Raw genomic sequence first — 55,979 nt, 5'->3', positions numbered from 1 at the left:
GCATCCAGCGGCACCCCGCGCACGATATTGGCGAATACCCAGCCCCAGGCCAGGGCGGGTACCCAGGAGCCGATTCCGATTCCGATATCGCAGCGGGCCCGCCAGCGCGGATCGTCGATCTTGCCGCGGTATTCGATGGCGCAGATCCGCAGGATCAACGCCACGAGCAACAGCAGCAGGGCGAAGTAGAAACCGGAGAACATACTCGCGTACCACTCCGGGAACGCGGCGAACAGCGCGCCGCCGGCGGTGATCAGCCAGACCTCGTTGCCGTCCCACACCGGGCCGATGGTGTTGAGTACCACTCGGCGGCGGGTATCCGCGGTGAGAGCGTCAGGCCCGGAGGCGGCAGCCTGCCCGCGAGCACCGCCAGTGGATACCGAGCCTTTTCCGAGGATCGGCATGAGCATGCCGACGCCGAAATCGAAACCCTCCAGCACGAAATACCCGGTGAAGAGCACTCCGATGAGCAAAAACCAGAATTCCTGCAGTTCCATCCCCGGCTCCTAGTAGGCGAACGAAAGCTGCTCTTCGGCAGGTTTTTCGGTGGGGCCGCCGGTGGCGGCGGTCTCGTCGTGCGGCTGTTCCGGACCCTCGCGCACGTAGCGGCGCATCAGGTAGAACCACACAACGGCGAGCAGCCCGTAGACCACGGTGAAGGTGATCAGCGAGATCCAGACCGTCACGGTCGCGTGATCGGAGACGCCCTCCTGCACCATGAGACGCAACTCCTGGTCACCGGTCGGGTTGGGCACCACCACCCAGGGCTGGCGACCCATTTCGGTGAACACCCAGCCGGCCGAATTCGCCAGGAACGGAGTCGGTATCGCCAGCAGGCTCAGCCAGGAGAACCAGCGTTTGTCCGGGACCCGGCCGCGTCTGGTCACCCAGAATCCGGCGAAGACCAGGACCGCCGATCCGGCCGCGAGGCCGATCATGGCGCGGAACGACCAATAGGTGACGAACAGGTTGGGCCGGTAGTCGCCGGGCCCGAACTTCTCGTTGTAGGCCTGCTGGAGGTCTACGACGCCCTGCAGTTCGACTCCGGTGAACGTGCCCTCGGCCAGCCAGGGCAGCACATAGGGCACTTCGAGCACATGGGTCACGCTGTCGCAGTTGTTGTGGGTGCCGACGGTGAGGATCGAGAAATCCGGATCGACCTGGGTGTGGCACAGCGATTCCGCGGAGGCCATCTTCATGGGCTGCTGGTCGAACATCAGCTTGCCCTGCACATCGCCGGTGTACACCAGGGCCACCCCGGAGATCACCGCGATCAGCAGCGAGACCCGCGCCGCCGGGCGCCATACGGCGCGGGCTTCCTCGAGGCGGCCGGCGTCACCGCTGCGCGCGTGCCGGACCATCCACCATCCGGCGATACCGGCGACGAAGGTCGCGGCGGTAAGGAACGATCCCGCGACCACATGCGGGAAAGCGGCCAGCGCGGTGTTGTTGGTGAGTAGTTCGACGATGCTGGTGAGCTCGGCGCGGCCGGTCTCCGGGTTGTATCGCGCGCCGACCGGATGCTGCATGAACGAGTTGGCCGCGATGATGAAGTACGCGGAGGCGTTGACCCCGATCGCGACCATCCAGATGGTGCCCAGATGGACGAGTTTCGGCAGCCGCGACCAGCCGAAGATCCAGAGCCCGATGAACGTGGACTCCATGAAGAACGCGACCAGTCCCTCGAGGGCCAGCGGCGCTCCGAAGACATCGCCGACGAATCGGGAGTACTCGCTCCAGTTCATCCCGAACTGGAACTCCTGCACGATCCCGGTGGCGACGCCGAGCGCGAAGTTGATCAGGAAGAGCTTTCCGAAGAATTTGGTAAGCCGGTACCAATGCTCCTTGCCCGTGATCACCCACGCGGTCTGCATCCCGGCGACCAGAGGCGCCAGGCCGATCGTCAAGGGAACGAACAAGAAGTGGTAGACGGTCGTGATGCCGAACTGCCACCGCGAGACATCCAGGGCGTCCACACCGAGCCTCCTGTTACTACGACGTGTCGTAGTTAAAGAGTACGCACCCGGGTCACCGGATCAATGTGTCGCCGAACACGACATGCCGATCGATCTCCATACGATCCCGCAACACTTCCCGAGCCGGCACACGTGACCGGGCCCGCCCCCTTCACCAGTCCGCAATGGTCCCGGTGCGTTCGATCCCGCGATCGACCATCTCGGCGATCTCGGCGGCCGACTCCGACGCCGACATCCGTACGCCGTCCAGCGAATTCACTCGTGCGGCGAGAGTCACACTGCTGAGCATCCAGATGCTGTCGCAGTCGAACAGGTCCGCGGTGAAAAGCGGTTCGTACTTGCATTCGTAACCGTGGCGCTCGGCCTCGGCGTAGAGCGCGCGCTGCGTGACCCCCGGCAGCACACCGTGCTTGTGCGGCGGGGTGAGCAGTTGTTTGCCGCGCGCGATCACCACCGTCGACCGGGGCCCCTCCAGCACCCGATGCTCGGTACTGGTGAAGATCACATCGTCGGCGCCCATCCGGGTGGCGAACCGCAGCGCGGCCATATTCGTGGCGTAGGACAGGGTTTTCGCGCCCAGCAGCTGCCAGGGCGCTGCCTGCGCGAGATCGATCGAGATACCGCGGGTCAGCGTCACCACCGCGACGCCGTCGGTCCGGGCCTTGGCGACCCGTTCGGCCAGCGCGGTCACCAGGACGTAGGTCGTGGGCACCGGGACGGCCTCGGACAGTTCGCCGGATCTGACCGCCGCCGCGGGATCGCCCAGCGCGCTCTCTCTGCCCCGCGTCAGTACCAGGCGCATCACGCCCTCGGAATCGGCGCCCCATTCCTTGGCCGCCGTCTCCATCGCCGCGCGCCAGCGCGCCAGATCGGGCTCGGGTAGATCGAGTGCCTGCGCGGAACGGCGCAGCCGGGCGAGATGGAAGTCGAGCGCGCAGACCGTGCCACCGCGGATCAGCACCGTCTCGAAGATCCCGTCACCGCGCAGAACCCCGATATCGTCGGCATACAACAACGGCTGGTCCGCGTCGCGGACCTCGCCGTCGAGTGTTACAAGAACTCGATCCACCATGGCCACGAGCGTAGGCCAACACCGCCCGCGATGACGGCCGGAATGCCAGGCAGTCCGGACAATATCGGGCCGGGCGGCGGCCGGAGGACCGGACTTCGGGGTGCGCCGCCGCGGCCCGCCGGGCCCCGCGGCCGCGCTGGTTCCGGCGTGCCGGTGCTGGTTAGAGTCGGGCGGTGGCGCGACGAACGGATAACGATCCGGCCGCGGCGCGGTCGGCGGTGACGGCGATACGCGCGTGGCTGCTCGACGAGACCCACCCGGCACCGGCCCGCCCCGAACTCGCCGCCGCCGTCCGCGCCACCGCGCGCGCCCTGGCGGCCGTGGCACCGGGCCATTCGGTAGAGGTACGGGTTCCGCCGTTCGTCGCGGTCCAATGTGTCGAGGGTCCGCGGCATACCCGCGGAACACCGCCGAACGTCGTGGAGACCGATCCGCGGACCTGGCTGCTCCTGGCGACCGGTCTACGGGATTTCGCCGAGGCGGTGACGGCCGGGTCCGTCGACGCCTCCGGGAGCCGGGCCGGCGAGATCACCCGCTGGCTGCCGCTGATACCCGTCCGGGCGGATGAGGGCTGATCGGGCGGCCACGAAACACCAGGTCGAGGCCCCGCTGATGCGCGAAACACCGATCGGCTCCTAGAGTGGAAGCCGTGTCCGTGGTCGCCGCACCCAGCCCTGTCCTCGCAGTACCGGGAGCCGTCGCCGCCGCGCCGGGCTCCCCGGACGCCCCCGTGCCCTGGCACTACGGCGATCCGCTCGGCGAACAACGCGCCGCCGTGCAGCGCGTCGCCGTGGTGGACCGCTCGCACCGGTTCGTCTTCACCATCACGGGCTCGGAACGGCTGAGCTGGCTGCACACGGTCACCAGCCAGCACATCACCGAACTCGGCGAAGGCCGGTCCGCGGAGAATCTGGATCTGGATCTCAACGGCCGGGTTCTGCATCATTTCGTGCTCACCGAGCTGGACGGCACGGTGTGGATCGATACCGAAGCCGACCGCGGGCCCGCTCTCCTGGACTTCCTCACCAAAATGGTGTTCTGGGCCGACGCGCAACCGCGCGAGGCCCCCGATCACGCGGTGCTGAGCCTGCTGGGCCCGCAGGCCGCCGATCTACTGCCCGCCCTGGGCCTCGACCGGCTGCCCGATACCTACGAGGCCCTGCCGTTGCCCGGCGGCGGCTTCCTGCGCCGGATGCCGTGGCCCACCGCCGACTCCTTCGATCTGGTGCTGCCCCGGGAGCAGTTGCTCACCCGGTGGCACGGACTCGTCGAGGCCGGCGCGCAACCCGCGGGGTCCTGGACCTACGAGGCCCTGCGAGTGGCGGCCCTGCGGCCCAGGATCGGGATCGATACCGACGACCGCACCATCCCGCACGAGGTGAACTGGATCGGCGGGCCCGAGGAGTACGGCGCGGTACACCTGGACAAGGGGTGCTACCGGGGTCAGGAAACCGTGGCGCGCGTGCACAATCTCGGCAAACCGCCGCGGCGGCTGGTCCTGCTCCATCTCGACGGTTCCGCCGACGAACGGCCCGCCCCCGGCGACGCCGTCACAGCGGGCGGACGTTCCGTCGGCGTCCTCGGCACCGTGATCGACCACTACGAGTTCGGCCCCATCGCCCTGGCGCTGATCAAACGCGCGGTCCCGGCCGACACCCAGCTCACCGTCGGCGCAACCGCGGCCGCCATCGACCCCGATTCGGTACTCGCCGACGACAGCCCGCAGGCCGGCCGGCAGGCCATCGAACGGCTCCGCGGCCGCTGATCCAGCACCACGAGCCGAGAGGAACGAGCGCCGATGCGGGTTGGGGACACCGGGCGGATTCTGGCCGTCTGCACCGTGCACGCCGAGTTGCCGGTGCCGGGTCGCGTCGGCCGCACCGCCATCGACAAACGCCCGGTCGCCGGCCGGGTCCGGGCCGGCCGGCTCGGTCTCGACGGCGACCACGTATGCAACACCGAACACCACGGCGGAATACATCAGGCCGTCTACGGCTACGCCGACGAGGACGCCACGAACTGGGGCGCCGAACTCGGCCGGGAGCTGCCGGCCGGCTGGTTCGGGGAGAACCTGCGGATCACCGGGCTACCGCTGAGCGACGCGGTGATCGGCGCGCGCTGCACGATCGGCGGGGCGCTGTTCGAGGTGAGCGCGCCCCGGGTCCCGTGCGCCACCTTCGGGCACTGGACCGGCGAACCCCAGTGGGTGCGCAGGTTCACCCTGCGCGGCGATACCGGCTGCTACTTCCGGGTCCTCACCGAGGGCACGGTCGCCGCGGGTGACCGGGTCGAGTTCGTCCACGTACCCGCCCACGGCGTCACCGTCCGGGATGTCTTCACCGGCGCCGACCCCGACCGGCTGGCGGTACTGCTCGACGCCGAACCCACCATCTCCGACGATATCCGTGCCCAGGTCGCCCGCCATATGAAGCGGCGCACCGCGGCCACGGGCGACGCCGCCACCGAACCGGAGCCGATCGGATGAGCGTCGAATTGGTGGAGATGGTCCGCTCCGGATTCCGGGAATGCGTGCACCGGGGCTCGGTGGTGATCATCGGGCCGGACGGCGAACCCACCTTCGAGGCCGGCTCGGTCCACGTACCGATCTATCCGCGGTCCACCAATAAGCCGATGCAGGCGCTCACCCTGCTCAAGCACGGTTTCGAACCACTCGACGAGGCCGAGCTGGCCATCGCCACCGCCTCACACACCGGCGAACCGGACCATATCGAACTGATCGAACGCCTGCTGCGGCGCTTCGGTTTCGACGAGAACGATCTGGCCTGCCCACCCGATCTGCCCATGGACGAGCATGCCCGCGCCGGCGTGCTGTACCGGGGCGAGAAACCCGCCAAGCGGTATATGAACTGTTCCGGCAAGCATGCGGCCATGCTCGCCACCTGCAAGGTGAACGACTGGCCGACCGACGGCTATCCGGACAGCGCCCACCCACTCCAGCGGGCGGTTCTCGCGCAGGTGATCGAACTGACCGGGGAACCGGAAACCGATCTGGGCATCGACGGCTGCGGACTGCCCATCGTCCCGGTCTCCCTGGTGAACCTGGCGCGCGCCTTCGCGGCCCTGGCCACCGCCTCCGAAGGCACCCCCGAACGCCGGATCGCCGATGCCCTGCGCGCGCATCCCCGGGTGATTTCGGGCACCAACGGCGCCGATCTGCAGACCATGCGCGCGGTTCCGGGACTGCTCTGCAAGCTCGGCGCGGACGGGGTGCACGCCGGTGCGCTCCCGGACGGGCGCGCGTTCGCCTACAAGATCGACGACGGCGCGGACCGCGCCCGGATCCCGCTGACCATGGCTGTTCTGCAGCGTATGGGGGTTACGTGGTCGGATGAACTGGCCGCGCTGGCCGCTCCGCCGGTACTCGGCGGCGGCGCCAGAGTCGGTGTGATCCGGGCCATACCCGGGGTGGTCGCACCGGGCAACTGAGGGGCGAAACATCGGCAAACCGGTCGATCGATCCGTCCGATCGCCAACTGGTGGAAGCGCGACGGCCGGACACGCGCTAAAGTGTCTGTCAGGAAGATATTAATTCGAACGGGGCCGCCACCAATCCCCAGGCCGCCCCGCTGTGACGCGAGGGGGTCAGCCATGGGCCGTGGCCGGGCTAAGGCAAAGCAGACCAAGGTTGCGCGCGAGTTGAAGTACAGCTCGCCATCGACCGACTTCTCGAGCCTTCAGCGCGAGCTTTCCGGTAGCGACAACACCCCACGGGGTGGGGTCCTGTCGGATGAGCACGACGCGGACGACTCCTTGTCCAAATGGGATGAGGACGACAACTACGACGACTGGCGCCGCTGACCGGGCGCGTACGCGCGGGGAGGCCGATGGCCTCCCCTTTGGCAGTTCACGCCGGTTCGCGCCGTTTCCCGCCGGGCACCCCGGCGGTGAATGACGTGAACCGGCGAATCGGCTCCGGTCGGCACCTGACAGGCTCAGAACACGATTGAACCGGTGGTCCCCCGACCACCGGTTCAATCATCTGCATCCGGACAAAGCACCCCCACATCGCTCCCGCGACCACCCTCGGAGTCCCCGCCCCTCTGTCGGCAAGCTTCCGCAGGCCCCCACCCCCTTCTCACCTCTGGTCACACCCCTGGGCGGGGCCCGCCCCGGTTCTGGAGCGACCAGAGGGAGGGAGCGCAGCGACCGACCGCCGGGAGTGAAGAACCGGGGTTAATAGGGCCCCGCCCTCGAGCGGCGGAGCCGCTCCAATACTTCAGAACCGTGGGTGGTCGCCGAGGAGGACGGCGCGGGGGGCGTCGGCGTCCTTCGCCTTCTTCAGGCTGCCCAGCGTCCAGCATTCGATATGCCGGGCGGTGAGTACGGCCAGCGCGCGGTCGACATCTTCGGGGGCGACCACCGCCACCATCCCGACACCCATATTGAAGGTCTTCTCCATCTCTTCACGCTCCACCCGGCCGCGCTGGGCGATCATCTTGAAGACCGGCGCCGGGTTCCAGGTGCCGCGGTCGAGCTCTGCCACCAGGCCGGGGGGCAGTACCCGGGCCAGGTTGGCGGCGAGGCCGCCACCGGTGATGTGGGAGAAGGTGCGGACATCGGTTTCGGCGATGAGCGCGAGGCAGTCCTTGGCGTAGATCCGGGTGGGTTCCAGCAGTTCTTCGCCGAGCGTGCGACCGAATTCCTCCACATGCCCGGTCAGCGCCATCCGGTCGATTTCGAGCAGCACCTTGCGGGCCAGGCTGTATCCGTTGGAGTGCAGCCCGGAGGAGCCCATGGCGATCACGACGTCGCCGGGGCGGACCCGGTCCGGTCCGAGCAGTTCGTCGGCCTCCACCACACCGACGCCGGTGGCCGAGAGGTCGTAGTCCTGGGCGCCCATCATGCCGGGATGCTCCGCGGTCTCGCCGCCGAGCAGCGCGCAACCGGCGCGAACGCAGCCCTCGGCGATACCGGAGACCAGTTCGGCCACCCGCTCCGGGATGACCTTGCCGACGGCGATGTAGTCCTGCAGGAACAGCGGTTCGGCGCCACACACCACGAGGTCGTCGACGACCATCGCGACCAGGTCCAGGCCGACGGTGTCGTGCTTGTCCAGGGCCTGCGCGACCGCGATCTTGGTGCCCACGCCGTCGGTGGACGAGGCGAGCAGGGGCTCCCGGTAGCTCTTCTTCAATGCGAACAGCCCGGCGAAACCACCGAGCCCGCCCTGGACCTCGGGGCGGCTGGCCTTGCGCGCGAGCGGGGCGAACAACTCGACGGCCCGGTCACCGGCCTCGATATCCACACCTGCTGCGGCGTAGGAGGCACCGGCACCGGTGGCGTTCTGCTCAGTCATTGTCGGGGAAAGCTCCAAACCGAATCCGCGGGACGATTTACCTGCTGAGCTGAGTGTATTGGCGTACCCGCGCGCGTGGGGCCGGTACCCCCATGTGTCTCGAACCCGTGCGGTGGCGCCGGACACGTGAACCGGCGGCCGACCGGCCGGATCACGGCCGGCTGAGTGCGCTGGCGTTCGCGTTCTCGGTGAGTACCCGGGTGTGGGAGCGGCCGCCGAACTCGAGCAGGTTCTTGCCGATCGCCGCCTCGGTGGGCAGCGGGATCGGATAGTTGCCGTCGAAACACGCACAGCACAGCCGTGTCCGCGGCTGTTCGGTGGCGGCGACCATCCCGTCCAGGGAGATATAGCCGAGGGTGTCGGCGCCGATGGACCGGCGAACGCCCTCCACCATTTCCCGGACGGCGGCGGAATCGACGGGGCCCACGGGACCGTCCGGATCGGTCCCCGCGTTGTTGGCGACCAGTTCGGCCCGGGAGGCGAAGTCGATCCCGTAGAAGCAGGGCCATTTCACCGGCGGGGAGGCGATGCGCACGTGGATCTCGAGCGCCCCGGCCTCGCGCAGCATCCGGATGAGGGCCCGCTGGGTATTGCCGCGGACGATCGAATCGTCCACGACGATGAGCCGTTTACCGCGGATGACCTCGCGCAGCGGATTCAGCTTCAGCCGGATACCGAGCTGGCGGATGGTCTGACTGGGCTGGATGAAGGTGCGGCCCACGTAGGCGTTCTTCATCAGGCCCTGTCCGTAGGGCAGGCCCGAACCCTGCGCGTACCCGACCGCGGCCGGGGTTCCGGATTCGGGGACCGGGATCACCAGATCGGCGTCCACCGGGTGTTCGGCGGCGAGACGGCGGCCGATCTCCACGCGGGTGGCATGAACGGAACGACCGGAGATGTGGCTGTCCGGACGGGCCAGGTAGACGTACTCGAATACGCAACCCTTGGGTTCGGGGTTGGCGAAACGCAGCGAACGCACACCGTCGGCGTCGATGGCCAGCAGTTCACCGGGTTCGATCTCGCGGACGAAGGAGGCGCCGACGATATCGAGGGCCGCGGTCTCACTGGCCACCACCCAGCCGCGTTCCAGCCGGCCCAGCACCAGCGGGCGCACACCGTGCGGATCGCGGGCGGCGTAGAGGGTGTGTTCGTCCATGAAGGTGAGGCAGAACGCGCCCCGCACGGTGGGCAGCAGATCCATCGCCGCCTGCTCGATACTCGAATCCGCGGCGGCATGCGCGAGCAGTGCGGTCATGACATCGGAATCGGAGGTGGCCGATACCGAGCCGGGGCGCCCCGGTCCGGCGACCAGGCCGAGTTCCCGGGCCCGGTCCGCCAGCTCCGCGGTATTGACGAGATTGCCGTTGTGTCCGAGCGCGAGCCCGGAGCCGACCGCGGTGGTCCGGAAGATCGGTTGTGCGTTTTCCCAGGTCGTGGCGCCGGTGGTGGAGTACCGGCAGTGGCCGACGGCGACATGGCCGGGCATGGCGGCCAGGGTTTGCTCGTCGAACACCTGGCTGACCAGACCGAGGTCCTTGAACACCAGCACCTGTGAACCGTCGGAGACCGCGATACCGGCGGCCTCTTGTCCACGGTGTTGCAGCGCGTACAGGCCGTAGTAGGTGAGCTTGGCCACGTCCTCGCCAGGAGCCCAGACTCCGAAGACTCCGCACTCCTCCCGGGGCGGGTTCTCCGTCTCGTCGGTTGCGGTGGGATTGCTGACAGCCGGTTGATCGGCGTGGGTCACCGTATGCTCCCTGGTCGGGCGGGTGGTGGGGGCACCCGACAGTCTACGGGTGTCCGGCACGCGAGCGGCACCGGACCAGCAGTCCGGCGGCAAGTGGCGACACGCCGGGCGGATTCCGGTCGCCACGGCGTAGCGCACCGGCCACCGGCGGTGTTCAGCAAACGCTTGTCCGCAGTTAACGCCCCTTTCACCTGCTGAAATGCGGGCGGGCGGCGACGGCGGCAGCAGGTGGGCCGCCGGATCGGCCGCCGGCACCGGCCGTGTGCCCGCGCGGCGCCCATAAGCCCGGGACCGTCCGCGCGCAACGTGGGAGATATCACCCGGCTCGGCGATCGGCACGCAGTCGTGCCCCGGTCACCAGCCGCGGCCGGGTAACCGGCCGCCGGGCGGCAGATATCCGTCGACCTCGGCCCCCAGTTCCTTGGCCGCGGTCGCGATATCGGCGGGGGCCAGGCGCGCGGTGACGACGAAGGGCGAAGCACCGTCGTTGCGCCGATCCCAGGGCGGCGAGAACTCCAGATCCAGCGCGATCGCCAATTCGACGACGCCGGCACCGCGGGTGGCGGTGAAACCCAGGTTGGGCTCGGTAAAGGCCAGGCGGGCCGGGCCGGGCGCCGGATCACCGTCGGGTTCGGCCTCGGCGGCGATCCGTTTCAGCCAGTCGGCCAGTTCCACCGCTTCGTCCAGCGTCAGGGCCTGCCACCGGAACGTCCAGTTCCCCTCCGGGCAATTCGCGGCTCCCGCGACGACCAGCCAGCCGTACCGGATTCGCGGATCGATATGGTCCGGAAACTGATATCCGGCAACAGAGAGCTCCACACCGTATCCGTCGCTGTCGATCAACCTCACCGGCGCAGTGTGTCACCCTCGGCGTGTTCGTGCCCAGCAAACGCTTTTCGTACCAGCAGCGCCCCACCGGCGTTGACCGCCCAGTGCAGCAGCGCGGGCGCCGTGACACTGCCGGAACACCGCGCGAGCGCACCGAAGAGCAGCCCGGACGCACCGGTGAAGGCCACCGTCGCGGCGACGTTGTCGCCGGCGGCGCGCGCCGGATGGATATGCCAGAGCCCGAAGGCCGCGGCCCCCGCGACCCATCCCGCCCGGGGCCCGAATTCGCTGTCCAGCAGCGGATCCAGGGTGGCCCGGAAGATCATCTCCTCGGGATAGACCGTGCCCAGCGGAATATGGATTCCCACCCATTCCGCGGTGCCCACATCGGCCGCGCGTTCTCCGGTGCCGCCGAGCGCCTGCCGTACCGGGGACAACCGGGAGGCCAGCGTGTAACCGGCGGCCACGAGTGCGGCACAACCGATTCCGGCCCGCAGCCCGCGTCCCGACACCCAGTTCGGGCGGCCGTCGAACACCAGCGTGTACCCGGTGGCGGCGAGAGCGTTGGCGAATGTGCGACCACGACGGTCCAGCCCGGCCCGGGGCAGCAGCCAGTTGTTCCACAGCAGCGGCGCAACCACCGCGATCGGTATCCGCGCTATCATTTCACCTCGCGCTCGTAGGCCTCGTAGGCCTCGATCTCCAGCCGGACCCGTTCGGCCAGTTCGGGATTCCACCCCGGCGGCTGGGCGACGGCGGCCCAGCCGTCCAGCACCAGACTCCCGTAGCGGTGGCCGTGGCCGTCGCGGACGCCCTGGGCGTTCGTGAGGTCGGCGGAGACCTGCCAGAAGGTCACCAGCGGCGCCCAGCGCATCCGCGGGGAGACATCGCTGCCGCGCGGTTCCGATAGCCAGTCGGGCCGGGTGAGGGCCAGATCCGGTGACCACCACACGATCGGATCGGACGCGTGCTGCAGGTAGGCGATCCGCGGCGCTCGCCACTCCGGGCCCGGGCGGGCGAGTTCCGCGCTGTCGGCGGCGAACCGGATCACCAGGCCGTCGGCGTACACCGGCGCCGTCTCGGGCGAGCCCGGATCGCGGCGGCTCACGAACTGCTGCCACAGCCGGTTCGAGTTCGGCGGGCCGACCCACAGTGCGCCGTCGACCTTCTCGCGCAGATCGGCCAGCCCGTCGAACGCGGCCTCCGACCCCTGCGATCCCAGACTCTCCCCGTACACCAGCAGTTTCGGCCGGTCGGCGGCCGGGCGTTCGCGGACCTTGTCGTAGACCGCGTCGAACAGTTCGCGCCCCTCGTCGGCGACCTTCCCGCGGTCGGCCAGGAACGACAGGGCGCTGGGCAGATAGGAGTACTGGGTGGCCACGATGGCCGAATCGCCGCCGTACATGTACTCGATCGAGTTGGCGGCCATCGAATTCACCCAGCCGGTACCCGTGGTGGTGACCACGACCAGCACCTGACGATCGAAGGCGCCGGTGCGTTCCAATTCGGCGACCGCCAGCTCGGCCTGGGTCTGCCCGGTGCCGCGCACCGATTCCAGGCCCACGTAGGCCCGCACCGGTTCGCGCGCGGGCCGGCCGGTGACCCGGGCGATGCGGTCGGCGCCCGGACCGTGCGAGACGAACCAGCGCCCCTCGAAACCGAGCGTGTCCCAGGCCGCCAGGGAATCGGGGCTGCCCGACCGCTCCGGAAGTTCGGGTTGCACGGCGTATTCGGAACCGTTGTCGTTGCGAACACTGAACGCCGAGTTCGCGACGGCGAAGAACGCGCGGCCGGCGACCCCGTTGAACAGGGTGACCACCAGCAGCACCATCAGCAGGAAACCCGCGGACGGCGCGAGTTCGCGCGGGACCCGGACCCACCGGTTGAGTTCGCGGGCCAGGAACAGCGCCAGCTCCCGCAGGGTGCGGTATACGGCCACGACGAGCACGCCGACCGTGAGGCTGAGCCCGCCGGTGCGCAGATACGCCGGGGTGGTGGTGCCCTCCATCCCCATCAACGCGGCCAGCTCACGCTGCCAGTGCGCGGACTGCACCAGCATGTACCCGGCGCTGAGCACGGCGGTGAGCAGTACCGCCGATTTCAGCGCGTACCGGGTCCAGGTGGGCGGCGACGGGATCCGGGTGAGCCGGGGCCGGACCCACAGCCGGAACAACCACTCCAGCAGACAGCCGACGCCGTACCCGATCGCCGCGTTGATACCGCTGATCAGACCCTGGAACATCCAGTCGCGCGGCAGCAGCGACGGGGACACCGACAGCGCGAAGAACACCGTCGCGACCACCAGACCCACATAGTTGAGGTCGACGATCCGTTCGGTGCGCCGGACCACCGCGACACACCGGGACCGCAATCTCGTCACGGTATCGGCGGTTTCCAGCACCAGACCAGTATGGAGGGCGCGGCCGGTCGCGGGCGGCGGCCCGGACCGCCGACGGCGTGGCACGCGCCCTCCGGACTCAGGCTCCGGCCCCGAAAAGAGCAGGCAGGGTGCCTTCGTGGGCGGCCCGCAGCTCGGCCATCGGGATCGCGAACTGGCCCTGCACTTCGATCGAGTCGGCGCCCTGGTCCACCACACCGATACGCACCCAGGGCAGGTCCCGGGCCGTGCACATCCGGGTGAACCGGGTCTCCTCCGAACGCGGCACCGCCACCAGCACCCGGCCGGCCGATTCGGAGAACAGCATGACGAACGGGTCGGCGTCCTCGGGCAGCAGCACCCGGCACCCGGTCTCCCCGGCCAGCGCGGCCTCCACGACCGCCTGCGCCAGACCACCCTCGGAGAGGTCGTGGGCGGCGCTGATCATGCCGTCGCGGGACCCGGCGGTGAGCACCTCGGCGAGCAGCTTCTCCCGGGCGAAATCGACCCGGGGCGGCAGCCCGCCCAGATGGCCGTGGGCGACCTGCGCCCAGACCGAACCGCCGAACTCGTCGCGGGTATCGCCCAGCAGGATCAGCGTCTCCCCCGGCTCCAGGCCGAGTCCGGTGGGGATCCGGCGGTGCACATCGTCGATGACACCGAGCACCCCGACCACCGGGGTGGGCAGGATGGCGTTCTCACCGGTCTGGTTGTAGAAGCTGACGTTGCCGCCGGTCACCGGGATACCGAGTTCCACGCAGCCGTCGGCCAGGCCGCGCACGGCCTGCTGGAACTGCCACATGACCGCCGGATCCTCCGGCGAACCGAAGTTCAGGCAGTTCGTCACGGCCTTCGGGGTGGCGCCGGTGCTGGCCACGTTCCGGTAGGCCTCGGCCAGGGCCAGCCGCGCGCCGGTGTAGGGGTCGAGCTTGGTGTAGTGCCCGGAGGCGTCGGTGGCCAGCGCGATACCGCGGCCGGTCTCCTCGTCCACCCGGATCATGCCGGCGTCGGCGTACTCGGCGAGCACGGTGTTACCGCGGACGTAGCGGTCGTACTGCTCGGTGATCCATTTGCGGCTGCACAGCTGCGGGCTGGCCACCAGCTTCAGCAGCGTCTCGCGCAGTTCCCCGGCCGTCTTCGGCCGCGGCAGCTCGTCGGGCGTATCGGCGTTGAGGGTGTCCTGGCTGTCGGGACGCCGCACCGGGCGCTCGTACACCGGGCCCTCGTGGGCCACCGTGCGCGGCGGCACGTCCACCACGGTCTCGCCGTTCCAGGTGACCACCAGGCGCTCACCATCGGTGACCTCGCCGATCACCGTGGCCAGCACATCCCATTTCGCGCAGACGGCGAGGAACGCCTCGACGTTCTCCGGCGTCACCACCGCGCACATACGCTCCTGCGATTCACTCGACAGGACCTCGGCGGGCGTCATATCGGCGGCGCGCAGCGGGACCCGGTCCAGTTCGATTCGCATCCCGCCGTCACCGGCGGCGGCCAGTTCGGAGGTCGCGCAGGACAGGCCGGCGCCGCCGAGGTCCTGGATACCCACCACCAATCCGGCGTGGTAGAGCTCCAGGCAGCATTCGATGAGAACCTTCTCGGTGAACGGGTCGCCCACCTGCACACTGGGCAGCTTCTTGCGCCCGGTACCCGATTCGTCGCCGGAGAAGGTGTCCGAGGCGAGCACGGAGACACCGCCGATCCCGTCCAGACCGGTGCGGGCGCCGAAAAGGATGATCTTGTTACCCGCGCCCGACGCGAACGCCAGATGCAGGTCCTCCACCCGCATGACACCCGCGCACAGCGCGTTCACCAGCGGATTGCCCTGGTAGGAGGCATCGAAGACCGTTTCGCCGCCGATATTGGGCAGGCCCAGGGAGTTGCCGTAACCGCCCACCCCGCGCACCACGCCGTCGAGCACCCGGCGGGTGTCGGCGGCGTCCACCGCGCCGAAGCGCAGCTGATCCATCACCGCGATGGGCCGCGCGCCCATCGCCATGATGTCGCGGACGATCCCGCCGACACCGGTCGCGGCGCCCTGATACGGCTCGACATAGGACGGATGGTTGTGGCTCTCCACCTTGAAGGTGACCGCCCAGCCGTCACCGATATCGACCACACCCGCGTTCTCGCCGATCCCGGCCAGCATGGAGGCGCGCATCTCGTCGGTGGTGGTCTCACCGAAATAGCGCAGATGCACCTTGGACGATTTGTAGGAGCAGTGCTCGCTCCACATCACGGAGTACATGGCGAGCTCGGCATCGGTGGGCCGGCGGCCCAGAATATCGCGGATCCGGGCGTATTCGTCGTCCTTGAGGCCGAGCTCGGCGTACGGCTGCGGCGTATCCGGGTTGGCGGCGGCGGTGGCGACCGTATCGACCTGCTCAGTCACGGGATTACCAGGATCCTTTCGTAGGTTGGCGCGCCGGCGCGCGCGAGCTCCGGCCGCCCCGCCCTCCGATGCGGGCGCCCCACGGGTCATCGATTCGGCATCTTCGCCGCGGGGTCGTCGCGAACACGGGGTCGGGCCGGAACGAGGGGCCTCGACGGCGGGGCCCCGACAGATTTGATCCAGCACGAATCTTACGTTCACCTGCGCCGGGCGCGTCCCCGGCCCCTTACCCGGACGATCAGCTCGCCGGTGCCAGGAACGCCGCCAGCGCCGACGCGTACGCGGTGATATCCGAGGCGCCCATCAACTCGCGGGCCGAATGCATGGCCAGCTGCGGCGCGCCGATATCCACCGTCGGCATCCCGGTACGCGCGGCGGTCATCGGACCGATGGTCGATCCGCACGGCAGATCGGCGCGATGGACGTACCGCTGCAGCGGTACACCCGCCTGCGCGCAGGCCAGCGCGAACGCCCCCGCCCCCACCGCGTCGGTGGCGTAGCGCAGATTCTGGTTCACCTTCAGCACCGGTCCGCCGTTGATCTCGATCCCGTGCGCGGGTTCGTGCCGCTCCGGATAGTTCGGATGGGTGGCGTGGGCCATATCCCCCGACGCGCATACCGACCCCGCGACCGCCGCCAGGAAATCGGCCCGCCCGCCACCGCGCGCCAGCACGATCCGCTCCAGCACCGTCGGCAGCAGTTCCGATTGCGCGCCCCGGTCCGACTGACTGCCCACCTCTTCGTGATCGAACACCGCCAGCACCGGCACCGCGGCCCCCGGGTCGTCGGCCGCGGCCAGGAACGCGTGCAGTCCCGCGTAACAGGTGCCCTGATTGTCCAGCCGCGGCGCGCTGATCAGATCACCCGCCGCACCGATCACCCGGCTCGGCGCCAGATCATGGGTCATCAGCTCCCAGCCGAGCACGTCGGCGGGATCCACCCCCGCCGATTCGGCCACGAAACCCAGGAACGACGCGGGTTCACTGCCCACCCCCCAGATCGCGTTCACATGCCGCTGCGGATCCAGCGCCACCCCGCGCCGGTCCTCGGACAGGTGGATCGCCAGCTGCGGCACCCGCAGGATCGGTTCGTCGATCCGCACCAGCCGCTCCCCCAGCCCCGACCCCGCCCGCACACTCAGCCGCCCGGAGATCCCCAGCTCCCGATCCAGCCACGAGTTCAGCCACGCCCCGCCGTAGGGTTCCAGCCGCACCATCCGCCATCCGGCGACCGTCAGGTCGGGATGCTGCTTCACCCGCAGATTCGGGCTGTCGGTATGGGCCCCCACCACCCGGAACGGTCCGGACTGCTCCGGATCTGCCCACGCCACCAGCGAACCACCGCGCACGATGTAGTAGCGGCCCCCGGTGCCGGGCCAGAGCCGGGTTTCGTCGAGCCGAACGAACCCGTGCGAATCGAGATCCTCGGCGATGGTTCGGCACACATGGAACGGCGAAGGGGAAGCGTCGATGAAGGCACACAGCCCGGCGGCCGTAGCCGCGGTAGCAGAAACCGGCATGCGTTGATTCTGGCGGGTGCGGCGCCCGCGAAGTCACTGCCCCTGGTCTACGAGGACCTGTGTCAGACAACCACCAGCCGCGCCGCGGGATCGAGAGCGGTCAGATCCTCCGGGTCGGAGGTAACGATGCGGTCGGCCCGCAGGGTACGGGCGACCACTATCACGTGCGCGTCCACGACATCGGCGGTACCGGTCGTGGCGAGCGTCGCGCCGACGGCGACCGCAGCGGTCTCATCGAGCGCGATGATGGTGACCGTATCTGTTTTCAGCAATCGCCGAATCGGATGCTGACGGGGATCGCTGCGCCACGCCTGCGCCAGCACCGTTGCCGGAACGACGATCCGGGTTTTCCGGCGGACGGCTTCCTCGAGCAGTCCGATGGCGCGTGGCTTGCCTTTCTCGAGTCCGATCAGTGCACCGGTATCGAGCACGATCACGCGGCACCGCCGAGGGCGTCGGTGCGCTCGGCCTCGATCTCGTCGAACACGCCGGCGGCCCAATCGCGATCGGCGTCGGCGACTCCGGCCGCGGTGGCGAGTTCTGTGAGGATTTCGGCGGCGGTGGCCCAATCGGGTTCGCGGCGGGCAAGATCGGCGAACCAGGCGGACACCGAGGACGCATTGCCGGATTCGACAGCACGCGCGGCCTTATCGGCGATCTCATCGGGGATGCTGATCGTGATCTTCTTCATCTGACCAATCTACCAGCAGAGTATTACCGAGTCATACCGATCGGGTTGCCCGAACAGAACCCCGGCCTAGACTCGACGAGGTGCTGGTGTGGATCAACGGAGCGTTCGGCGCGGGCAAGACCCAGACGGCATTCGAACTGCATCGACGCCTCACGGACCCGGCCGGATATCGGCCTGCCGACGATCCGCGCGCGGATCGAACAGACGCGCACATGCGCGGTTCCGCCGCGCATGTGGCCGACCCCGAACTCATCGGCTTCGCCATCCACAAGATGCTGCCGCCGGCCGGGCGCGGCGACTTCCAGGACCGCCCACAGTGGCGCGCGGCGGTCGTGGCCACCCTCGTCGATGCGGTGGCCGCGCACGCCGGGCCGGTGATCGTCCCGATGACACTGGTGAACACGGACTACTTCGACGAGATCATGAACGGCTTGGCCGCGAACGGTGTCGAGGTGCGGCATTTCGCCCTGATCGCGTCCGCCGAAACGCTGCACCACCGCCTTCGAGCCCGCTCGGGTTACTGGCTCGGCCGCGCCGTCGGCCGAGCCGATACCTGGGCCATACGGCAGATCCCGCGATGTGTCGGCGCCCTGGCCGGCGAGCGGTTCGCCGAACATATCCCCACCGACGGCCGCCGCCTCGACGATGTCGTCGAGGATATCGCGGCGCGGCTCGGCCTACCGCTGGCCGGAGGCCGTCTGCACCCGGCTCGCTACCAACTGCGGCGAGCCGCTGTCGGTATCCGCCACATCAGACTCTGATCCCCGGACCGCGCCGTCCTACGAGGCAACCAATGCGTCCAGTACGGACAGGAACAAGCCCAGTCCGTCGTCGCTGGGGCCGGTCAGCGGTTCCGTCGCATGCTCCGGATGCGGCATCAGCCCCACCACCCGCTTGTTCGCCGACGCGATCCCGGCGATGCCGCGCTGCGATCCGTTCGGGTTGTCACCGGCGTACCGGAACACCACCCGGCCTTCGCCTTCGAGTTCGTCGAGGACCCGTTCGGAGGCCTGGTAGCGGCCTTCACCGGATTTCAGGGGCACCAGGATCTGGGCGCCCGCTTCGTAGCGGGAGGTCCAGGCGGTGTCGGTGGCCTCGACACGCAGCCATTCGTCGCGGCAGATGAAGTGCAGGCCCTCGTTGCGGGTGAGCGCGCCGGGCAGCAGGCCGGCTTCGCAGAGCACCTGGAAGCCGTTGCAGATTCCGAGGACCGGCATCCCGTTGCCGGCGGCCTCGATCACGGTGCCCATCACGGGCGCGAACCGGGCGATCGCACCGCAGCGCAGGTAGTCGCCGTAGGAGAACCCGCCGGGCACCACCACCGCGTCGACGCCTTTGAGATCGGCGTCGGCGTGCCAGAGGCTCACCGCTTCGGCGCCGGAGAGCCGGACCGCGCGGGCGGCGTCCACATCGTCGAGTGTGCCGGGGAAGGTGATGACCCCGATCCGGGCGGTCACGGGATGCGCACCACCTTCCAGTCCTCGATGACCGTGTTGGCCAGCAGCGATTCGGCGATCGAGGCGAGTTCGTCGTCGCTGACGTCGTCGCCGACCTCGAGCTCGAAGCGTTTGCCCTGCCGGACGTCGCTGACGCCGTCGAATCCCAGGCGCGGCAGCGCGCCGACTATGGCCTGCCCCTGCGGATCCAGAATCTCGGCCTTCGGCATCACCTCGACCACGACACGTGCCACGGGTTGCTCCTCACAAAAAGGGGTGAGCTGCGTCCGGCGTCGGCGCCGGGACGCGGATGGGTTACCTGAGCAGCCTAATTGTCACCGGGCCGGACGGTCGCGGCGGGTAACCGAACCGCCGCGGGACTAGCCTTGCGGGCATGCGTGTAGTCCACTTCGGCCACTCCTGTCTGCTCGTCCAGCTGCACGGAAAGAAGATCCTGTTCGATCCCGGCGCGCTCTCACACGGGTTCGAGGGCATCACCGGGCTGGACGCGATCGCGGTCACCCACCAGCACGCCGACCATATCGACGCGAACCGGATCGAGGCGCTGATCGAGGCCAATCCCGGGGCGCGGCTGCTGTCCGACCCGCAGACGGCGCAGCTGCAAGGCGGCCGGTGGGAGGCGATTCACGCCGGCAACATCCTGGATCTCGACGGTCTGCGGATCACCGGAGGGGGCGGCCGGCACGCGGTCATCCACCCGGAACTGCCGGTGGTCGACAACACGGTGTTCCAGCTCGGCACCGTCGGGAACCCGACCGAGTTCGTCCATCCGGGCGATTCACTGTGGGTTCCCTCCACCCCGGTCGATGTGCTGGCGATCCCGGCGGCGGCGCCGTGGATGAAGATCAGCGAAGCGGTCGACTATCTGCGGGCGGTGGCGCCGCGCCTGGCCTTTCCGATCCACTACGGGATCATCGCCGAGCAGGCGTGGGGGGTCTATTTCGGCCGGCTCGACGAGATGCGCAAGGCCGATACCGAGTTCACGATCCTGCGCCCGGACGACGACGCCGAACTCTGAACGCGCGGGGCGCTCGGTCTCGGGGTGGCAGGCGGAACCGCCGCCCCTCGATCGCCGGACCCGGGGCGGCGGAGTCTAGGCGGCGCGTACCGCTGTCACGGTCTCCCAGCGGTACACCTCGCTGTGGGCTCCGTGATAGAGCGCCAGGTCCACCGCGTCGAGCATCGCCTGACGCGGCCCGGGCCGGCCGAGCTGGGCGGCGGAGACCGCCAGCCGCAGCACGCCGCCGCGGCGGGCGGTGCGGGCCGCGCCCAGTACCAGCGCCCGGCACCACCAGGGTTCGGCGCGGAAGCCTTCGCCGATGCCGTAGACCCGCGCCTTCTGCACGCTGTTGCGTTCGAGGTCGTGGATACCGGTCAGGCCCAGGGAGAGCCGGAACCCGAGTTCGGGCAGCGCGGCGGTCGCGCCCGCCGAGGCGTCCCAGCGCGGAGCGGCGAACAGCCGGGTGCGCAGGCCGACCTGTTCCATGACCCGGTCGGCCGCGGTGAGCCGCAAGAGCGCCTCGTGCCTGGGCAGGGTGGCGAATTCCGCGCGCCGGCTCTTGGTGGCCGCCTGGTCGTACCCGTGCAGCACGATCGCGTCGCCGCGGCCGCGACGGCCGCGCAACCAGGTCTGGGTGGTGGCGTCGTCGAGGAGGCGGTACTTCCCTTTCAGGCGCGGCGCCACCAGCAGCGACAGCCGCACCCCACGCTGATCCATCTCTTCGGCGAATCCGATCGCCGCGTCCCGGGTGGATTCCCGGACCCCGGATACAGATACGAGCAGCTCAGCGTTCATATATAGACGATGGCAGGCGCAGGTGTCCGCGGCGTGCAGCCGCGATGACCTGCGCATGCAATGCCGATGACCGGCCCGTTGAGTGGACGTGGCCGGATGGCGAACATCCGGCCACGATCCGGTCAACGGTCGCCGGCGCCCACCGTATCCAGCACCCAGGCGTATTCGAAGCCGATCTCACGCCACTTCTCGTACCGGCCGCTGACACCGCCGTGCCCGGCGCTCATCTCGGTTTTGAGCAGCAGCGGCGAGTCACCGGTTTTGGTGGCGCGCAGTTTCGCGACCCATTTGGCCGGCTCCACATAGAGCACCCGGGTGTCGTTGATACTGGTGATGGCGAGGATCGCCGGATAGTCCTGGGCGGTGACGTTCTCGTAGGGCGAGTACGACTTCATGTACTCGTAGACTTCCTTGTCCGCCAGCGGATTTCCCCATTCGTCCCATTCGATGACGGTCAGCGGCAGCGACGGGTCCAGAATCGAGGTCAGCGGATCGACGAACGGCACATTGGCCAGGACACCGGCGAACAGTTCCGGCGCCATATTCGTCACCGCGCCCACCAGGAGCCCGCCCGCGCTGCCGCCGTCGGCGACCATCCGGTCCGGCGCGGTGGCGCCGCTGTCGACGAGATGCTGTGCGCAGGAGACGAAATCGGTGAAGGTGTTCTTCTTGGTGAGGGTTTTCCCGTTCTCGTACCAGAGCCGCCCCATCTCCCCGCCGCCGCGCACATGCGCGATCGCGAACACCAGACCGCGGTCCAGCAGCGACAGCCGCGCCACCGAGAACCCGGGATCCATACTCGCCTCGTAGGAGCCGTACCCGTAGAGCAGCAACGGTTTCGGGCCGCTCACGGATTCGGTGTCGCGCCGGGAGACGATCGAGATCGGAATCCGGGTGCCGTCCGCGGCGACCGCCCAATCACGGTGCTGCACATAGTCGTTCGCGTCGTATCCACCGAGCACCGGCTGTTCCTTGCGCAACAGCAGCGCGCCGGTGTCGACCACGTAGTCGAAGACCTGGGTCGGGGTGATGAACGAGGTGAGCCCGAGCCGCAGCGTCGGCTGATCCCATTCCGGGCACGAACCCAGACCCGCGCTGTAGAGCTCCAGATCGAATTCGAGCTCACGCAGTTCTCCGTACCCGTCCGGACCGAGCGGCCATACCGCGACCCGGGGCAGCGCCTCGCGGCGATAACTGAGCACCAGCTGCCCGGCGAACGCGTCGATATCCTCGAGCCGCACATCGTCGCGATGCCCGATGAGGGTCCGCAGTCGCGACGGATCGTCGGCAGGCGCCTCGGCGAGGACGAAATTCTCCGCCTTCACCCCGTCGACCACATCGTTGTGCAGGATCAGGAACCGGTCCTGCCCCGCCACCACGGCATGTTCGGCCCCGTATTCCACACCCTCGCGGCGCGGCAGCAGTACCCGGAACTCACCGGTCGGATCGTCCGATTCCAGGATCCAGCCCTCGGTGGTGATCTTGGACCCCACCCAGATCATCAGGTACTTCTCCGACCGGGTGGCGCCGATGCTCACCCAGTACCGCTCGTCCGGCTCGTGGAAGACCTTGACGTCGGCGCCGGCGGCGCCGCCGAGCCGGTGCCGCCACACGGTATCGGGACGCCAGGATTCGTCGACCGTCTGATAGAAGACGTGGCTGCCGTCCAGCGACCAGGTGGCGCCCGGCGCGGTGCGCGGGATCTCGTCGCCCAGCAGCTCGCCGGTGCGCAGATCCTTGAACCGCAGCGTGTAGCGCTCGTCGCCGGCGGTATCCACCGAGAAGGCGAGCAGGTTGCCGTCATGGCTCACCGAGAAGGCGCCGAGGGCGAAGAAATCGTGTCCTTCGGCCAGCACATTGCTGTCCAGCAGGATCTCCTCGCCGGCGATCTCGGTACCGGCCTCCAGCTGCGGCGGAGTCCAGGCATCCACACCGGTCGCGGCGGCGTCGATCGGGCACCGGCATTGCACGCCGTACTGTTTGCCCTCGAAACTGCGGGTGTAGTACCAGTGGTCCCGGAGCCGGGTGGGCACCGACAGATCGGTTTCCTGGGTGCGGGATTTGATCTCGTCGAAGATCTTCTCGCGCAGCGGCGCCAGATGCGCGGTCCGGGCCTCGGTGTAGGCGTTCTCCGCCTCCAGGTAGGCGATGACCTCCGGGTTCTCCTTATCGCGCAGCCATTCGTACTCGTCGACGAAACGATCACCGTGGTGCTCGCGCTCCCACGGCACCGTTTTCGCCGTCGGGGCCGCCACCGCCGCGCCACCGGTTACCGGACTACCACTGTCAGCCATGGCCACCACCGTAGCGGCCGGTCGCGGGTCCGGCGGACGCCACCGGCTGGTGTCCGGCTCAGCCGCCGATCGCGGCGCCCACGGTCGGCCAGGACGCCTTCAGATGGTCGTTCCAGTACGACCAGGAATGGGTGCCGACCGGGCTGTAGTCCACCCGGATCGGCAGCCCCGCCGCCCGCGCCCGGCGTTCGAACGCGATCACGCAGGTATCGACCGCGAACTCGATCGGCCCGCCCAGCACGATGTTCTCCGGCAACTGCGGTTTGGGTTCCAGTTCGTGCGGGCCCGGCAGGCCGGTTCCGGTCGACAGGTACAGGGTCTTGCCCCGCAACCGGTCCAGCATGAGGGCCGGGTTGTGGGCCGCCCATTCCGGGCCGCCGCCCGGACCCCACATATTGTCCGGGTTCCCGCCGCGGGTCAGGATGGAGAATTGCACCGCGCCGGTGGCCAGGCCGGTGTCCGGGCAGGCACTGTAGCCGGCGACCGCCGTATAGAGCGCCGGGTGCCGCGCCGCGAGGATATAGGCGGCGTGCCCGCCCATGGACAGCCCGCCGATGGCGTTCACCCCGTTACCGGAGAAATTGCTGTCGATAACGGGCGGCAGCTCCTGGGTCAGGAAGGTCTCCCACTGGTAGTGGCCCAGTACCGGGTCGTCGCGCTGCCAGTTGGTGAAATAGCTGGCCTTACCGCCCACCGGCAGCACCACGTTGACGTTCTTGCCGAGGAAGAAACGCTCGGCTTCGGTGGCGTTGGTCCAGGTGCTCTGCCCGACGCCCGGATCGAGCCCGTCGAGCAGGTAGTAGCTCGGACGGGCGCCGTCACCGGCCGGATGCAACACCTGGACCTGTACGACCTGGCGCATCGCCGGCGATTGGATGAATACCGCGGAACGGGTGGGGCTCAGGGTGTCGATGCGGACGACCTCGGCCGCGGCGGCGGGTGCGGGTCGCAGCACAGGGAGCCCGGCGACCAGCCCGACCACCCCCAGTACGAGTACAGCCAACCGGAACAACCGCATGCTCACACCTCCTGCCCCCACGTGGATCACGGCATATGCCCGTCCGCACCGCTGCGCCCCGGCAACGGCACCCGCTGATCAGCATCTGTCCAGCAAATATGCCGACTATAATTGAGATACGATCTTACGTGGCCGATTACAACCGATCCGTGACCCATTCCGCCACTGGGAATCCCGCCTCCGCTAACCCCGCGCCAGCGCGCCCCGGATCGAGGCGGCGAGATAGTCCAGGTCCGCGCGGGGCGGCGTACGGGGCCGGCCCCGCAGGCCGAAGCCGTCGCCGGGAGTCCGCGGAATCACGTGCAGGTGGACGTGGAACACCTCCTGACCCGCGGTCACACCGTCGGCCAGGAAGAAATTCACTCCGTCGCAGGCCACTTCGCTGTCGCGCAGCGCCGCCGCCAGCCGCTGCCCCACGCGGAAGAGTTTTCCGCCGAGTTCGGGGTCCAGGCCGGCCAGATCGCGGGCCGGGGTCTTCGGGACAACCAGCAGATGACCGGGCGTCATCGGCCGGATATCCATGAAGGCGAGAACGTCCTCGTCCTCGTATACCTGGCTGGACGGGGCCCGGCCGGCGATGATGTCGGCGAAAATCGTATACGGATCCATGAGGCGATTGTCATCGACGAGGCATCGCCGCGCGGGGTCCGGCTAGAGGATCGGGGCGGGGGTGTAGCGGGCGGCTTCGGGGTGGGCGTCGGCCAGCTTGCCTACCTGCGCGACCACATCGGCCACCTGGGCATCGGCGGCACCGATGAAAGCGGCCTTGTCGGCGAGGGCGGCGTCGAGGGCGGCCCGGTCCAGCGGCATCCGGTCGTCGGCGGCCAGCCGGTCCAGCAGATCCGGTTCGCGGCCCTGCTCCCGCATGGCCAGCGCGACCGCCACCGCGTGTTCCTTGATGACCTCGTGCGCGGCCTCGCGGCCGACCCCGGCGCGAACCGCGGCCATGAGGATGCGGGTGGTGGCCAGGAAGGGCAGGTAGCGATCTAGTTCGCGGGCGATCACCGCCGGGTAGGCGCCGAATTCGGCGAGCACCGTCAGGAAGGTCTCGGTCATACCGTCGAGGGCGAAGAACGCGTCCGGCAGCGCGACCCGGCGCACCACCGAACAGAACACATCGCCCTCGTTCCACTGCGCGCCGGCCAGTTCCGCCGCCATCGAGCCGTAACCGCGCAGCACGACCTGCAGTCCGTTGACCCGTTCACAGGACCGGGTGTTCATCTTGTGCGGCATCGCGGAACTGCCCACCTGACCGGGCTGGAAGCCCTCGGTGACCAGTTCGTGGCCCGCCATCAGCCGGATGGTGTGGGCGAGCGAGGACTGCGCGGCGCCGAGCTGCACGAGCGCGGAGAGCACATCGTGGTCGAGCGAGCGCGGATAGACCTGGCCGACGCTGGTGAGGACCTCGGCGAACCCGAGATGCCGGGCCACCTGCTGTTCCAGGGCCGCCAGTTTGGCGGCGTCGCCGCCGAGCAGGTCCAGCATGTCCTGGGCCGTCCCCATCGGGCCCTTGATACCGCGCAGCGGATAGCGGTCGATGAGTTCACGCAGCCGGGTGAGTCCGATGAGCAGTTCGTCGGCGGCGGAGGCGAACCGTTTACCCAGGGTGGTGGCCTGCGCGGCGACGTTGTGCGACCGGCCGGCCATCACCAGGGTCTGGTATTCGGCGGCCCGCTCGGCGAGCCGGGCGGCGACGGCGATCCCGTGCGCGTGGATATGTTCGAGGGAGAGCCTGATCTGCAGCTGTTCGACGTTCTCGGTGAGGTCGCGGCTGGTCATCCCCTTGTGCACGTGTTCGTGCCCGGCCAGCGCGTTGAATTCCTCGATCCGGGCCTTCACATCGTGGCGGGTCACCCGTTCGCGTTCGGCTATGGAGGCCAGATCGACCTGTTCGACCACGCGCTGGTAGTCGTCGACCACCCCGGCCGGTACCTCGACACCGAGTTCGGCCTGGGCGCGCAGCACCTCGAGCCACAGCCGTCGTTCGAGCACCACCTTGTGCTCTGGCGACCACAGGTGCACCAGCTGCGGACTGGCGTAGCGAGTGGCGAGGACGTTGGGGATCAGGTCGGAGGTCACGTCCGGTCAGTCTAGTGACCGGTACCGGTCCACCGGCTGGTGCGTCGCGGGAGCGACGATATCGATGACCTCGAGCAGTGCTCCGCGGGCCAGACGCCGGGGTTGCGGATCGGGTTCGCTCAGGGCGGCGACCACCGCGCCGTCGACCACCGCGACCAGCCTGCGAAGTTGTTCGGGACGCACGATCCGGTCGGACCGGCGCAGGACATGGGCGAGCAGCTCGTCGAGCTGCCCGCGTAGTCGGAGCTGGACCTCGCGTAACTCGGGATGGCGCGCGGAGGCGACGGTGCGCTCGTAGCGCGCGATCAGCCGCCCACGCGCGGCGCTACCGCCCTCGTCCACCCCTTCCGGGCCGATCAGCAGGTCGAGCACCAGTTCGGCGGTGGCGTCCGCGCCGCGCCGGCGGTGGGTCACCTCACCGATCCGCCGCCGCATCGCCTCGAGTTCGGCGTTACCGCTGAACTCCACCGCCCGCGCGATCAGGTCCTCGAGCGATTCGAAGTAGTACGTCGTCGAGGCGAGCGGGAGTTCGGCGCGCGTGGCGACCGAACGGTGCCGCACCGCGTCGAAGCCGCCCTCGAGCAGCAATTCGGCAGCAGCGGCCACCAGCGCCTGGCGACGCCGTTCACCTTTCGGAGTCGTCGCGGTTATCACCGTGCCATCGTGCCAGTCTTCATCAGTACATCCGTACGAAATCAGGGAAAGGGAGAGCAACCATCGATGTTTCTACCGCATCCGCGCAACAATGGCGTCGTACTGTGCAAAGTTATTGCCGGGCACAGTATTTCTGCCGACCCGTTGTTTCGGCGTCAACCCTGGTGACGCAGGAAACCGGCCAGCCGGGTGAGCGCGGCCTCGATATCGGCGGTGGCCCCCGCGAATGAGAGCCGGACGGTGCGGTTCCCGTTCACGGTGTCGAAATCCAGTCCGGGCGCGAGCGCCACACCCGTATGCGCCAGGACCCGGGCGCACCATTCCATCGAATCACCGGTCAGATGCCCGATATCGGCGTAGGCGTAGAACGCGCCGTCGGCCGGGGCGAGCTCGGTGATACCGAGTTCCGGCAGACCGTCCAGCAGGATCGACCGGTTGATCGCGTAGCGGTTCACGTGCGCGTCGAGTTCGGCCTTGGCCTCGTCGTCGAACGCGTGGACCGCCGCGTACTGCGAGATGGCCGGCGGGCACACCGTCATATTCGAGGCCAGGCGTTGCAGCGCGGGCCGCAGCGCCGGCGGCGCCAGCATCCAGCCCAGCCGCCAGCCCGTCATGGAGAAGTATTTCGATACCGAGCCGATCACCACGGCGTGGGAGGAGGTCTCCCAGGCCGACGCGGTGCGTTCGGCGCCGTAGGTGATGCCGTGATAGATCTCGTCGGAGATCAGCAGTGTGCCGTGCGCATCGCACCAGCGGGCCACGGCAGCCAGTTCGGCGGGATCGATCATGGTGCCGGTGGGGTTGGCCGGGCTCGCCACGATCAGGCCGCGCGGCGGTTCGGGTAGTGCGTCGAGCATGGCGACCGTGGGTTGGAAGCGGGTCTCGGCGCGGCAATCCAGTTCCACGACACGGCAGCCGAGCGCGGTCAGAGTGTTGCGGTAGGCCGGATAGCCGGGCCGCGCGACGACCACCGTGTCGCCGGGATCGAACGCCGCCAGGAAGATCAGCGTGAACGCGCCCGACGAGCCCGTGGTGACCACGACATCGTCCGGGTCCACCGGATAGCCGTAGGTCCGGTGGTGATGCCCGGCGATCGCCGCACGCAGCGGCAGGATGCCGAATGTCTCGGTGTAACCGAGCAACTCGGCGTCGAGCGCGGCCCGGGTGGCCCGTAGCACCGGCGCGGGCGCGGGCGTCGACGGCTGCCCCGCCGCCAGGCTCAGCACATCACCGTGTGTTCTGACGCGTTCGGCGGCGGCTTTCCAGACATCCATCACGTAGAAAGGTGGGATGGTCGAGCGCCGAGATTCTGTGGACACCCGACCGACGGTAGAACACCGCATCGGGCCGATCGACGGCTATGGTCTGCTCTGATGCTCGAAAAGGCCAGCCGGTCGGCCACCGGGCCGACCCACCCCGACTCCGGATCCGCCGCCTCCGGTGACGGTTCCGGGGTCCGGCGCCGACTCCGGATCCGGGGTCGGCGAATCCGTTCGGGCACCCGGCGCGCCGTGGGTTCCGACCACCGCACCACCGACCAGCGGGTGTCGTTGCAGCGCGCGGCGGCGGTGGGCGGCGGCCTGGTGATCGCGCCCGGCTGGCGCGACCGGATACCGGCGCCCCGGCGACCCCTCGGCGCGCGACTCGTCACCGCCTACCGGTGGGGTCTGGATCGGGCGAGCGACCTCTGGCGGCAACGCCCCACCCCGGCCGAACTCCGTGAATTCGCGGCCCGGCGGCCGACGGCCGAGGAGATGAAGGCCGCCGCCCGGCGGCACCGGTACCTGATCGGCGGGTTGCTCCTCACCCTGCTGCTGGCCTCCGGCGATGCCGCCGGGAGTTTCCTGGTCACCGATCTGCCGCCGGTCCCGGGGACGGCCCACCGGGTGGCGGTCGCGTACCCGCTGCAGATGTCCACGCCGGTCCCCTCGGTCCGCCGCTATCTCGACGCCATCGACAACGGCGAGCGCCTGCGCGAGCAGGCCGTGGTGGCCGCCGCGTCCCGGGCGACGCTGGAACGCGCCAAAGCGGAGGCGGCGGCCGCGGCGGCCGGACAGGAACAGCCCTGGATCAACACCGCCCCGGGCGAACCGGGGCTCGGCACCATCCCGCCGGGCGCCGTCCCACCCAGCGCCGGTGGTTTCGTACTTCCCGCACCCGGCACCTTCACCTCGGGCTTCGGCAGCCGGTGGGGCACCTTCCATCGCGGTATCGATATCGCCGGCCCGATCGGCACCCCCATCTACGCGGTCGCCGACGGCACGGTGATCGACGCGGGTCCGGCCGCCGGTTTCGGGTTGTGGGTGCGGATCCGGCACAACGACGGGTCGATCTCGGTCTACGGCCATATGTACGACTTCTTCGTCTCCGTCGGCGAACGGGTTCCGGCCGGGATGCAGATCGCCCGGATGGGCAATCGCGGTGATTCGACCGGACCCCATCTGCATTTCGAGATCATCATGGACGGACAGCACGTCGACCCGCAGCGCTGGCTCGCCCTGCACGGCCTTTCCTACGGCTGACCGTTCACCGGCAAATTCACAGTGTTCGACTGTCATCGAACCGTGATCCGGTAGCGGATGTGATCGATATCGCCGTAACACCTGGTATATCGATTTCTCTCAGCACAATAGAACCTCTGATTCATTTTCAGTTCATCTGCTGTTCATGTTTTGCAATCATTCTGTGATCGCCAGAAAACAGACCGCAAGCCTGTTTATCGCCTGGTCTCGTATTTCTCCTGTCATACGAAGAAATCCACACAACGAAACAGCGCTGCGACAGCGCCGACGGCGATATGACCCGCCGGCGTGGTACTTCCGCGCTGTCGGAGCCCCTGATGCAATTACGAAAACTGTTGCCCCTGCTGACCCTCGCCGCCGTCGCCGCCCTGCCCGCCCAGGCCCACGCCGATATCGCCGGAGTACCCGCCGAACTGCAGGGACCCGCGCAGCAACTCCAGCAGCAGGCCCAGCAGCTGCCGCAGGACCAGCAGGAACAGCTACGGCAGTTCCTGCAGCCGCTACCGCAGCCCGTCCCCCAGCTCCTGCCCCAGATGCTGCCGCAGAGCTACCCCGACAACCTCGACGGCTGGATCCGCGGCGCGATGGACGTCCTCGGACAGCACGGCATCCCGGGCAGCTACGACGGCATCCACCGCAACGCCATGCGGGAATCGGGCGGCGACCCGCACGCGATCAACCTCTGGGACTCCAACGCCGCCGCGGGCATCCCGTCCAAGGGGCTCATGCAGGTCATCGATCCCACCTTCGCCGCCTACCACGTCGAGGGCACCTCGTGGGATATCTACGACCCGATCGCCAATATCGCCGCGGCCTGCAACTACGCCGCCCACCGGTACGGCTCCATCGACAACGTCTTCGGCGCGTACTGACCCGTCGCGCAGTTCCCCGGTGACGGCGCCGGCCTCCCGCCCGCCGTCACCGGAACGGGTCAGAGACGAATACGGTCCTCGACCGCGGCCAGGCCGATATCGGACCGGTAGTGGCCGCCGGTCAGTTTGACCCCCGCCAGCCGGTCGTAGGCGACCTCCCGGGCGGCCGTGAGATCGGCACCCGTACCGACGACATTGAGCACCCGGCCCCCCGCCGACACCAGCGCACCGTCCTCACGCAGGGCCGTCCCCGCATGCAGCACCGTCGCCGCGTCATCGGTCGCGGCATCACTCGCGCCGGTGATCACATCACCGGTCCGGGGCCGCCCCGGATAATTCTCGGCGGCCAGCACCACCGTCACCGCGGCGCCCCCGCGCCAGCGCGGCGCGGGCATATCCGCCAAGGTCCCCGTCGCGGTCGCGTACAGCAACTCCCCGAGCGGACTCTCCAGCAGCGACAGCACCGCCTGCGTCTCCGGATCACCGAACCGGCAGTTGAACTCCACCACCGCGGGCCCCGCCGCGCCCATCGCCAGCCCCGCGTACAGCAGACCGCTGAACGAGTCCCCGCGGCGCACCAACTCGGCCGCCACCGGAGCCACCACATCGTCGACGATCTGCGTGACCGCGCCCTCCGGCAGCCACGGCAGCGGGGTATAGGCGCCCATCCCGCCGGTATTCGGCCCGGTATCCCCGTCGCCGACGCGCTTGTGATCCTGGGCCGGCAGCAGCGGAACCACCGTCTCACCGTCGACCAGGCAGAACAGCGACACCTCCGGACCGTCCAGGAACGATTCCAGCAGCACCGGATGCCCCTGTTCGAGCAGTTCCGCGGCATGATCACGCGCCGCCGAACGATCCGGCGTGACCACCACACCCTTACCCGCGGCCAGACCGTCGTCCTTGACCACCCAGGTCGGGCCGAAACGATCCAGCGCGGCATCCAGCTCCGCGGGACTGTCCACGATCTCGCTGTGCGCGGTCCGCACCCCCGCCGCCGCCATCACATCCTTGGCGAACGCCTTCGACCCCTCGATCCGCGCGGCCGCCGCCGACGGCCCGAAACACGCGAAACCCGCCGCGCGCACCGCATCGGCCACCCCGAGCACCAGCGGCACCTCCGGACCGATCACCACCAGATCCGCCGCAACCTCCCGGGCCACCGCGACCACCGCGTCCGCCGAACTCGCGTCCACCGGCCGCACCTGCGCCAGCTGCGCGATACCGGCATTACCCGGGGCCGCGACGAGCGCGCTCACCGCCGGGTCACGACGCAGCGCAAGGACGAGGGCATGTTCACGGGCTCCGGAACCGATGACGAGTACTCGCACGCGGACAGCTTATAGGGACCACGAACCCACCCGGCGGCCCAGGTTCACCCCCGCCCCGGCCGGTACCAGCGAGTTCACCACAGCCGCCGCCCGACCCGCCCGCGCAGTGGATGATGGTGGTGAAACACCCGCAGCGGGTGGGCAACTCGCGCGCCCCTCGCGCGGCGCGCCAACCGGGAGGACGGACGTCATGGGTCTGATGGACGGAATCATGGGCAATGCCGGACAGATGGAACCGGCCGCCGCCCAGCAGGAATACCAGCGGCTCCTCGGCAACGGCGAACAGATCTACGCGGCCTACATCCTCGTCCGCGACGCCATGCTGTTCACCAACCGCCGCCTCATCATGATCGACAAACAGGGGATCTCCGGCCGGAAGATGAGCTACCACAGCATCCCCTACCGCTCCATCACCCACTTCGCGGTGGAAACGGCGGGCACCTTCGACCTCGACGCGGAACTCGTGCTGTGGATCGCGAGCACGGACGCGCCACTCCAGAAGAAGTTCAACCGCCACGTCGACATCTACGAGGTACAAGGAATCCTGAGCCACTTCGTGGCTGTATAGCTGGAGCAGCTCCGCTGCTCGAGGTTCGGCCCTCCTTAGCGTCGGCTGTCAGCGCTCGAGACTCGTGGCTTCGCCACATGCGCTTCGAGCGCTGACAGCCGACGCGGGCCGAACCAGGGCCTCGCGGGGCGAGGCGGGCGGGGAGGACTTCGCGACGGAAGGCGAACCGTGGACGTCGAGCTGACCTGGGCGGACCGGGCGCGGGGGTCGGCTCACCCCATCGGCGCCGAGTTCAGCGAGGCCATCAAAGGGTTTCGGGCCGTCCCGTGTTTCCGGCCTCGAAGCGAGGCGGCGCAGCCGCGAGTCTCGAGGCCGGAAACACGGGACACAAGGGGCCCGAAACCCCGCGGCGCCGAAGGCGCCGCCAATAATAGAGCCTATGGCTTCTGTTTTCAGTGCGATCATTGCTGGTGACCTGCCGGGCCGGTTCGTTTGGGAGGACGACGAATTCGTCGGGTTCCTGACCATCGCGCCTGTCACGCCGGGGCACACGCTGGTGGTGCCGCGCAAGGAGATCGACCAGTGGCAGGATGTCGACGGCGATGTCTTCGGGCGGTTGGCCGGGGTCGCCCAGAAGGTCGGGCAGGCGGTGCGGGCGGCGTGGGACGCGCCGCGGGCGGGGCTGCTGATCGCGGGGCTCGAGGTGCCGCATCTGCATGTGCATGTGTTCCCGGCGTTCACCATGGGCAACTTCGATATCTCCGGCGCCGATCCGAATCCGGACCCGGCCTCGATGGACGACGCGCAGGCGCGGATCAAACAGGCACTGCGCGACCTCGGTTACGGCGCGAACGTCCCGGCCTGATTCACCGGCGGGCCTGCGGGTCCGTGGTCTCCGGGCCGTCCGCGGCTTGCCGGGGCGGTTCGGGGCGCTGCCGCGGCAGCCGCAGGGTGAAGGTGGTGCCGCGGCCGAGTTCGCTGTCCACCTCGACCGTGCCGCCGTGCGCGGTGACCAGGGCCTGCACGATCGACAAACCGAGACCCGCCCCGCCGCTGACGCGGCTGCGGGAATCGTCGGCGCGATAGAACCGCTCGAACACCCGGTCCGCCTGTTCGGGCGGCATCCCCGGGCCGGTGTCGGCGACCTCGATACGCACGTCATCGGCGCCGGGGGTGAGCCGGACGGTCACCACGGCCGCCGGTGGGGTGTGCACCAGCGCGTTGTTGAGCAGATTCGCCAGTACCTGGCGCAGCCGCGACGCATCGCCGGGGACCTCGGCGGTACCGGTGCCGGGACGCACCTCGAACTCGATCGACCGCCGCGGGCCCGCCCCGGCCTGGGTGGCGGCCACCGCGCGGGCACTGTGCACGGCGTCGCTGGTCAGCGCGAGCAGATCGACGGGGGCGTACGCCACCGGACGTTCGGCATCCAGCCGCGCCAGCATCAGCAGATCCTCCACCAGCAGGCCCATCCGCTTCGATTCCCGCTCGATGCGGTCGAGCAGCATATCGGTATCGCCGGTGGCGCCCTGCCGGTACAGCTCCGCGAAACCCTTGATCGTCGTCAGCGGCGTGCGCAACTCGTGGCTGGCGTCGGCGACGAACCGGCGCATCTTCTCCTCCGACCGCCGGGCCGCCTCCTCGGAGGCCTCGGTGGCGGCGAAACCCCGCTGGATCTGCGCGAGCATGGCGTTCAACGACTGGGCCAGCCGGTCCACCTCGGTATTGGTCCCGCGCACCGGCACCCGGCGATGCAGATCCCCGGCCGCTATCTCGGCTGCGGTCTCCTCCACCTGCTCCAGCCGGCGCAGACTGCGGCGGATCACGAAATACGCGGCGACCGCCAGCACGACGAGCACCAGCACGCCGATGACCAGCTCCAACACCACCAGTCGCTCGACGATCGCTTCGGTCTCGTTCAGGCTCAGCGCCACGACGCTGGTGCCTTCCGGGTTCTCGGTGTACCGCACCCGCCACTGGCCGGAGCCGCCATCGGTGGACCCGGTGGTGAAGGTGCCCGGACTCATATCCTCGGGCAGATCCGGGGAGCCGTTGCGACCGGGATCGGCCTGCAGGAAGAACTGGCCGGACGTGTCCTGCACCCGCACGTAGAACAGCACCGGCGGACGCTCCCGCCCCGGTTCCCCCGGTAGCGGCATCAACCGCCGCCCGCCCGGACGGGCGAACGTATGGGCGGCTTCGTCCAACTGCTGATCGACCCGATCGATCAGCGTGGTGCGCAGCGCGGAGGTCACCGCCAGACCCGACGCCAGCAGACCCGCCGCGGCGAGCGCCACCAGCGCCAGCACCAAGGTCACCCGCAGCGGAACGGCGGCGATCCGGCGGGTCACGCCGTGCCGATTCCGCACCGGCCGCTCCGAAACCGCGGCCGCCCGGTCTTCGTCCGGAAGTTTCGCGCTCATGACCGGCCCGACGGCGACTCCCGCATGACGTACCCGACACCGCGCAGGGTGTGGATCAATCGCCGCGGACCGGTATCGACCTTCTTGCGCAGATACGACACATACGTCTCCACCACCCCCACCTCGCCGCCGAAGTCGTATCGCCACACATGGTCCAGAATCCGCGGCTTACTCAGCACGGTCCCGGCGTTCACCATGAAATACCGCAGCAGCGTGAACTCCGTCGGCGACAACGCCACCGCCTCCCCGGCCTTGAACACCTCGTGGGTGTCGTCGTCCAATTCGATATCGGCGAACCGCAACCGGGTCCGCTCCCGCTCCGGGGCGGCGCCACCGGCCCGCCGCAGGATCACCCGCAACCGCGCGACGACTTCTTCGAGGCTGAACGGCTTGGTGACATAGTCGTCGGCGCCCAGGGTCAACCCGGTGACCTTGTCCTGAACATCGTCACGGGCGGTCAGGAACAACACGGGCGCGTCGATCCCATCGGCCCGCAGCCGCCGCAACAACCCGAAACCGTCCATCCCGGGCATCATGACGTCCACGATCAACGCGTCCGGCCGGAAACCGCGCGCCACATCCAGCGCCTGGGCGCCGTCGGCGGCCGACGCCACCTCGAAGCCCTGGAACCGCAGACTGACCGTCAGCAATTCGACGATCATCGCCTCGTCGTCCACCACCAGCACCCGGGCTTCGGGGGCCGTGGCCCGCGCACCACTCATACCCCCATACTCACCCACCCCGCTGGCACTCCCCTGCGCACTCCCTGTGAACACGCTGTGTCGATGGAGCAGCTCCGCTGCTCGAGGTTCGGCCCTCCTGGGCGTCGGCTGTCAGCGCTCGAGACTCGTGGCTTCGCCACATGCGCTTCGAGCGCTGACAGCCGACGCGGGCCGAACCAGGGCCTCGCGGGGCTCGGCGGGGGCGGTGGTGGTGGTGAGTAGCCGGGGCGGGGTTCGTAGGTGGGTTGCGGGGCGGTTCTGGTGGCCGGTTTCGGGGGGATGGTGGTGGGGTGGCGCGGGGCGCCCCTGGCGGCTGTTGTGCGGTGCGGGCGGGGGTTATTCGGGGTAGTCCTGGTTGGCGTCGGCCATCAGGGCTTTTCCGGCTACCTGGCCTTGGGCCAGAGCGTCGAGGAAGGCTCGGGCCCAGCGGTCGACGTCGTGGGCGAGGACTTGGCGGCGGAGGGCGCGCATGCGGCGGCGGCGGGTTTCGCGGTCGTCGGTGAGGGCGGCGATGATCGCGTCCTTCACGCTGTCGAGGTCGTGGGGGTTGCACAGGTAGGCCTGGCGCAGCTCGGCGGCGGCGCCGGTGAACTCGCTCAGGACCAGGGTGCCGTTGAGGCCGCTGTGGCTGGCTACGTACTCCTTGGCGACCAGGTTCATACCGTCGCGCAGCGGGGTCACCAGCATGACGTCGGCGGCCACGAAGAACGAGAGGAGTTCTTCGCGCGCGATCGGGCGGTGCAGATAGTGCACCACGGGGTAGCCGACCCGGGCGAATTCGCCGTTGATGCGGCCCACCTGGCGTTCGATATCGCCGCGCATCTGGATATAGCTCTCCACCCGCTCACGGCTCGGGGTGGCGAGCTGCACCATCACGGTGTCGGCGGGATCGATCCGCCCTTCCTCCAACAGTTCCTCGAGGGCATTGAGCCTGATATCGATGCCCTTGGTGTAATCGAGGCGGTCGACGCCGAGCAGGATGTTCTTCGGGCTGCCCAGTTCCGAGCGGATCTGCGCGGCCCGTTCGCGTACCGAACGGCGGCGCGAATGTTCGTCCAAGCCGGCGGAGTCGATGGAAATGGGGAACGCGCCGACCCGCACCGTCCGGAACCCGACCTGCACCACGCCCATCTTCGACCGCACGCCGACGGTGCCGCGGGAGGTCGGCTGACCGGCGAGCCGGCGGGCCAGATAGAGGAAGTTCTGGGCGCCGCCGGGCAGGTGGAAGCCGATCAGGTCGGCGCCGAGCAGGCCCTCCACGATCTCGGTGCGCCACGGCATCTGCATGAACAGTTCGACCGGCGGGAACGGGATGTGCAGGAAGAATCCGATAGTGAGATCGGGGCGCAGCATCCGCAGCATCTTCGGCACCAGCTGCAGCTGGTAATCCTGCACCCAGACCGTGGCGCCCTCGGCCGCCACTTTCGCCGTCTCCTCCGCGAAACGACGGTTGACCTGCACATAGGCCGACCACCAGGCCCGGTGGTACACCGGGCGGACGATCACATCGTGGTAGAGCGGCCACAGCGTGGCATTGGAGAAGCCCTCGTAGTAGTCGGCGACCTCCTGCGCGGCCAGCGGCACCGGATGCAGTTCCAGTCCGTCCTCGACGATCGGATCCACCTCGACATCGGGCACACCGGCCCACCCGACCCAGGCGCCCCGATTACTGCGCAACACGGGCTCCAGCGCGGTGACCAGACCACCGGGGCTGCGCTTCCACCTGGTGGTGCCGTCGGGAAGCTTCTCCAGATCCACCGGGAGCCGGTTGGCCACCACCACGAACCCCGAGCCGGCCCCGCGCTCGCGCAGCGGCTCCGCCTCCACCGGTTCGGGGACGGCCTCGGCCGGATCGATGGGACCGCCGACCGGCCCGGCGGCGTCTGCGGCCTCCTCAGCGGACACGGCGGGCTCGGTCCCGGCGGTGGTTTCTCTGGACGGCTGATCGGTCATCTGGTCCACTCACGCATCCTTTGCGCGGCGCAATACGCCATGTAGTTGTGTGGATCCGCCGACGTCGCCGTTGGCGCCGACTACGCCACACGACCTGGCAGCGCCCGGAGGCGGTAGCTTGCGTGACCACGGAGGGCGCTCGGTCATGCGGTTACGGGAGACAGCTTATTCGGTACGGACCCCCGGGCCGATACCCAGCATCGACAGGAGCATCCGGCATTCGTCGGCGTCGGTGGCGTAGGCGGCCACGACCCGCTGCGCCTGACGAGCGGTCTCGTCGGCGAGGGGCTCCAGTTCGTCGTCGGCGATACCATTGGCGCTGCTCTTCGCGGCCATCGCAATCCTCCCTGCAGTAACGCGTGTATGTGAAATGCCCATGGTATCTGGCGGCGCATGCGGTCGCCGACGCCGTGGTAACACGCCGGGGTCCGGTGGGGCTATACCGTAGGAAGCAGAAACGATGAGGAAGGGACCTACAGGATGCCGTTGGCCACGGTGAACGGAATATCGCTCAACTACCAGATCAAGGGAGACCGTTCCCGGGGCACCGACGTCGCAGGCGGCGGGCCGCTGGTAGTGATGATCATGGGCACCGGCAGTCCGGGGCGGGTGTGGGAACTCCACCAGGTCCCGGCGCTGCTCGGCGCGGGCTACCGGGTCTGCACGTTCGACAACCGGGGTATCGCACCCTCCCACGAGGGCACCGAAGGGATCACCATCGATCAGCTGGTGGCCGATACCGCGGGCCTCATCGGACTCCTCGAGGAGGGCCCGGCGCTGGTGGTCGGCACCTCGATGGGGGCACGGGTCGCGCAGGAACTCGCGCTCGCCCATCCCGACCTCGTCCGCAAGGCCGTATTCCTGGCCGGCCACGGCCGGCTGGACCAGTTCCAGAAGACCCTGTCGCTGGGTGAGCACGATCTCGACGCCAGCGGGGTCCGGCTGCCGGCGAAGTACGAGGCGGCGCTCACCGCGGTCATGAACCTCTCCCCCGCCACCATGGCCAACCCGCATACCGCCAGGGACTGGCTGGACCTGTTCGAGTTCACCGGCGGGCCGGTACCGCCGGGAATCCGCGCCCAGCGCCGCATGGATCACGACTTCGACCGGCTGAAGGCCTACCGCGAGATCCGGGTGCCCTGCCTGGCGGTGGGATTCGCCGACGACCGGATGATCCCGCCGTATCTGTCCCGGGAGGTCGCCGAGGCCATTCCGGGCGGGCGCTACCAGGAGGTTCCCGACGCCGGTCATTACGGCTATCTGGAGCGTCCGGACACCGTCAACAAGATCCTGCTGGATTTCTTCGCCTCGTGAGGGGAGACCCCACAGTTAACACCGGGCTTGCTAGGGTCGACACCATCGTTGGGTTCACGACACGGCAGCCGGAAACCAGACCCGGATCGCCGCGCCGGGCCCGGACAGATCCCTTTACATCCGCGCGAGCACCCCAGTGAGGTGAAATGAGCACCAACCCGTTCGACGACGAGGACGGCCGCTTCTTCGTCCTGGTCAACGACGAAGAACAGCACTCCCTGTGGCCTGCTTTCGCCGAGGTCCCGGCAGGCTGGCGGGTTGTCTTCGGTGAGGACAGCCGCGCTGCCTGTGTGGAGTACGTGGAACAGAACTGGACCGATATGCGTCCGAAGAGCCTTCGTGACGCCATGGCGGCCGACGAGGCCGCCCGCAAGTAGGTCCCGGCCGGACTCCGTGCCGGTCGCCCGCTGCGCTTCATCGCCGGTTCGCCCGCTGCGCTTCATCGGAATCCGATGTGGCGCAGCGGGCGTGCCCGGTTATGATGGCTGCGCCCACGCCTCCTTAGCTCAGTGGTAGAGCACTCGCCTTGTAAGCGAAAGGTCGTCAGTTCAATCCTGACAGGGGGCTCCAGACGAAAAAGGCTCCTACCGTCACGGTAGGAGCCTTTTTCGTATCCGGACGAGGACGTCCGGGCCACTGCTCAGATCGGGGTCACCGAGGCCACCAGCCACTGATCGTCGTCCTTGTCCAGCGTGACCCGGACCCGGCTGCCGGTGGTGGCGCCCTGGGGGCTCTCCTTGCTCGTGGTCACCTGGTTCAGGAACAGCAGCACGGTGGCGTGCGCCCGGTCGGCGGAGACCACGCCGCCGGCCTGGGTGGTGGCCTTGACGGTGAGTTCCTTCTCCTTGGCGCCCGGCACGATCGCCTTGTCGATGAGCTGGAGGTAATCGGCGCGGAAGTCGGGGGTCAGGCTTTCGGCGGCCTTGGGGAGCTCCTGTTCCACCGTCTGATGTTCGTAGGTGAAGATCGCCGAAACCGTGCGCGAGGCGGCGTCCACGGCCTCGGTACGGGAGTGTTCGGACTGGCGGTAGTCCCAGTAGCGGTAGCCGCCGATCCCGGCCACCACCGCGGCCGCGACCACCACCACCGCGGTGATGCCGAGCAGGATCTTGTTACGCAGCTTCATACCGGTCCTTTCCGCTGCCGTCTCCGTCACGCCACGAACTTCACGTCGGAGGCGGTCAGGGTGCCGTCGTCGGCCCGTGACACGGTCACCCGGAAGCGGTAGAACCGCTGCTGCTGGTCCTGGGCTCCCGCATTGGTGAGGGTCTGCTTCGCAGCGATCAGGACCACCGCGGAGTTCTCGTCGTCGCGCTCCACGGCGGATTCCACGACCTCGCCGGTGGAGACGACCTTGGCCTGTTTGACGATCTCGGTGAACGGATCCACCCGGCCGTCGAACTCGGTCTTGAACTCGCCGGAGGCCATGGTGAGGATCCGGTCGATATCCTCTTTGGCGGTATCGGCGCGGATGGTGGTCAGGTTGAGGATCGTCTGGCGCGCGGTGGCGACATATTCGGCCCGCCGCTCGTCACGCTGCTGGGTGGACTGCACGGCGACGGTCGAGACGACCGCGGCGCCGACCAGGCCGATCACCAGCACGGCTGCGGCGGCCAGCGCCACGATCCGCTTCCAGGACCGGCCGGATTCCGGCGTGCCCGCCGAATCCGCGTCGTCGGATCCCGTCTCGGTGTCCGCGGTGGGGGTCTCGGAGGCCGCTTTTCCGGCGGTCTTGTCCAGCGCGACGGTGGGCTCGGCGGACTCACCGGCGGTACCGGCGGCCACCGCGACCCGTTCGGTCGGCGCGTCGAGTTTCGCGGTGTCCGCCCCGGACGTGGCGGTGGACTCCGTCGTCTCGGCGCCGGACTTCCCGGCCGCGGTGTCCGTTTCGACCTTTTCCGTGACGTTTTCGGCCCGGCCGGATGCGGCGTCCACCGTCGCGGCGGCATCCTCCGTCGCGGCGCCGGCCTTCTCGGGCGTGGCGGGGGCGGCGCCCTCGGCCGGCGGACCCGCGGTCCGGCTCGACTTACGGCGGGTGCGGCGGGGGTCCTTGGTCTCGCTCATCGTTGCTGCTCCTCGAACATTGCCTGCCAATCCGCGGGTACGGTGCCCGATCCGCCGGGCGAGATATCGCCCTGACGGTAGCTGCGCCCGTCGGTTCCGGTATAGACCCCGGTGGCCGGATCGTAGGAGAGAGCGGCGGCGGGGGTGCTTGCGCCCGAGAAACTAGCAGGTGCCGGGGGTACTCCCGCAACCCCCGGGCCCGTGTCGGGCGCGGAGGCCGGAGCCACTCCGGGCGCCGGCGGTTCGGTCGGGGCCACCGGCTGCGGGGGTCCGAACGGCGGATTCGTGCCCAGCGGAACGTATCCCGTGCGGCACAGCTCCGGCGACGGGGCCCGGCGGCCGGGGTATTCCATACACGGAGTGTTGCGGATACCGCGTACAGCGGTCTTGTCGTCCTGCGGGACCTTGCAGTACAGGCCTTCGGGCGTGGGGACGGTATCGGTCTCGCTCGGGCTGCGCCGCTGATCCGGCGGCAGGAAGCCGGTGGTGCACGGCGGCGGGTCGTTGAGCACGGTCATGAAGTCGACCATCGCGCCGTATTCCATGGGCCCGCGCACCGCGGTGAGCAGGGCGGCGATCAGCGGCGGATAGACGACCAGGATCTGTTCCAGACCGGCGTGGTAGGTGACCCCCACCTGGCCGAGGCTCACCAGGTTGTTCAGCAGCAGCGGCAGGGTCGGCCGCAGATCGGAGAACTGCTGGTTCACCCGTTCCAGGGCGGCGGGACCGTTGGCGAGGATATTGCGCAATGCCGGATCGTGGGCCCGCAGGGTGTCGGTGACAGTGGCCAGGTCCCGGGTCCAGGAGCGGATCGCGGCGTCGGAGTTCACCTGGGTGTCCAGCAGCGGGCCGATCTGCTCGATCAGCTGCTTGGTCGGTCCGACGTTGTCGTTGGCCTCCTGCACCAGCAGAGCGGCGGAGTCGATGAACCGCTGCAGATCCGGCCCGGCCCCGTTGAACGCCCGGAACGCCTCGTCGATGACCTGCCGCAGCCGGGTGTCGGCGATACTGGCCAGCAGCCGGTCGGCCTGATCCAGCAGGGCGCCCACATCCTGGGGCAGTTCGGTGCGGTCGACCGGGATCACGCTGCCGTCGTACAGATTCCCGTCTCCGGGATCCGGCGGCGGGACCAGGTCCACGTACTGTTCGCCGATCGCCGACACACTGCGCACCAGCGCGGAGGAATCGGCGGGGATCTTGTAATCGCTGTCGACCGAGAGTTTCGCCTCGACCCCGCCGGGTGTGAGCCGGACCTCGCGCACCACACCGACATTCGTGCCGCGGAAGGCGACATTGGCGTTCTGGTAGAGCCCACCGGTGGCGGCCAGTTCGACGGTGACGTCGTAGCGGCCGATACCGAGCATCGCGGGCACACCGATGTAGGTGCCGCCCATGACGGTCAGCCCGACCACCGTGAGGATCGCGAAGATCGTCAGCTGGATCCGGACGAATCGGGTGAGTTTCACGGGCCCACGCCCCCTTGCGGCTGCTGCGCGGGCAACGGCACCGTCAACCCGGGGATAGCGGGCAGGCCGGGGATCGGCGGCAGCCCGGGAATGGTCGGTTGCGGCTGGTCGCTGGGGGTACCGGGCGGCGGGGCCAGCGGGGTGGCCAGCGGATTGCCCTGTTCGCCGGCGGGTCCGGCGACCTGGCCCAGGGCGACCTCGACACCGCCGAACATACCGCCGAGCCCGGTTCCGGTGAGGAAGTTGGAGTCCAGCCGCTTACCGGTCATATCGACGGTCATGAACAGGTTCAGGTAGTCGCCCTTGATCGCCCTGTCGAGGTTCTTGAGCGGGAACGGGAACGACGCGATGATCTTCAGCGATTCGGTGAGGTCGGCGCCGGTATCGGCCAGGGTCTGCAGCACCGGGGCCAGATTGGCCAGGTTCGCTTTCAGATTGTCGCCGCTGGTGGCGATCAGCCGGTTCACCACATCGCTGAGCTCACCCAGTTTGGTGATCGTGGTGGTGATGTTCTGGCGCCGGTCGGCGAGCACGGTGAGCGCGGGATGGATATCCTCGACGGCCCGTTCCACCACATCGGTCTGCTCGACGAATTGGCCGCTGAGCCGGTCCAATCCGCTCATGGCGTCGATGATGTCGTCCCGCTGGGCGTTGAGGTTGGAGATCAGATCGTTCATCTGCGGGATGAGATCGCGGACCTCGTCCTCGTTGCCGACCAGCGCCGCGTTGAGTTCGCGGGTGATGTTCTCCAGCTGCGAGATCCCCCCGCCGTTGAGCACGACCGACAGCGAGGACAGCACCTGTTCTGTGGTCGGGTACACCCCGGCCCGGTCCAGCGGGATCACGTCCCCGGCCGCCAGGCGGCCCTGGGGCGCCACATCGGTGGGCGGAGCGAGTTCCACGTGGTTACTGCCGAGCAGGCTGGTCTGGCCGATCTTGGCGGTGGCGTTGGCGGGCAGCACCACACCGGGGTTGAGCGAGACCGTGACCAGCGCGTGCCAGTCCTCGACCTCGATATCGGTGACCGAACCGACCGCCACGTCGTCCACCCGCACCGGTGAATTCCGGGTCAGGGTGGTGACATTCGGCATCTGGATCTCGACCTCGTAGGAGCCCTCGCCGGTGCCCTCGGTACCCGGCATGGGCAGCGAGTTCAACCCGTCGTACTGACATCCGGTGACCGGCAGCGCGAGCGCCAGCCCGACGACCACCGCCCCGGCCCGGCGCCGGGCCGCCGGCAGCTTCGGCGCGCGCATCATCGTCCTCCTCCGGGCAGGCCGGGAATCGGGGGCAGACCGGGGATCGCCAGCCCGGCGACCCCGGCCGGAACCGTGACCGGCGCCGGTTCGGGCGCGGCCGGCGGGCCCACCTTCTGCGGATCCACCCGGCCGGCCAGCGACGGGTCGGTGTATTCCAGCTGATTCGGGAACGCGGTGACACCGGTCGCCGGGTTGGTCATGATCGGCAGGTAGTTCATGGCCAGCGAACTGAGTACCGGGGCGAGATATTCGGCGCACAGATCGGCGCTGGTATCGGATTCGTGCTGTTCCAGCGCGCGGACCGAACCGCACAGGAAGCTCACCGGGTCGGCGAAGTTGTTCAGCGAGATCGCGCCCGTGAGCGTGCCCTGGGCGGGTTTGTAGATCTGGTAGAAGTTCACCAGCGCGGTCGGGCCGGAATGCAGCGCCTGCTCCAGCTCCGGGCGTTTGTCCACCAGGATCTGGGTGACATCGGCGAGCCGCTGCACACCCTCGGTGAGTTCACCGCCGCTGCCGTCCAGGAACCGCTGCACATCACCGAGCGCGAGGTCCAGGTTGTCCAGGCCCGCGCCGAGGTCCTGGGACACCCCGGCCAGAACCGACGACACCGACGACAACCGGCCGCCGAACTCCACGATCTGATCGTTGCTCTTGGACAGCACGTCCACGAACTTCTGCAGATTGCGGATGGTGCCGAACAGATCGGTGCGGCCGTCGGACAGCGTGGTCAGGGTGGCGGAGAGTTCGTGCAGGGTGCTGCGGAACGCGTCGCCGTTACCGTCGAGGTTGTCCGCGGCGGTATCGACGAACCGCCCGAACGACCCCTGCGGATCGTCGCCGACCGGCCCCAGCGCGGTGGACAGTTTGTTCAGCTCGGTTTTGATGTCGTCCCATTCGACCGGTACCGCGGTGCGCTCGACCGGGATCACCGCACCGTCGCCCAGGGTGTCGCCGCCGGTGTAGGCGGGCGCGATCTGGATGAACCGCGCCGAGACCAGCGAGGGCGCGATGATGACCGCCCGCGCGTCGGCGGGCAGATCCACCCCGCCGTCGACCGACATCTTCACCTCGACCTGGTCCTTGCCCGGTTCGATGGTGTCGATCTTGCCGATGGGCACGCCCAGCACCCGCACATCGTCACCCGGGTAGAGGCCGCTGGTGGAGGTGAAATAGGCGGTGATCTCGTTCTTGGTGATCCGCTGGAACGCGGTGTATCCGCCGAAGGCGACCAGCGCCACCACCAGAACACCGGCGACGATCGCCACCCACTTACCGGGGATGGCGCGAAGCTTGTCCTTCATCGCGGCGGCTCCTCTGCGGACGGACCGATCTTGGGACCGGGCTCGAACATGTAGGCGCGCAGCGATTCCGGCAGATGCTGCGGCCAGACCAGCGCGTCGACCAGCGGATGCAGGGTCTCACTGCTGGCGTTGACGACGTAGGCGTTGAAGTAGGGCCCGCTGCCGACCTGTTCGCCGAGCGCCGCGGAGAAGGGGCCGAGGCCGTCGAGCGCGCCGTTGATGTTGTCCCGGTTACGTTGCAGCAGGTCCAGGACCGAATTGAGTTTGTCCAGCGCCGGCTGCAGTTGCGCCTCGTTGTCGTGCACCAGGCCCGACAACTGCTGGGCGAGCGCGTTGACGTAGACGATCATCTGGCTGATCGCGGTGCGCCGCCGATCCAGTTCGCCGAGCAGCTGGTTACCGTCCACCAGCAGCCCGTTGATGGCGTCGGCGCGATCGGCCAGGATCTTGGTGACGTTCTGGGCGCGGGTCAGCAGATCCTGCAGCGCCTGGTCGCGGGCGTTGATGGTGCGCGACAGCGCGGTCACGCCGTCGAGCGCCGAACGCAACGGCGCGGGGGTGTCGGCGAAGGCGGCCGAGAGCGCGTCCAGGGTCTGGTCGACCTTCTGCAGATCCAGATCCTGCACCGTTCCGGCCAGATCGCCGAGCGCCTCGTTCAGCGAATACGGCGAGGTGGTGCGGTCGAGCGGAATGGTGTCGGAGACGGTCAGCTCGCCGTCACCGGCCGGACCCACCGACAACGATTTACGGCCGAGCACGGTGTTGGTCTTGATGGCGGCGGTCGTCTTGTCGCCGAGCACGATCGATTCGGTGAGGCTGAACCGGACCAGCACCTGCGCGCCGTCCAGGCTCACATCCTCGACCTTGCCCGAACGTACCCCGGCGACCTCGACATCGTCGCCGGTCACCAGCCCGCCCGCATCGGCGAAGTACGCCGTGAACACGGCCCCGCCGCGGATGAACGGCAACCGCTCGAACTGCAGCGCCGACAGCGCCACCGCCACGGCGAGCACCAGCCCGACGACGCCGATGGTCACCGCGCGCGATTCTTCCTTCATTCGCTGGCACACCTTCCGGTCGTCTGCTCACCGGGCAGTTCGAGCAGCAGCGGTTTCCCGTCCGGACCGTCGACCAGGAAGTTGGTCCGGCAGACGTACAGCTGCAGGAACGAACCGTAGGAACCGATGCGGATCAGCTTGCGATAGGTGGCCGGCAGTTTGTCCAGCACCCACTGCACGGTGTCCGAACCGTTGTCGAGATTGGTGGCCAGCCGGCCGGTCTGGGCGATGGTCGCGGCCAGGTCCGGTCGCGCCTGGGCGAGCAGATCGGTGGTCGCCTTGGTGGCGTCGGCGATCCGGGGCAGGGCGTCGCCGATCGGGTCGCGGTCGGCGGCCAGCCCGCTCACCAGCCGGTGCAGTTCGTCGATCGTCGTAGCGAACTGGTCGCCGCGATCGTCGATGGTTTTCAGCACCGCGTTCAGGTTGTCGATCACGCTGCCGATGAGGGCGTCGCGGTCGGCCAGGGTCTTGGTGAACGATCCGCTGCTGTTGAGCAGTTCGACCAGCGTGCCACCCTGGCCCTGGAAGATCTGCAGCAGCGCGTTGGTCAGATCGTTGACCTGCGCGGGGTCCAGACCGCGCAGCAGCGGTTTGAAACCGCCCAGCAGCATGTCCAGATCCAGCGCGGGTGCGGTGCGGTCCAGGCCGATGGTGCCGCCCTTGCCCATGGTGGTGGCCTCGCCGGGACCCTCCATGAGTTCCAGGTAGCGGTCACCGACCAGGTTCTCGTACCGGATGGTGGCCCGGGTGCTGGTGAGCAGCGAGTACTTCGTGTCGACGTCGAATTCGACGTGGGCGTGGTACTCGTCGTCGACCTTCACCGACGACACCGAGCCGACGGGTACGCCCGCGATCCGCACCTTGTCGCCGGGCAGCATGCCCGACGCCGTGGTGAAGACCGCGTTGTAGCCGGTCTCGCTGGAGAAACGCATCTGCGAGAACACGACGGCGAGGCCGGCGAAGACCAGGGTCATCACCAGTGTGAAGATCGCGAGCTTGACGGTGGTCGCGGTGTTTTTCATGGCTGTCCCACCCCCGGGAGTCCGGCGAACAGCACCTGGAAGACCTTGGGCGCGTTCAGGTTCAGCTTGGTGGACGGGATGTACGGATGTCCTTCGGAGGTATCGGTGACCACATAGCTGGAATGACTGTCGGGCACACGGTCGAGGATCCCACCGCACCGCGGACCACCGGTGGCATTCACCTTCGGCAGGTCGTTCGGGAAGGTGTAGGGCGGGATCGCGTACATGAAGCCGGTGTTCAGGGCCACGCCCTCCTGTCCGCCGCCGAATACCGACTCACCGAACGGCAACGCCTTGGCGGAGCCGCTCACGAGGCAGAACAGCGCGTCCCGGTAGCTGTTGAGCAGTTCGCTGGTGGGACGGAGCAGATCCAGCGCGGTGCCGATCTGGGCTTCGTTCTCCCGCAGCGTCGCACCGGTGGTGTCGGCGAGACCGGTCAGGTTGGCCAGCAGCGAATCGACCTCGGATTCGGATTCGGCGACCGTCCGGCTGCTGACGGCCGCACCGTCGAGGGTGCGCAGCAGGTCGCCGGAGACGTCGGCGTACAGGTTGGTCACCGTCGCCGTGGTGTCGAGGTCGCGCTGCAGGGTGGGCATCGACGGGTTGATCTCCCGCAGCAGCGCGTCGCTGTTGGCCAGCAACTGCCCGAGAGTTTCGCCGCGTCCCTGCAGGGCGGTACCGAGCGCCGTCAGGGTGGCGTTCAGTTTCTCCGGCTCCACCTGGGCCAGCACATCGGTGAGGTGCTGGAACATGGTGTTGAATTCCACGGTCACCCGGTCGGCCGTCAGGCGCGCGCCCGGCTGCAGCGACTGCTGCTCCGGCTCCTGCGGCAGCACGAAGTTGATGTATTTGGCGCCGAACACCGTGGTCGAGCGAATATCGACGGTGACATTGGCCGGCACCAGATCGAGCTTGTCGGGGTCCAGCGCGAGCCGCAGGTCGGTGCCGCTCTCGGTGCGCTGCAATGCGGCGACCCGTCCGATCTGGACGCCGCGCACCTTGACCTTGGCGTCGGGATCGAGCACCAGACCACTGCGCGGGGCGCTGACCGTCACGGTGACGCTGGGTGTGAACCCGCCGAAGAAGAAGGTCAGCGAAACCGTCACCGCGGCGACCACACCCAGGACCATCGCGGCGCCGGCGAGTTTGAGCCCGGCGGTGCGCTGGAACGCGACCCAGCGGCTCACCGGACGCGGTGGCGCCAGGGGCTCTCCGGTACCGCGGGACGACCCACCCGCGGTCCCGGCCGGCGCCCCGGCGCGTGTACCTCTCATCATCTCGGTCATCGGCGCCTATCCGGAAAGGTTGAAGTTGCCGGAGGTGCCGTAGACGGCCAGCGAGACCAGCAGGGTCACGGTGACCACCGCGACCAGCGAGCTGCGCACCGCGTTACCCACGGCCACGCCGACCCCGACGGGGCCGCCGGCCGCGGTGTAGCCGTAATACGTATGGATCATCATCACCGCCAACGCCATCAATATGGCCTGGGCGAACGACCACAGAATGTCGCTCGGAATAAGGAATGTGGAGAAGTAGTGGTCGTAGACACCGGCCGACTGCCCGTAGATCACCACGGTCGCGAAACGGCTGGCGACGAAGGAGGCGATCACCGCCAAGGCGTACAGCGGCACGATCGCGATCATGCCGGCGAGCACCCGGGTACCGACCAGATAGGGAATGGGCCGGATGGCCATGACTTCCAGGGCGTCGATCTCCTCGGCCACCCGCATGGCGCCCAGCTGCGCGGTCGACCCCGCCCCGATGGTGGCGGCCAGGCCGATCCCGGAGATCACCGGTGCCGCGATACGGACATTGAGGAACGCGGCGAAGAAGCCGGTCAGCGCCTCGACACCGATATTGCCGAGCGAGCTGTAGCCCTGCACGGCGATGGTGCCGCCGGAGAACAGGGTCAGGAAGCCCACGATCACCACAGTGCCGCCGATCACCGCGAGCGCGCCGGTGCCCATGCTGATCTCGGCGATGAGCCGGATCGTCTCGGTGCGGTAGTGCACGATCGCGCGCGGCATCGAGCCGATCGCCTTGCCGTAGAAAACGGCCTGTTTGCCGAGATCGTCGAGAGCGTTGGACCAGCGGCGGAAGCGACGTGCGACTTTGGGGAAGCGGGACTGCAGGATCACCGAGGCCGACATATCACCGCACCGCGAATTTGAGGCCGACGGCGGTGACCACGACATTCACCACGAACAGCGCCATGAAGGCGAAAACCACCGTCTGGTTCACCGCGTCACCGACACTTTTGGGACCACCTTTGACGTTCAAACCCAGATAACAGGCGACCATTCCGGCGATGAGACCGAACAGGCCCGCCTTGACCGCGGAGATGAGCAGTTCGGGCAGATGGGTCAGCAGCGTGATGCCGTTGACGAAGGCGCCCGGGTTGACATCCTGCAGATACACCGAGAACAGGAACCCGCCGACGATGCCGATGGTGCACACCAGGCTGTTCAGCAACAGCGCGACGAACATCGACGCCAGCACGCGCGGAACCACCAGCCGGTGGATGGGGTCGATACCGAGCACCTTCATGGCGTCGATCTCTTCCCTGATGGTGCGGGCGCCGAGGTCCGCGCAGATGGCGGTGGCGCCGGCGCCGGCCACGATGAGCACGGTGACGATGGGCCCCACCTGGGTCACCGCACCGAAGGCGGCACCCGCGCCGCTGAGGTCGGCGGCGCCGATCTCGCGCAGCAGGATGTTCAGGGTGAAGCTCACCAGCACGGTGAAAGGTATCGCCACCAGCAGTGTCGGAATGATGGACACCCGCGCGACGAACCAGGACTGGTCGATGAACTCGCGCATCTGGAAGGGCCGGCGCAGGCTGGCCCGGGCCACCGAGGCGGCGAGTTCGAAGAATCCGCCGACGGCCCGCAATGGGACGGCAAGGACCTCGTTCACTATGGATCCTCCTTGCCTAACTGCTGGTCCCGCTGGCGGCAGGCCGGGGCAAACCCGGCGCTACGCCCCGCTAAGTAGAACACGTTCATTTCCTATATGGGGCCATTTTGAGGCTTGTGAACTGGAAACTTGTCGCAATCCCAGACAGCGAGATTGGAACAGGATTCATACGTCTTGAGCATCATTGTGTGAGGCCGGGCACAGTTCCGACCACTTGTTTACCAATGACTGGACGGTTGTTCAACTCGCCACGGCCGAGTCCCGGGACAATATCCCGGCACCCGCCCGCGGCGGACCCGATCAACCCAACTCGTGCAGTGCCGTCGCAGAGAAGGTACGACCTTCTTCGCGCCCGGCGAAGTAGCCGCTCAGTGTGGTGGCCAGATCGTCATCAGACCATTGCGAACCCGCAGCGTCGAAGCGCTGCTCGACCTCGGGCGAGGCCATCAGCGCGACCATCGGCCCGTAGACCACGAAGACCTGCCCGTTCACCCGCTCGGCGGCCGGGGAGGCCAGATAGGCGACCAGTCGCGCCACATGCTCGGGCGACAGCGGATCGACCTCGCCCTCGGGGGCCGCGCTGAAGACCTGCTCGGTCATCGCGGTCCGCGCCCGCGGGCAGATGGCGTTCGCGCGGACCCCGAAGCGATTCAGCGCCCGGGAGGCCGACAGCGTCAGCGCCGTGATTCCGGCCTTCGCGGCCGCGTAGTTGGCCTGCCCCTCCGGCCCCAGCAACCCGGCTTCGGAAGAGGTGTTGACAATCCGTCCGTAGACCGGCGCGCCGGCTTCCTTGGACTTGGCGCGCCAATAGGAACCCGCATTGCGGGTCAGCAGGAAGTGGCCGCGCAGATGGACGGCGAGAACCGCGTCCCAGTCCTCGTCGGCCATATTGAAGAGCATCTTGTCGCGGGTGATCCCCGCGTTGTTGACCACGATGTCCAGGCTGCCGAACGCCTCGGTAGCGGCGGTGACCAGCGCGTCCGCGGTGGACCGCTCGGCGACGCTGCCGGCGACGAACTCCGCCTTCGCCCCGAGGGCGCGGATCTGCTCCAGCGTCTCGGTCACGGCGTCGGATTCGGCGAGATCGTTGATCACCACCGAGGCGCCGGCGGAGGCCAGCGCGAGCGCTTCGGCCTTGCCGAGGCCCGCACCCGCTCCGGTCACGATCGCAACCCGCCCGGCAAGGCTGTTATCTGTATCGCTCACCGGGCCGACTCTAGAACGTGTTCTTATTCACGGCAAGAGCCGATTCACAGCAACTTCAATGCCGCTTTCGGACATTGGGCGACCGCCTCGGCAACCTGCGACTCCTGATCGGGCGCGACCTCGCCCTCGGCGACGTGCAACATATCCTCGTCATCGAGTTCAAACACGTCGGGAGCGATTCCCGCACAGATTCCGTTCGCTTCGCACTGGTCGAAGTCAACACTGACCTTCATGGAAACTCCTTTTCCCGCCCGTTACCGCAAGCCTAACAAGCGGCGGCCGCCGGGACTGGCTACATGGGCTGATTACCCTTCAATACTGGAACATGTTTCAGTGCATATGCAATGATCGGAGCAAGGTATCGGAGATCCTTTCCGCGCTCCCGGTGGGTGAGCGCGGCGCGATCCCACGTCCAGGCCCCTCTCAAACCCGAAGAACGAAGGCTCGAGGTACCGCTATGCGCATCGCGTATACCCCGGAACATGAAAAGCTACGCGCCGAGTTGCGCGAATACTTCGCGCGGCTGATCACCCCCGAACGGCGGGCGGCGCTCAGCTCCCAGACCGGCGAGTACGGCGAGGGCAACGTATACCGCGAGGTCGTGGCGGAGATGGGTCGCGACGGCTGGCTGGCGCTGGGCTGGCCCGAGGAGTTCGGCGGCCAGAACCGGCCCATGCTGGACCAGCTGATCTTCACCGACGAGGCCGCCATCGCCGGCGCCCCGGTGCCCTTCCTGACCATCAACTCGGTGGCGCCGACGATCATGCACTACGGCAGCGAGGAGCAGAAGAAATTCTTCCTGCCCAAGATCGCCGCCGGTGATCTGCACTTCGCCATCGGCTACTCCGAACCCGGCGCCGGCACCGACCTCGCGAGCCTGCGCACCACCGCGGTCCGCGACGGCGACGACTACGTGATCAACGGCCAGAAGATGTGGACCAGCCTCATCGCCTACGCCGATTACATCTGGCTGGCGGTGCGCACCGACCCCACCGCCAAGAAGCACAAGGGCATCAGCATGCTCATCGTGCCCACCACCGCCGAGGGCTTCTCCTGGACCCCCGTGCACACCATGGCCGGACCCGATACCAGCGCCACCTACTACCAGGACGTACGCGTCCCGGTGACCTCCCTGGTGGGCCCGGAGAACGGCGGCTGGCCGCTGGTCACCAACCAGCTCAACCACGAGCGGGTCGCCCTGACCTCGGCCGCCGCGCTGCAACTCGCGCTGGCACAGACCACGGCCTGGGCCAAGGAGACCAAGGCGGCCGACGGCTCCCGCGTCTTCGACCGCGAATGGGTCCAGCTGAACCTGGCCCGGGTGCACGCCAAGGTCGAATACCTGAAGTTGATGAACTGGGAGATCGCCAGCCGGGTCGATGCCGGTGGCGACGCCGCCCCGCGCCCGTGGGACGCCTCGGCCTGCAAGGTCTACGGCACCGAACTGTCCACCGAGGCCTACCGCCTGCTCATGGAGGTCCTCGGACCCCAGGCCTCGCTGCGGCAGGACTCCCCCGGCTCGGTGCTGCGCGGCCGGCTCGAGCGGATGCACCGCGCCGCCCTGATCCTGACCTTCGGCGGCGGCACCAACGAGGTGCAGCGCGACATCATCGCCATGACCGCCCTGAAGCAGCCCGCCTCCGGCCGCTGACCCGCCCGACTCCACGAGGTACTCACCATGGATTTCACTCCCACCGAAGCCCAGTCGGATCTGGCCCGCCTCACCGGCGAGGTCTGCGAGAAACTGGTCACCGCCGATCGCCTGCGCGAATTGGACGGCGGCACCGCCAAGTTCGACGAACCGCTGTGGAAATCGCTCGCCGAGACCGGTGTGCTGGCGGCCGCGCTGCCCGAAGAAATCGGCGGCAGCGGGTTCGGCTCGCTCGAACAAACCGCGATTCTGCGCGAACTCGGCAAGGCCGTCGCGTCCGTCCCCTACCTCTGGTCGGTCGTTCTCGGCGCGGGCTCGCTGGCCGAGTTCGGTTCCGCGGACCAGAAGAAACTCGCCGGCGAAGCCGCCGCGGGAACCGCGATCCTGACGGTCGCGCTGGCCGAGGAACACAACTGGGAACCGGCCCGCCCCACCACCACCGCCACCGAGTCCGGCGGCGGCTGGCGGGTGACGGGCGCCAAGACCACGGTCCCGGTCGCCGATCGCGCGGCGCGGATTCTGGTGCCCGCCTCGGTTTCCGGAGTCGCGGCCGTCTTCCTGGTCGACCCTTCCGCCGAATCCGTCACTGTGACCGCCCAGCAGGTGACCGACCGCGGCGCCGAATCGCTGGTCGAGTTCACCGATGCCCCGGCCGAACTCGTGGGCACCGTGGACGACGGCGCCCGGATCCTGGACTGGCTGCTCGACCGCGCCTGGCTGGGTCTGGCCGCCACCCAGCTCGGCACCCTCGAACGCTCCCTGGAACTGGTCTCCGGCTACGGCCGCGAGCGTGAACAGTTCGGTCGCGCGGTCGGCAGTTTCCAGGCCGTCGCCCAGCGCCTCGCCGACAGCTATATCGCCATCCAGGGCCTGCGGCTGACCGTCACCCAGGCGGCCTGGCAGCTCTCGCAAGACCTGGACGCGACGGGCGCGGTGCACACGGCGAAGTTCTGGGCCGCCGAGGCGGGCCACCAGGTCGCCCACACCCTGGTCCACGTACACGGCGGCGTCGGCATCGACCGCGACCACATCGTGCACAACTACTTCACCGCCGCCACCCGCAACGAGTTCGCCCTGGGCGGAGCCACCAACCATCTGCTCCCCCTGGCCCAGTTCGTCCCGGAATCGGCCTGATTCCGTATCCAGCCGAGCGGTAGCACCGCGCGTAGTATTACGTGGTACACGTATTACGTATGACAGGAGCGCGCGGTGATACTCAACAGCAAGGGCCAGGTCACCATCCCCGCCGCGTTACGGGCGAAGTTCAACCTCCGCGAGGGGGATGATGTCGAGGTGGTCGAGGTCGACGGTGCGCTGCGCATCGTCCGGCAAGCAGACGCCCCCACCCACGGGCGGCGGCTGGTCGATCGGATGCGCGGTACCGCCGACAGCAAAGCCGTCGAGGGTATGAGCACCGACGAGATCATGGAACTCCTCCGTGGCGACTAACGTGCGCCCGATCGGCGGGCCGACGACACTGGTCGACTCCTGCGTGCTGCTCGATGTCCTGACCGATGATCCGAAGTGGGCCCAGTGGTCGGCCGACCGGCTCAGCGAAGCGGTCGACTTCGGCCGCGTGGTGATAAATCCGATCGTCTATGCGGAAGTTTCGGTCGGCTACGAGACAGTAGAAATGTTGGACAGTGTGCTTCCCGCCGACGACTTCATCCGGGAACCACTCCCGTTCCGGGCCGGTTTCCTGGCAGGTAAGGCGTATCAACGCTATCGCAGAAACGATGGCACGAAGCGCTCCCCGATGCCCGACTTCTACATCGGCGCACACGCCGCGGTGGCCGGTTACCGGCTACTCACCCGCGACGAGCAGCGTTTCAGGGGCTACTTCCCGACAGTGGACCTGATTGTCCCGGCCCACTGATACGGACAGGTGCTCCCTGCGCTACTGTTCGAATCTCGTCAGCTGCTCGGCGATCTTCGCCAGATCGAGTTCGCCTTGCGCCGTCGCCAATACGAACTCCTCAGCAGCGTCCACGTCGAAACCGGTAGCCAGCGAGTGGCCGTTTATCTGCAGAAAAACCCAGGTGGCGTACCAGGCGAGCCGCTTGTTCCCGTCGATCATCGCGTGATTGCGCGCGATGGACTCCATGAGCGCGGCCGCCTTCTGCCATAGATCTGGATAAGCATCCTGTCCGAAGACACTGGCACGAGGGCGGGCGAGCGCCGATTCCAGCAACCCGTAATCCCGTACTTCGGGGGTACCCAAACGCTCCGCGAGATTCATCAACTCGACCAGCGTCAGGTATTTCATCAGGCAAGTCTCCGGTTGAGCTCCGCACTGACCGACAGGACATGATCGGCGGCTTCGTTGAACAGCCGTGAATGCTCGTTGATCGCGGTGATCACCGCATCGTGCGCGAACTGCTGCATGCTTCGCCCCTCCCGTTCGGCTCGCTGCCGCAAAGCCTCCAGCTCCTCATCGGTAAATCTGACGTTCAAACCGGCCATACCGAACGGTACCACGCGGTACCACCCACTGACGGAGCCGATACAGCGGGCCGCACCGCGGCGGACCGGCCAGGGCTTCCCCCACGCCCGGCACTTCGCAGAATCACACACCGATGAGCAGACAGGTCGAGGGCCGCCTCGACCACGCGGCGGCCCTCGACAGCTCCGTTCTAGGAAGCGTTGCCCGCCGACCCGTGCTCGTCGGCGTCGCGCTCCTCGGTCTGCGCCTTGGCCCACTTGTAGTCGGGCTTACCGGCCGGCGACCGCTTGATCTCGTCGACGAACCACAGGCTGCGCGGCATCTTGTAAGAGGAGATCTCCTGGGTCAGCACCGGGCGCAGCTCCTCCAGGGTGGGGCGCTTGCCGCCGCGACACTGCACCACGGCCGCCACCCGCTGACCCCAGCGCTCGTCCGGGACACCGACCACCAGCGCGTCGAAGATCTCGGGGTGGCATTTCAGCGCGCCCTCGACCTCTTCGGGGTAGATCTTCTCGCCACCGCTGTTGATGCTGACCGAACCGCGGCCGAGCATGGTGACGGTGCCGTCCTCCTCGACCCGGGCCCAGTCGCCGGGGATCGAGTAGCGGACGCCGTTGTACTCCTTGAACGTGGCCGCGGTCTTCACCGGGTCGTTGTAGTACCCGATCGGGATATGCCCCTTACGCGCCAGCACACCGGTCTGGCCGGAACCGGGGACGACCGGCGTGCCGT

At 68.4% G+C, this 55,979-nt stretch carries 58 protein-coding genes and 1 tRNA gene (2 of these 59 only partly in view); 18 read left to right on the top strand and 41 right to left on the bottom strand.

The window, feature by feature from the left end; genetic code table 11:
* The 3 genes from cydB to ACZ6SF_RS30835 all read right to left on the bottom strand — a co-directional run.
* On the bottom strand, nucleotides 1-497 hold the 5' portion of the coding sequence (gene cydB / locus ACZ6SF_RS30845) for a cytochrome d ubiquinol oxidase subunit II (protein ID WP_466066909.1). 598 nt of this gene lie to the left of the window's left edge; the window shows 497 of its 1,095 coding nt (coding positions 1-497); the start codon lies at nucleotides 495-497; its stop codon lies off the left edge, out of view.
* A 9-nt stretch (nucleotides 498-506) separates the two neighbouring features.
* Nucleotides 507-1,976 carry a cytochrome ubiquinol oxidase subunit I gene (locus ACZ6SF_RS30840; RefSeq protein ID WP_466066908.1) on the bottom strand — a complete coding sequence of 490 codons (1,470 nt, stop codon included), beginning with the start codon at nucleotides 1,974-1,976 and terminating at the stop codon, nucleotides 507-509.
* A gap of 151 nt (nucleotides 1,977-2,127) precedes the next feature.
* Nucleotides 2,128-3,048 (bottom strand): aminodeoxychorismate lyase, encoded by a 921-nt coding sequence (locus tag ACZ6SF_RS30835; protein WP_466066907.1) that lies wholly within the window; start codon nucleotides 3,046-3,048, stop codon nucleotides 2,128-2,130.
* A 173-nt stretch (nucleotides 3,049-3,221) separates the two neighbouring features.
* Between ACZ6SF_RS30835 and ACZ6SF_RS30830 the strand changes: the two genes are divergently transcribed.
* The 5 genes from ACZ6SF_RS30830 (at nucleotide 3,222) to ACZ6SF_RS30810 (ending at nucleotide 6,867) form a co-directional block, all read left to right on the top strand.
* Nucleotides 3,222-3,623, top strand: a complete 402-nt coding sequence (locus tag ACZ6SF_RS30830; RefSeq protein WP_466066905.1) for a sterol carrier family protein — start codon at nucleotides 3,222-3,224, stop codon at nucleotides 3,621-3,623.
* Between the two features lie 74 nt (nucleotides 3,624-3,697).
* On the top strand, nucleotides 3,698-4,813 hold the full coding sequence (ygfZ, locus tag ACZ6SF_RS30825) for a CAF17-like 4Fe-4S cluster assembly/insertion protein YgfZ (protein ID WP_466066903.1): 1,116 nt from the start codon (nucleotides 3,698-3,700) through the stop codon (nucleotides 4,811-4,813).
* A gap of 33 nt (nucleotides 4,814-4,846) precedes the next feature.
* Nucleotides 4,847-5,533, top strand: a complete 687-nt coding sequence (locus tag ACZ6SF_RS30820; RefSeq protein WP_466066901.1) for an MOSC domain-containing protein — start codon at nucleotides 4,847-4,849, stop codon at nucleotides 5,531-5,533.
* A complete protein-coding gene (locus ACZ6SF_RS30815; RefSeq protein ID WP_466066900.1) occupies nucleotides 5,530-6,495 on the top strand; it encodes an asparaginase in 966 nt (321 codons plus the stop codon). Before ACZ6SF_RS30820 ends, ACZ6SF_RS30815 begins: the two co-directional genes overlap by 4 nt.
* 162 nt (nucleotides 6,496-6,657) lie before the next feature.
* Nucleotides 6,658-6,867, top strand: a complete 210-nt coding sequence (locus ACZ6SF_RS30810; RefSeq protein WP_466066898.1) for a DUF3073 domain-containing protein — start codon at nucleotides 6,658-6,660, stop codon at nucleotides 6,865-6,867.
* 418 nt (nucleotides 6,868-7,285) lie between these two features.
* Here ACZ6SF_RS30810 and purM read toward each other — a convergent pair whose 3' ends face one another.
* The 9 genes from purM to ACZ6SF_RS30765 form a co-directional block, all read right to left on the bottom strand.
* Nucleotides 7,286-8,365 carry a phosphoribosylformylglycinamidine cyclo-ligase gene (purM, locus tag ACZ6SF_RS30805; RefSeq protein WP_466066896.1) on the bottom strand — a complete coding sequence of 360 codons (1,080 nt, stop codon included), beginning with the start codon at nucleotides 8,363-8,365 and terminating at the stop codon, nucleotides 7,286-7,288.
* Between the two features lie 151 nt (nucleotides 8,366-8,516).
* Entirely contained in the window at nucleotides 8,517-10,112 is a 1,596-nt protein-coding gene (gene purF, locus ACZ6SF_RS30800; RefSeq protein ID WP_466066894.1) for an amidophosphoribosyltransferase, read from the bottom strand.
* A gap of 354 nt (nucleotides 10,113-10,466) precedes the next feature.
* Entirely contained in the window at nucleotides 10,467-10,961 is a 495-nt protein-coding gene (locus ACZ6SF_RS30795) for a WapI family immunity protein (RefSeq protein WP_466066892.1), read from the bottom strand.
* A complete protein-coding gene (locus ACZ6SF_RS30790) occupies nucleotides 10,958-11,605 on the bottom strand; it encodes a lysostaphin resistance A-like protein (protein ID WP_466066890.1) in 648 nt (215 codons plus the stop codon). The genes ACZ6SF_RS30795 and ACZ6SF_RS30790 overlap by 4 nt, the downstream gene beginning before the upstream one ends.
* The gene (locus ACZ6SF_RS30785; RefSeq protein ID WP_466066888.1) at nucleotides 11,602-13,341 is read right to left on the bottom strand and encodes an alpha/beta hydrolase; all 1,740 of its coding nucleotides are present in this window, start codon (nucleotides 13,339-13,341) and stop codon (nucleotides 11,602-11,604) included. Before ACZ6SF_RS30785 ends, ACZ6SF_RS30790 begins: the two co-directional genes overlap by 4 nt.
* Before the next feature lie 76 nt (nucleotides 13,342-13,417).
* Entirely contained in the window at nucleotides 13,418-15,709 is a 2,292-nt protein-coding gene (gene purL, locus ACZ6SF_RS30780) for a phosphoribosylformylglycinamidine synthase subunit PurL (protein ID WP_466066887.1), read from the bottom strand.
* Between the two features lie 238 nt (nucleotides 15,710-15,947).
* On the bottom strand, nucleotides 15,948-17,228 hold the full coding sequence (locus ACZ6SF_RS30775) for a M18 family aminopeptidase (protein WP_466066885.1): 1,281 nt from the start codon (nucleotides 17,226-17,228) through the stop codon (nucleotides 15,948-15,950).
* Nucleotides 17,229-17,290: 62 nt separating this feature from the next.
* Nucleotides 17,291-17,665, bottom strand: a complete 375-nt coding sequence (locus tag ACZ6SF_RS30770) for a PIN domain-containing protein (RefSeq protein WP_466066883.1) — start codon at nucleotides 17,663-17,665, stop codon at nucleotides 17,291-17,293.
* Complete coding sequence (locus tag ACZ6SF_RS30765; RefSeq protein WP_466066881.1) at nucleotides 17,662-17,919, bottom strand: hypothetical protein; 258 nt, start codon at nucleotides 17,917-17,919, stop codon at nucleotides 17,662-17,664. The genes ACZ6SF_RS30770 and ACZ6SF_RS30765 overlap by 4 nt, the downstream gene beginning before the upstream one ends.
* An 80-nt stretch (nucleotides 17,920-17,999) precedes the next feature.
* Between ACZ6SF_RS30765 and ACZ6SF_RS30760 the strand changes: the two genes are divergently transcribed.
* Entirely contained in the window at nucleotides 18,000-18,680 is a 681-nt protein-coding gene (locus ACZ6SF_RS30760) for an AAA family ATPase (protein WP_466066879.1), read from the top strand.
* An 18-nt stretch (nucleotides 18,681-18,698) separates the two neighbouring features.
* Here the strand turns inward: ACZ6SF_RS30760 and purQ are convergent, their stop codons facing one another.
* Nucleotides 18,699-19,376 (bottom strand): phosphoribosylformylglycinamidine synthase subunit PurQ, encoded by a 678-nt coding sequence (purQ, locus tag ACZ6SF_RS30755; RefSeq protein WP_466066878.1) that lies wholly within the window; start codon nucleotides 19,374-19,376, stop codon nucleotides 18,699-18,701.
* Nucleotides 19,373-19,609, bottom strand: coding sequence for a phosphoribosylformylglycinamidine synthase subunit PurS (purS, locus tag ACZ6SF_RS30750; protein WP_466066876.1), 237 nt, complete (start codon nucleotides 19,607-19,609; stop codon nucleotides 19,373-19,375). The genes purQ and purS overlap by 4 nt, the downstream gene beginning before the upstream one ends.
* Nucleotides 19,610-19,749: 140 nt before the next feature.
* Between purS and ACZ6SF_RS30745 the strand changes: the two genes are divergently transcribed.
* A complete protein-coding gene (locus tag ACZ6SF_RS30745; protein ID WP_466066874.1) occupies nucleotides 19,750-20,394 on the top strand; it encodes an MBL fold metallo-hydrolase in 645 nt (214 codons plus the stop codon).
* Nucleotides 20,395-20,469: 75 nt separating this feature from the next.
* On the opposite strand, the gene ACZ6SF_RS30740 is transcribed toward ACZ6SF_RS30745, so the two are convergent.
* The 7 genes from ACZ6SF_RS30740 to ACZ6SF_RS30710 form a co-directional block, all read right to left on the bottom strand.
* Complete coding sequence (locus ACZ6SF_RS30740) at nucleotides 20,470-21,171, bottom strand: DUF2334 domain-containing protein (RefSeq protein ID WP_466066872.1); 702 nt, start codon at nucleotides 21,169-21,171, stop codon at nucleotides 20,470-20,472.
* Nucleotides 21,172-21,293: 122 nt separating this feature from the next.
* Nucleotides 21,294-23,465, bottom strand: a complete 2,172-nt coding sequence (locus tag ACZ6SF_RS30735; RefSeq protein WP_466066871.1) for a S9 family peptidase — start codon at nucleotides 23,463-23,465, stop codon at nucleotides 21,294-21,296.
* 58 nt (nucleotides 23,466-23,523) lie between these two features.
* Nucleotides 23,524-24,483, bottom strand: a complete 960-nt coding sequence (locus ACZ6SF_RS30730) for an alpha/beta hydrolase (RefSeq protein WP_466066869.1) — start codon at nucleotides 24,481-24,483, stop codon at nucleotides 23,524-23,526.
* Between the two features lie 183 nt (nucleotides 24,484-24,666).
* Entirely contained in the window at nucleotides 24,667-25,092 is a 426-nt protein-coding gene (locus ACZ6SF_RS30725) for an HIT family protein (protein WP_466066868.1), read from the bottom strand.
* A 42-nt stretch (nucleotides 25,093-25,134) separates the two neighbouring features.
* Entirely contained in the window at nucleotides 25,135-26,562 is a 1,428-nt protein-coding gene (gene purB, locus ACZ6SF_RS30720; protein ID WP_466066866.1) for an adenylosuccinate lyase, read from the bottom strand.
* 6 nt (nucleotides 26,563-26,568) lie between these two features.
* Entirely contained in the window at nucleotides 26,569-27,216 is a 648-nt protein-coding gene (locus ACZ6SF_RS30715; RefSeq protein WP_466066864.1) for a TetR/AcrR family transcriptional regulator, read from the bottom strand.
* A 155-nt stretch (nucleotides 27,217-27,371) separates the two neighbouring features.
* Nucleotides 27,372-28,535 (bottom strand): pyridoxal phosphate-dependent aminotransferase, encoded by a 1,164-nt coding sequence (locus ACZ6SF_RS30710; RefSeq protein ID WP_466066862.1) that lies wholly within the window; start codon nucleotides 28,533-28,535, stop codon nucleotides 27,372-27,374.
* 54 nt (nucleotides 28,536-28,589) lie between these two features.
* Between ACZ6SF_RS30710 and ACZ6SF_RS30705 the strand changes: the two genes are divergently transcribed.
* Nucleotides 28,590-29,738, top strand: coding sequence for a M23 family metallopeptidase (locus tag ACZ6SF_RS30705; RefSeq protein ID WP_466066860.1), 1,149 nt, complete (start codon nucleotides 28,590-28,592; stop codon nucleotides 29,736-29,738).
* Between the two features lie 317 nt (nucleotides 29,739-30,055).
* On the top strand, nucleotides 30,056-30,610 hold the full coding sequence (locus ACZ6SF_RS30700; protein WP_466066858.1) for a transglycosylase SLT domain-containing protein: 555 nt from the start codon (nucleotides 30,056-30,058) through the stop codon (nucleotides 30,608-30,610).
* Between the two features lie 59 nt (nucleotides 30,611-30,669).
* Here the strand turns inward: ACZ6SF_RS30700 and purD are convergent, their stop codons facing one another.
* Nucleotides 30,670-31,941, bottom strand: coding sequence for a phosphoribosylamine--glycine ligase (gene purD, locus ACZ6SF_RS30695; protein WP_466066856.1), 1,272 nt, complete (start codon nucleotides 31,939-31,941; stop codon nucleotides 30,670-30,672).
* A gap of 190 nt (nucleotides 31,942-32,131) precedes the next feature.
* Here purD and ACZ6SF_RS30690 point away from each other — a divergent pair, with 190 nt between their 5' ends.
* Both ACZ6SF_RS30690 and ACZ6SF_RS30685 read left to right on the top strand, forming a co-directional pair.
* Nucleotides 32,132-32,509 carry a PH domain-containing protein gene (locus ACZ6SF_RS30690; protein WP_466066854.1) on the top strand — a complete coding sequence of 126 codons (378 nt, stop codon included), beginning with the start codon at nucleotides 32,132-32,134 and terminating at the stop codon, nucleotides 32,507-32,509.
* Nucleotides 32,510-32,888: 379 nt separating this feature from the next.
* On the top strand, nucleotides 32,889-33,314 hold the full coding sequence (locus ACZ6SF_RS30685) for an HIT family protein (protein ID WP_466066853.1): 426 nt from the start codon (nucleotides 32,889-32,891) through the stop codon (nucleotides 33,312-33,314).
* Between the two features lies 1 nt (nucleotide 33,315).
* On the opposite strand, the gene ACZ6SF_RS30680 is transcribed toward ACZ6SF_RS30685, so the two are convergent.
* From ACZ6SF_RS30680 to ACZ6SF_RS30665, 4 genes are all read right to left on the bottom strand, one after another.
* Entirely contained in the window at nucleotides 33,316-34,872 is a 1,557-nt protein-coding gene (locus ACZ6SF_RS30680; RefSeq protein ID WP_466066851.1) for a sensor histidine kinase, read from the bottom strand.
* Nucleotides 34,869-35,594: a response regulator transcription factor gene (locus tag ACZ6SF_RS30675; RefSeq protein ID WP_466066849.1), complete on the bottom strand. Its 726-nt coding sequence runs from the start codon at nucleotides 35,592-35,594 to the stop codon at nucleotides 34,869-34,871. Before ACZ6SF_RS30675 ends, ACZ6SF_RS30680 begins: the two co-directional genes overlap by 4 nt.
* A gap of 336 nt (nucleotides 35,595-35,930) precedes the next feature.
* Complete coding sequence (locus tag ACZ6SF_RS30670) at nucleotides 35,931-37,547, bottom strand: alpha,alpha-trehalose-phosphate synthase (UDP-forming) (protein WP_466066947.1); 1,617 nt, start codon at nucleotides 37,545-37,547, stop codon at nucleotides 35,931-35,933.
* A gap of 165 nt (nucleotides 37,548-37,712) precedes the next feature.
* Nucleotides 37,713-37,883: a hypothetical protein gene (locus tag ACZ6SF_RS30665; protein WP_357426322.1), complete on the bottom strand. Its 171-nt coding sequence runs from the start codon at nucleotides 37,881-37,883 to the stop codon at nucleotides 37,713-37,715.
* A 144-nt stretch (nucleotides 37,884-38,027) separates the two neighbouring features.
* Here ACZ6SF_RS30665 and ACZ6SF_RS30660 point away from each other — a divergent pair, with 144 nt between their 5' ends.
* The 3 genes from ACZ6SF_RS30660 to ACZ6SF_RS30650 all read left to right on the top strand — a co-directional run bounded on the left by ACZ6SF_RS30660 (nucleotide 38,028) and on the right by ACZ6SF_RS30650 (nucleotide 39,431).
* Nucleotides 38,028-38,861 (top strand): alpha/beta fold hydrolase, encoded by an 834-nt coding sequence (locus ACZ6SF_RS30660; protein ID WP_466066846.1) that lies wholly within the window; start codon nucleotides 38,028-38,030, stop codon nucleotides 38,859-38,861.
* A gap of 146 nt (nucleotides 38,862-39,007) precedes the next feature.
* Entirely contained in the window at nucleotides 39,008-39,238 is a 231-nt protein-coding gene (locus ACZ6SF_RS30655) for an MbtH family protein (protein WP_030522889.1), read from the top strand.
* A 118-nt stretch (nucleotides 39,239-39,356) separates the two neighbouring features.
* Nucleotides 39,357-39,431: transfer RNA gene (locus tag ACZ6SF_RS30650), tRNA-Thr, on the top strand.
* A 70-nt stretch (nucleotides 39,432-39,501) separates the two neighbouring features.
* Here the strand turns inward: ACZ6SF_RS30650 and ACZ6SF_RS30645 are convergent.
* The 12 genes from ACZ6SF_RS30645 to ACZ6SF_RS30590 form a co-directional block, all read right to left on the bottom strand.
* Complete coding sequence (locus ACZ6SF_RS30645; RefSeq protein WP_466066844.1) at nucleotides 39,502-39,987, bottom strand: h domain protein; 486 nt, start codon at nucleotides 39,985-39,987, stop codon at nucleotides 39,502-39,504.
* Between the two features lie 26 nt (nucleotides 39,988-40,013).
* Nucleotides 40,014-40,925, bottom strand: a complete 912-nt coding sequence (locus ACZ6SF_RS30640) for a hypothetical protein (protein WP_466066842.1) — start codon at nucleotides 40,923-40,925, stop codon at nucleotides 40,014-40,016.
* Nucleotides 40,922-42,391 carry an MCE family protein gene (locus ACZ6SF_RS30635; RefSeq protein WP_466066840.1) on the bottom strand — a complete coding sequence of 490 codons (1,470 nt, stop codon included), beginning with the start codon at nucleotides 42,389-42,391 and terminating at the stop codon, nucleotides 40,922-40,924. The genes ACZ6SF_RS30640 and ACZ6SF_RS30635 overlap by 4 nt, the downstream gene beginning before the upstream one ends.
* Entirely contained in the window at nucleotides 42,388-43,647 is a 1,260-nt protein-coding gene (locus tag ACZ6SF_RS30630) for an MCE family protein (protein WP_466066839.1), read from the bottom strand. Before ACZ6SF_RS30630 ends, ACZ6SF_RS30635 begins: the two co-directional genes overlap by 4 nt.
* Nucleotides 43,647-44,951, bottom strand: a complete 1,305-nt coding sequence (locus tag ACZ6SF_RS30625) for an MCE family protein (protein WP_466066837.1) — start codon at nucleotides 44,949-44,951, stop codon at nucleotides 43,647-43,649. The genes ACZ6SF_RS30630 and ACZ6SF_RS30625 overlap by 1 nt, the downstream gene beginning before the upstream one ends.
* Nucleotides 44,948-46,009 (bottom strand): MCE family protein, encoded by a 1,062-nt coding sequence (locus ACZ6SF_RS30620; protein WP_466066835.1) that lies wholly within the window; start codon nucleotides 46,007-46,009, stop codon nucleotides 44,948-44,950. Before ACZ6SF_RS30620 ends, ACZ6SF_RS30625 begins: the two co-directional genes overlap by 4 nt.
* Complete coding sequence (locus tag ACZ6SF_RS30615; protein ID WP_466066834.1) at nucleotides 46,006-47,031, bottom strand: MCE family protein; 1,026 nt, start codon at nucleotides 47,029-47,031, stop codon at nucleotides 46,006-46,008. Before ACZ6SF_RS30615 ends, ACZ6SF_RS30620 begins: the two co-directional genes overlap by 4 nt.
* Entirely contained in the window at nucleotides 47,028-48,218 is a 1,191-nt protein-coding gene (locus ACZ6SF_RS30610) for an MCE family protein (protein WP_466066832.1), read from the bottom strand. The genes ACZ6SF_RS30615 and ACZ6SF_RS30610 overlap by 4 nt, the downstream gene beginning before the upstream one ends.
* Before the next feature lie 105 nt (nucleotides 48,219-48,323).
* The gene (locus ACZ6SF_RS30605) at nucleotides 48,324-49,181 is read right to left on the bottom strand and encodes an MlaE family ABC transporter permease (RefSeq protein ID WP_449995904.1); all 858 of its coding nucleotides are present in this window, start codon (nucleotides 49,179-49,181) and stop codon (nucleotides 48,324-48,326) included.
* A gap of 1 nt (nucleotide 49,182) precedes the next feature.
* Entirely contained in the window at nucleotides 49,183-49,947 is a 765-nt protein-coding gene (locus ACZ6SF_RS30600) for an MlaE family ABC transporter permease (RefSeq protein WP_466066830.1), read from the bottom strand.
* A 300-nt stretch (nucleotides 49,948-50,247) separates the two neighbouring features.
* Nucleotides 50,248-51,153, bottom strand: coding sequence for a 3-oxoacyl-ACP reductase (locus tag ACZ6SF_RS30595; RefSeq protein WP_466066829.1), 906 nt, complete (start codon nucleotides 51,151-51,153; stop codon nucleotides 50,248-50,250).
* Between the two features lie 44 nt (nucleotides 51,154-51,197).
* Nucleotides 51,198-51,386: a ferredoxin gene (locus ACZ6SF_RS30590; protein WP_357426290.1), complete on the bottom strand. Its 189-nt coding sequence runs from the start codon at nucleotides 51,384-51,386 to the stop codon at nucleotides 51,198-51,200.
* A gap of 224 nt (nucleotides 51,387-51,610) precedes the next feature.
* Between ACZ6SF_RS30590 and ACZ6SF_RS30585 the strand changes: the two genes are divergently transcribed.
* The 4 genes from ACZ6SF_RS30585 to ACZ6SF_RS30570 all read left to right on the top strand — a co-directional run bounded on the left by ACZ6SF_RS30585 (nucleotide 51,611) and on the right by ACZ6SF_RS30570 (nucleotide 54,680).
* The gene (locus ACZ6SF_RS30585) at nucleotides 51,611-52,804 is read left to right on the top strand and encodes an acyl-CoA dehydrogenase family protein (protein WP_466066826.1); all 1,194 of its coding nucleotides are present in this window, start codon (nucleotides 51,611-51,613) and stop codon (nucleotides 52,802-52,804) included.
* A gap of 27 nt (nucleotides 52,805-52,831) precedes the next feature.
* Nucleotides 52,832-53,938 carry an acyl-CoA dehydrogenase family protein gene (locus ACZ6SF_RS30580; RefSeq protein WP_466066824.1) on the top strand — a complete coding sequence of 369 codons (1,107 nt, stop codon included), beginning with the start codon at nucleotides 52,832-52,834 and terminating at the stop codon, nucleotides 53,936-53,938.
* Nucleotides 53,939-54,013: 75 nt separating this feature from the next.
* Nucleotides 54,014-54,253, top strand: a complete 240-nt coding sequence (locus ACZ6SF_RS30575; protein ID WP_466066822.1) for an AbrB/MazE/SpoVT family DNA-binding domain-containing protein — start codon at nucleotides 54,014-54,016, stop codon at nucleotides 54,251-54,253.
* Nucleotides 54,243-54,680: a type II toxin-antitoxin system VapC family toxin gene (locus ACZ6SF_RS30570; protein ID WP_466066820.1), complete on the top strand. Its 438-nt coding sequence runs from the start codon at nucleotides 54,243-54,245 to the stop codon at nucleotides 54,678-54,680. Before ACZ6SF_RS30575 ends, ACZ6SF_RS30570 begins: the two co-directional genes overlap by 11 nt.
* 21 nt (nucleotides 54,681-54,701) lie before the next feature.
* Here the strand turns inward: ACZ6SF_RS30570 and ACZ6SF_RS30565 are convergent, their stop codons facing one another.
* The 3 genes from ACZ6SF_RS30565 to ACZ6SF_RS30555 all read right to left on the bottom strand — a co-directional run.
* Complete coding sequence (locus ACZ6SF_RS30565; protein WP_466066819.1) at nucleotides 54,702-55,070, bottom strand: type II toxin-antitoxin system death-on-curing family toxin; 369 nt, start codon at nucleotides 55,068-55,070, stop codon at nucleotides 54,702-54,704.
* On the bottom strand, nucleotides 55,070-55,267 hold the full coding sequence (locus ACZ6SF_RS30560; RefSeq protein ID WP_466066817.1) for a plasmid mobilization protein: 198 nt from the start codon (nucleotides 55,265-55,267) through the stop codon (nucleotides 55,070-55,072). Before ACZ6SF_RS30560 ends, ACZ6SF_RS30565 begins: the two co-directional genes overlap by 1 nt.
* A gap of 170 nt (nucleotides 55,268-55,437) precedes the next feature.
* Nucleotides 55,438-55,979, bottom strand: partial view of an acyl-CoA synthetase gene (locus ACZ6SF_RS30555; protein ID WP_466066815.1) — the final stretch only. 1,105 nt of this gene lie beyond the right edge of the window; the window shows 542 of its 1,647 coding nt (coding positions 1,106-1,647); its start codon lies off the right edge, out of view; its stop codon occupies nucleotides 55,438-55,440.

This window comes from Nocardia sp. NPDC049935 (assembly GCF_055586645.1).
Note: the sequence above shows the minus strand (reverse complement) of the source record. Positions and strands in the feature narration are given on the sequence as shown.

Coding starts and splice junctions, on each gene's coding strand:
- ACZ6SF_RS30560 (WP_466066817.1), bottom strand. CDS start 55,267: ATGGCCGGTTTGAACGTCAGATTTACCGATGAGGAGCTGGAGGCTTTG.
- ACZ6SF_RS30620 (WP_466066835.1), bottom strand. CDS start 46,009: ATGAAGGAAGAATCGCGCGCGGTGACCATCGGCGTCGTCGGGCTGGTG.
- ACZ6SF_RS30690 (WP_466066854.1), top strand. CDS start 32,132: ATGGGTCTGATGGACGGAATCATGGGCAATGCCGGACAGATGGAACCG.
- ACZ6SF_RS30615 (WP_466066834.1), bottom strand. CDS start 47,031: ATGAAAAACACCGCGACCACCGTCAAGCTCGCGATCTTCACACTGGTG.
- ACZ6SF_RS30735 (WP_466066871.1), bottom strand. CDS start 23,465: ATGGCTGACAGTGGTAGTCCGGTAACCGGTGGCGCGGCGGTGGCGGCC.
- ACZ6SF_RS30675 (WP_466066849.1), bottom strand. CDS start 35,594: ATGAGTGGTGCGCGGGCCACGGCCCCCGAAGCCCGGGTGCTGGTGGTG.
- ACZ6SF_RS30680 (WP_466066851.1), bottom strand. CDS start 34,872: ATGAGCGCGAAACTTCCGGACGAAGACCGGGCGGCCGCGGTTTCGGAG.
- ACZ6SF_RS30700 (WP_466066858.1), top strand. CDS start 30,056: ATGCAATTACGAAAACTGTTGCCCCTGCTGACCCTCGCCGCCGTCGCC.
- ACZ6SF_RS30580 (WP_466066824.1), top strand. CDS start 52,832: ATGGATTTCACTCCCACCGAAGCCCAGTCGGATCTGGCCCGCCTCACC.
- ACZ6SF_RS30775 (WP_466066885.1), bottom strand. CDS start 17,228: ATGCCGGTTTCTGCTACCGCGGCTACGGCCGCCGGGCTGTGTGCCTTC.
- ACZ6SF_RS30810 (WP_466066898.1), top strand. CDS start 6,658: ATGGGCCGTGGCCGGGCTAAGGCAAAGCAGACCAAGGTTGCGCGCGAG.
- ACZ6SF_RS30640 (WP_466066842.1), bottom strand. CDS start 40,925: ATGAGCGAGACCAAGGACCCCCGCCGCACCCGCCGTAAGTCGAGCCGG.
- ACZ6SF_RS30685 (WP_466066853.1), top strand. CDS start 32,889: ATGGCTTCTGTTTTCAGTGCGATCATTGCTGGTGACCTGCCGGGCCGG.
- ACZ6SF_RS30765 (WP_466066881.1), bottom strand. CDS start 17,919: ATGAAGAAGATCACGATCAGCATCCCCGATGAGATCGCCGATAAGGCC.
- ACZ6SF_RS30660 (WP_466066846.1), top strand. CDS start 38,028: ATGCCGTTGGCCACGGTGAACGGAATATCGCTCAACTACCAGATCAAG.
- ACZ6SF_RS30725 (WP_466066868.1), bottom strand. CDS start 25,092: ATGGATCCGTATACGATTTTCGCCGACATCATCGCCGGCCGGGCCCCG.
- ACZ6SF_RS30585 (WP_466066826.1), top strand. CDS start 51,611: ATGCGCATCGCGTATACCCCGGAACATGAAAAGCTACGCGCCGAGTTG.
- ACZ6SF_RS30665 (WP_357426322.1), bottom strand. CDS start 37,883: ATGGCCGCGAAGAGCAGCGCCAATGGTATCGCCGACGACGAACTGGAG.
- ACZ6SF_RS30565 (WP_466066819.1), bottom strand. CDS start 55,070: ATGAAATACCTGACGCTGGTCGAGTTGATGAATCTCGCGGAGCGTTTG.
- ACZ6SF_RS30630 (WP_466066839.1), bottom strand. CDS start 43,647: ATGCGCGCGCCGAAGCTGCCGGCGGCCCGGCGCCGGGCCGGGGCGGTG.
- ACZ6SF_RS30590 (WP_357426290.1), bottom strand. CDS start 51,386: ATGAAGGTCAGTGTTGACTTCGACCAGTGCGAAGCGAACGGAATCTGT.
- ACZ6SF_RS30605 (WP_449995904.1), bottom strand. CDS start 49,181: ATGTCGGCCTCGGTGATCCTGCAGTCCCGCTTCCCCAAAGTCGCACGT.
- ACZ6SF_RS30740 (WP_466066872.1), bottom strand. CDS start 21,171: ATGAACGCTGAGCTGCTCGTATCTGTATCCGGGGTCCGGGAATCCACC.
- ACZ6SF_RS30835 (WP_466066907.1), bottom strand. CDS start 3,048: ATGGTGGATCGAGTTCTTGTAACACTCGACGGCGAGGTCCGCGACGCG.
- ACZ6SF_RS30655 (WP_030522889.1), top strand. CDS start 39,008: ATGAGCACCAACCCGTTCGACGACGAGGACGGCCGCTTCTTCGTCCTG.
- ACZ6SF_RS30820 (WP_466066901.1), top strand. CDS start 4,847: ATGCGGGTTGGGGACACCGGGCGGATTCTGGCCGTCTGCACCGTGCAC.
- ACZ6SF_RS30625 (WP_466066837.1), bottom strand. CDS start 44,951: ATGAAGGACAAGCTTCGCGCCATCCCCGGTAAGTGGGTGGCGATCGTC.
- ACZ6SF_RS30815 (WP_466066900.1), top strand. CDS start 5,530: ATGAGCGTCGAATTGGTGGAGATGGTCCGCTCCGGATTCCGGGAATGC.
- ACZ6SF_RS30645 (WP_466066844.1), bottom strand. CDS start 39,987: ATGAAGCTGCGTAACAAGATCCTGCTCGGCATCACCGCGGTGGTGGTG.
- ACZ6SF_RS30745 (WP_466066874.1), top strand. CDS start 19,750: ATGCGTGTAGTCCACTTCGGCCACTCCTGTCTGCTCGTCCAGCTGCAC.
- ACZ6SF_RS30730 (WP_466066869.1), bottom strand. CDS start 24,483: ATGCGGTTGTTCCGGTTGGCTGTACTCGTACTGGGGGTGGTCGGGCTG.
- ACZ6SF_RS30705 (WP_466066860.1), top strand. CDS start 28,590: ATGCTCGAAAAGGCCAGCCGGTCGGCCACCGGGCCGACCCACCCCGAC.
- ACZ6SF_RS30790 (WP_466066890.1), bottom strand. CDS start 11,605: ATGATAGCGCGGATACCGATCGCGGTGGTTGCGCCGCTGCTGTGGAAC.
- purM (WP_466066896.1), bottom strand. CDS start 8,365: ATGACTGAGCAGAACGCCACCGGTGCCGGTGCCTCCTACGCCGCAGCA.
- ACZ6SF_RS30670 (WP_466066947.1), bottom strand. CDS start 37,547: ATGACCGATCAGCCGTCCAGAGAAACCACCGCCGGGACCGAGCCCGCC.